Raw genomic sequence first — 57,671 nt, forward strand, 5'->3', positions numbered from 1 at the left:
CAAACCATTAAAGGAAAGGTTCTCTTTAATAATTACGCCATCTCTAATGTAGAAGTCGTGAACGCTACTCAAAAATTAGTTGCAAAGTCTGATAGCAATGGTGATTTTTCGATTGCGGCCAAAACAAAAGATATTCTGGTATTCTTATCAAAAGATCATGAATTACAACAAATAACTATTTCCGAGAAAATGAGTAAAAATAAGGTGCTAGTCATAGAATTAGCATTGAAAGCAGAAGAACTATCAGAAGTTTTGATAACTAATACTCCCAAAATTACATTAGCAGCCACTCCAGAAATAGAACAAATAATGAGAGACGAAATCGAAGCAGGGAGAGCTGATAAAAGTTTAAAACCCCCAATGATTGACGATCTGAAAATTAATAAAGGATTGAATCTAATCCGTATAGGCGGTTTTCTTGCCGGTTTACTAAAAAAGGAAAAAGGCGATATCGAAAAAGATAGTCCGCAAGCTTCATTTACAACGATAGCAAAAAATAGTTTTGAGCAAAAATTTTTTACAGAAACACTAAAATTAAAACCGGACCAAATAGATCTTTTTTTACAACTATGCGAAAATGATCCAAAAGCAAACACTATTTTACAAGATCCTAACGAACTTGCTGTGTTGGAGTTTTTACTTCTAAAAAATGCTGAATTCAAAAAACTATAGTTGTCGCTAGCCACAAATTATATCCGGTACCGTGATTTTTTTTATAGATTCTACTTATTTTTAAATTTAAATTAACACGATTTTACATATTTACTAAGTTTTCATTAAGAACAAACGAATAACTTTACTTCTTAAATAACAGTAGCTTATGAAAGTAAAAATACTTATTACGTTTCTTTTAATTTATTGTCAAATAAGTTTCTCACAAACGATTAAAGGAAAGATTTCGTTCAATAATTATGCGATTGCTAATGCTGAAATAGTTAATACGAAAACAAAAACGATCGCGACCAGCGATGGAAATGGACTATTTACTATCGATGCTAAACCAAATGAAACCGTCGTTTTTATAGCCAAAGGGTATGATCTAAAAAGCATATTGATTACTTCAAAATTGATTAAAGAAAATAATTTGATGATTAATTTAGTTTTAAAAGCTGAAGAGTTAAAAGAAGTAGTTATTAATAATCAGCCAAGTATAAAACTAGGATCGGACACCAAATGGGAACAAGGTAAACTCGACCAATATACTTTAGAAAAAAACGCTCAAAGATTGAAAGTAGCCGGTGTAAGCTCTCACACAATTGAAAACGGAATGGATTTCGTAAGAATAGGAAAGTTGATTGGTAGCTTATTTAAAAAGGAAAAGGATTCAGAACAACCCAAAAAAAACAACAGTTTAGCAACCTTTAAAACAATTGCAAAAAATAGTTGTGATCAAAGATTTTTCTTGGAAACCCTAAAATTAAAACCTGAGCAAATCGATCTTTTTTTACAATTTTGCGAAAACGACCCCAAATCAAATGCCCTTTTACAAGACAGTAATGATCTAGCTGTGATGGAGTTTTTACTCAATAAAAATAATGAATTTAAAAAGCTATAAGTGATAGTAAATAGTTTTTATTTACCATCTCCTATTTATGTACTTTAACAATAATTAAATTTAATTTTGATGTTGTACGCTAAACCTAACTAGGATTTTATCTTTCTAACTTTTCAACTTTTGACTCAAATTACCTATTCAACCACCAAATACTTCCGTTTAAAATAGCTGCAAAACTTACCCAAGCAAGGTACGGCAATAGCAAATAACCGGCTATTTTATTGATTTTAACAAATTGCGAATAAGTTTCAAAAATCATTAACCACAAAATAATAATCTCAATCCCTGCTAACATAGGATTGTGAAGCCCAAAAAACAAATACGACCACAAAGCATTTAAAGCCAACTGAATTGCAAAAAATACCAATGCTTTTTTAACAATCTCTTTTTCATAATCAATTCGAGACCACACTAATCCCGCCGCAACTCCCATCATAGCATACAACATGCTCCAAACAGGCGCAAAAACCCAATTAGGCGGATTAAAACTAGGTTTCACTAAGGATGGATACCAATCTATGATTCCGGCACGAGTCGAGTTTCCAGATATATAACCAATACCAAGACAGGTCACTACAACGATAAGTATTTTGGTAATTTTGTTCATTTTTCCCTTTTATATATGAACTTCAAAATTAATAAAAACAAACTACTGTTTACCATTATAATTTTCTTTGTTGAATAATTTCAAAGAGTTCTTTTTTGTAAGTATCGCCTATAGGTATGCTATGACCGTTAATATAAACACTCAAAGAATCGGTTTTTGTAATATGACGCAATGCAACAAGAAACGATTTATGTGTTTTTACAAATTCAGAAGCCGGCAAAAAATCCTCAACACTTTTTAAAGTATTATTGGTAATTATTTGTTTGTCAATTAAATGAATAGCAACATAATTCTTTAAACCTTCGATGTAGCAAATGTCTTTTACATAGACTTTTTCAAAATTATTTTTACCGTCTGTCTTAATAAATATATAGTTGTCAACCTCTTTTTGAATTGCTTTTACCTCAGGCTCGCCACTATTTTTCACTTTTAGTACCGCTTCATAAAAACGTTCAAATTCAAATGGTTTTAGGAGGTAATCTACCGCATCAACCTCATAGCTTTGCAAGGCAAATTGCGGATAGGCGGTCGTAAAAATAATATTTGTTTTTCCTTTTACAATCTTCGACAGCTGTAAACCGGTTAAATCTGGCATTTGGATATCCATAAAAACCAAATCAACATTTCCGCTCTCAATTGCAGCAAGCGCTTCTAACGAACTGGTTGTGGTGCCAATTAATTCTAAAAAAGGAACTTTACAAACATACTTTTCTAATAATCGAATTGCAGGTGGTTCATCATCGACTATAAGGCATTTTACTATTTTCATGATTTAATTTTAAATGGTAGTTTGAGACTCGTTGTAAAAATGTCAGCGGATTGATTGTACTGCAATACATAATCTTGCTTATAAATTGCACTTAATCTACGTTCTAAATTTTCTTTTCCAATGCCCGAAGTACTGTATTGTTCTGCACTAGAAATTTTGTTTGAAGTTTCCATACTAACAAAGTCTTTTGTTACATTAATAATGATTCTGGCAGGGAACTCTTTGTTGGTAACCACCCCGTGCTTGAAAATATTTTCAATAAAATGAATGAAAACCAAAGAAGGCACTTTTTGATCTCCTACTACTCCATCAATAATGTAGTTTAGAGACAAGGTGTCTTCAAATCGTTTCCTATGCAAATAAATGTAATCTTCAATAAAATTTATTTCTTTAGAAAGTGGCATAAAATCAGTTCCCGCTTCATAGGTTACGTACCGCAATAGTTGGCACAAACGCAGAATATCTTTGGCAATTTTAGGTTTATCATCAACTAAATCGGTATAAAAAGCATTGAGTGTGTTGAATAAAAAATGAGGCTCCAGCTGCGATTTCAAAAGGCTGAGTTCTGCTTTGTTATAATCCAATTCTAATTTATGAATCCTGTGTTGGTTTGTCGCATATTCGAAGAAAAAATAAACCAAAGTACTATACAAAATTCCTTTTATGGCAAAAATCGAATTATCAAAGGTGTAAAATAAAAATTTTCGTGATTCTTCAAAATAATTGTGCTTTCCGGTAAATTCAAAAAGAAGTACTTCTTCCAATAAATATCGTACACGTCCAAAAATAACAATCAAGAAAATAACACCAATCGCAAATCTAACATAATGCTTCTTCCCTAACGTATGCGGGCATACAAAATAAAAATTAACCACATAAGTTGTAAATGTTGCTGTGTACATAATGACTCTCATATAATTGAAAGGCAGCTGAAAGTTACCTAAAAATCGTTCGCTACCTCCATAGACATAATCAGAGAAAAGATCCATCAGTACTATTGTGAGTACTACTGCAAGATGAAAGTACCACTGTTTTTTATTTATTTCCATGGGATGAAATTACATATTTTACTTGAGTCCACTATTTTTTTTACACGAACACCCAAAATAAAGGTACGAACAAGTCGATTTTTGACAAAAAGCATAAAATGATTCGTTTTCATGGTTTTGTGTAGTAGAAAAGCGCAATGGTGTAAAATGATTTTTAGCATTGTGCTACTCGTATACATTTGCTGACAACAAAACCATACATCATGAAAACCACTTTCGCCCTTCTTCTATTTTTAAGCATGAATTTGCTTTTTGCACAGGATACTAAACTAACTGGAACAATTGTAGCAAAAAACAATAAGGAAAAAATTGCATTTGCAACTGTTACTATTTTTGATGCTACTACCAAGTCGTTTGTTAAATCTACGGCAACCGATGAAAAAGGATACTATGAAATACAAGTCGCTACGGTAGCTTTCTATGTTCAAATTGAAATATTAGGGTACAAAACCTTCCAATCAAAAACGTTTACAAATACCAAAACCGACTTAAATCTCAATTTTGAGTTAGAAGAAGATGCTCTTGCACTAAACGAGGTAGTTGTAATGCAAAGAAAAAGCCTCATCAAATTAAGCCGAGACAAGATGATCGTAGACATTGACAAGGCAGGATTTGGAAATGGAAATGATGGACTTGAAACCTTAAGTAAACTGCCTGGCGTGCAATTAGACAAAGACGAAAATGTCGTTTTTAGAGGCAGCAACAATCTTCAAATAATGATTGATGGCAAACCTTCGCTGCTTACTGGTGAAGAGCTCAAACAATATTTAAAAACACTAGACGGCGCCAATATTAAAGCCGTAGAGATAATCGCTAACCCATCGGCTAAATATGATGCAGCAGGAAGCGCTGGTATTTTTAATCTTGTACTCAAAAAGTCAGCGGCAACGGGTTTAACTGGTAATTTGAGATCATCTGTCGGTTATGCTGAATTTATCAAAAACTACAACGGCTTGAACCTCTACAATAATACAGAAAAATGGAATCTGAAATTTGGCCTTAATTATGGCTACAACGAGAGTGTAAATCGCCGTACAATCGATCAAACTGTCGTTACACCAGATATAACTACTTTGCTTAAGCAAAAAAATGACTGGTTACCAGTTACTAATAGTTACTCTGGGAATTTTGGAGCCTCGCACCAATTAAATAAAAACAGTACTGTGGGCGCTTCGACAAATTACAGTATTTACAAAAGTGATGAAAAAACAAATGGTCGTACCGAAGAATTTGATGATAACGTTTACAAGAGATTTACACTATTAGATACACAAGACGATATTGCAAACACAACCCTAACAGGTACTGTGTTTTATAATTTTGCATCGGATAGTTTAGATACAAAAATCGACGCGCAATTAAGCTACGCTAATTATCAAAACGATAACGACCGTCTTACGACTAATGCTTATTTTAATGCCAACACAAACAAGATGTACAGAGATATAGAAGCTGTCAAATACCAAAATCCAACGAACTTTAATATAATCAGTGCAAAATTAGATTATGAAAAAAAGGTAACGAACACCTTTAACTTCGAGACAGGAGCAAAATTGAGCTATGTGAACAATGATTACACGATTAATTTACAAGATCGAGACGCTCAAGGAAATTACATTTTGAACACCAATAGAAGCAATCATTTGGTTTACAAAGAATCTATTTTATCTGGTTACGGAATCACAAATTTTACTAAAGGCAAATTTGATATTCAAGCAGGCTTACGCGCTGAATATATCAATTATAACGCTACATCCTTGACATCAAACAGTACGAACAAGGACAATTATTTATCGCTTTTCCCATCATTCAGCATTAATACAAACCTAGAAAATAATCAATTTAAATTTTCGTACAGCCGTCGCATTCAACGTCCACGCTATTTGTACTTAAATCCGTACTACGAATACATCGATACCTATAATGTTTCGGTAGGGAATCCAGAGCTAACTCCGCAATTTACAGATGCATTTGAGCTGGTATGGATTAAAAAACAAAAAACCTCACTTTCGCTATTTGCTAATTTCTCAAAAGACGAAATGTATCAAATTATTAATTATGACAAGGATACTAAAATCACAACCTTGTATTATGACAATATTGGTAAATCAAAAAGCATCGGTCTCTCCTTTAATTCTAGCTACTCATTAAAAAAATGGTGGGAAGTACAGCTTAATACTGAAGTAGCATACGGTCAAGCCATATCGGATTTAGAAGGTTACAAATTCAACAACAGTGGTGTGTCGTACTCTGGCGCTTTAAATCAATCTTTTACTTTGGCGAAGGATTGGAGTGCTACTTGGAACAGTTTTTATAGTCAAAATGGCGATTACGGGAATACAACCTTCAAACCATCTTACGATATGTCATTTAGCATGAGAAAAGATTTTTTTGACAAAAAAATAAGAATGAATCTTAGCGCACAAAACGTTTTAAGAAAAAGCCAATGGATACAAAGTACGCAACAAGATAATGTCACTACAAATTGGGTCAACCGTTGGGAAACTAGAAAAATAACACTGTCACTAACTTATAATTTCGGTACAGCTAAAAAGAAGGAGGTAAAAGAGGCTGATTTGAATGAGGAACAAAATAGATTGTAAGTAGCGGTTTCCTGCTGTAATGGTAACCGCTGTTGCAATTAAAAAAAGCAAAATATGATATACATAACAACAGATTTTCGCACTATAAATTGACAAAAATCTGTGAATCTGTGGTCTAAAAATAAGTATCTTTGCACAAATTTTACAATTCATGTTAACGACAAACGATTTTATTCCTGCACCTTATTCTCATACTTTAGATAAAGGTCAATTTCAGTGGAGCGCACCAAGTAATATCGCACTAGTAAAATACTGGGGTAAGAAGGAGAACCAAATTCCAGCCAATCCATCTGTGAGTTTTACTTTGAACAATTGTAAAACTATCACAAAATTGGCTTTCGCCAAAAAAGACAATTCGACTTTGCTCAATACTGATTCAGACTCTTTCTCGTTTGATTTGTTATTTGAAGGAAAACCAAAAGAAGATTTCAAACCAAAAATTCAGAAATTCTTAGAGCGAATTGAAGTTTTCCTTCCGTTTTTAAAAGAGTATCATTTTACGATTGATACCGAGAATACTTTTCCACATAGCTCAGGGATTGCTTCATCAGCGTCAGGAATGGCTGCGTTAGCAATGAACTTAATGAATTTAGAAAAAGCGCTTAACCCAGCAATGACAGATGACTATTTTTACCAAAAAGCCTCATTACTAGCACGATTAGGATCAGGAAGCGCTTGCCGCAGTGTAAAAGGGCAAGTGGTAGTTTGGGGAAATCAAGCAAATATTGAAGGAAGCTCAGATTTATATGGAGTTGAATTTCCGAACGAAATACACGCTAATTTTACAAATTATCAAGATACGATTCTATTAGTTGATAAAGGCGAAAAACAAGTTTCAAGTACCGTAGGCCATGATTTAATGCACAACCATCCTTATGCTGAAAGGCGTTTTGCACAGGCACATGAAAATTTAGATACGCTGATCTCAATATTTAAAAGTGGTGACTTAGACTCTTTTATAAAAGTTGTAGAAAGCGAAGCATTGACATTGCACGCCATGATGATGACTTCGATGCCATATTTTATTTTAATGAAACCAAATACATTAGAGATTATTAATGCGATTTGGAAGTTCCGAAATGAAACTAAAATTCCTGTTTGTTTCACACTAGATGCAGGTGCCAATGTGCACGTTTTGTACCCCGAAAACGTTAGCGAGAAAGTTTTGCAATTTATTAAGAACGAATTAGTTGGCTATTGTCAAAATGGACAGTACATTTGTGACAAAATTGGAAATGGAGCGATGATGCATTAATTGAATTATTTGTTTATCTTTATCCAATAAAGAATCGACAGTATGGATATTCAATCAGAAAAGTTAGAAATCATCAAAATGCTGATTGCAACCGATGATAGCCATATTATTGAGGAAGTAAAAAATGTTCTTATAGCACATAGAAAAGCAGTTTGGGATGAATTATCACCAGAGCAGCAAGAAATAATTGATCTACAAATTCTTGAAGAGAACCGTGGAGACCAACTAGAAGTATAAAAAACAGAATAATTACCAACCCCAAATTGATAATTTACCACAATATGAAAGGACCTTTATTTTATTCAAAAATATTACTCTTTGGAGAATACGGAATTATTCGCGACTCAAAAGGATTATCTATTCCTTATAATTTCTACAACGGTGCCTTAAAAAGAGACGAAAATCCTTCGGCTGAGGCAATCGCTTCTAATGCAAGTTTGAATCGCTTTGCCAATTATCTTGACACTTTACAAACGGAACAACCTTTACTAGTATCATTTGCTATAGATGAACTTAAAAATGATGTTGCAACAGGAATGTTTTTCGACTCAAGTATCCCACAAGGATATGGTGTAGGAAGTAGTGGCGCATTAGTTGCGGCCATTTATGACAAATACGCACAAAATAAAATCACTGTTCTAGAAAACTTGACGAGAGAAAAATTACTAGAATTAAAAAATATTTTTTCACAAATGGAAAGCTTTTTTCATGGAAAAAGCTCTGGCTTAGACCCTTTAAATAGTTACTTAAGCATTCCTATCTTGATTAACTCTAAAGACAACATTGAAGCTACAGGAATTCCTAATCAAAGCTTTGACGGAAAAGGCGCTGTCTTTTTATTAGATTCAGGAATCGTAGGAGAAACGGCTCCTATGGTTAATATTTTTATGGAAAACCTAAAAGACAAAGGTTTCCGTACGATGTTGAAAAATCAATTTGTAAAATACACTGACCTTTGCGTAGAGAACTTTCTTGGTGGAGATATGAAGTCTTTATTCCTTAATACTAAAAAATTATCTAAAGTAGTTTTAAGTAACTTTAAACCAATGATTCCAGAACAATTTCATGCTATTTGGCAAAACGGAATTGACACGAATGATTACTACTTGAAACTTTGTGGATCCGGTGGTGGAGGTTATATTTTAGGTTTTACCGAAGACCTAGAGCGCGCTAAATTATCCTTGAAAGACTATAAGCTTGAAGTTGTATATCAGTTTTAGAAATTAACCGAGCTGTTAAAGAAAATAGCTCCACCTTTATTATAATCCCATAATGTTTAGCAGAAAGCAGAAACTTTTATTGATGAAAATTATCAGTTTGTTCTCTGTTGCTAGAGGGTATAACATTCCGGTTATTATACTAGCACAGTATTTATCTGCAATATTTATATTATCGCCAGAAAAAGGAACATTAGCTAACTTATTAGATTTAAATCTTTTTTTGTTAGTATTAGCCTCGTCGATTACTATCGCATCAGGATATATCATAAACAATTTTTACGACAGCCAAAAAGACCTCATAAACAGACCCAACAAGTCCATGTTGGATCGATTGGTAAGTCAAAAAACAAAGTTGTCCGTCTATTTTACTTTAAACTTCATTGTAGCTTTTATCGCTTTAATAGTTTCATGGAGAGCTTTATTTTTCTTTTCGTCCTATATTTTTCTCATTTGGTTTTACTCTCACAAAATAAAGAAATACCCACTCATAGGCAATCTAACAGCTGCTGTTCTGGCAGTAATTCCTTTTTTTGCCATTCTTTTACACTACTATTTTAATTTAAGTTTTGAAGAAATCGAAAGCTACAAAAGTAATTTAGCTGTGATATTTGCGCACGCATCATTTTTATTCTTACTATTACTAATAAGGGAAATGATTAAAGATCTAGAGAACATTAAGGGAGATCTAGCCAATAACTACAAAACCATCCCTATAATTTATGGAGAGACAACATCTAAAAAAGCAATTAGCTTACTCACTTTTCTAACCATTATTCCGGTTTACATATTGGTAGACATTTACGACGTTGGGGCCATGGAAATTTACTTTTATGCTTGCCTAATTATCCTATTATTTTTTCTCCTGTACTTATGGAAATCAGAACGCAAGGGGCAATATTTATTGCTTCATAATGTACTGAAATTTCTAATTGTAGCTGGAGTATTTTGCATTGTACTAATTAATCCAACAGTACTATTGAATAGCAAAAAATTACTGCACTTACTCTAAAAGCTATTCTTAAAAACAATATTGTTCTTAGCGTTTATATAGCCCTCATTACTTCACATAACGATTAATTTAATTTGAGTACAGCGAACATTGATTGAACTACATCCTTTTGCTTTTTTCTTTGAAAAGCAAAAGATCGAGTATAAATCAGGAATAAGCTCTTCACAACCAACCTTGTTTTTTATAATTAAGCTAATTATGAAGTATTTAGCATTTTAATTAGGAGTTATTGATTGCCAATTATTTAAATACTATCTTTGCACAAATTATAGAATATTATGAATAATAAGGAAGGCAATAATAAAAGAGGTGGTTCTAGGCCAACTAGTTCTAGACCTAGCTCTAACAAGCCAAAACCTGCGATGCAAAAAAGGGCACAAGGGCCTAAAAAAGCAAAAATTACTACTAAGGTTGCTGAAGTTGTAACAGATAAGGTAGAGAAAAAACCGAATCAAGCGCCTAAAAGACCTAAGGTAAAAGACGAAATTAGATTAAACAAATACATCTCTAACTCAGGTGCTTGCTCTCGTCGTGATGCCGATATATACATTACCTCAGGTACTGTAAAAGTAAATGGAGTTGCCGTTACGGAGATGGGATATATGGTAAAACCAGGTGATGTCGTTAATTTTGATGGTGCAACATTAACTCCTGAAAAAAAGGTTTACATTTTATTGAACAAGCCAAAGAACTTTACGACTGCCATGGACGAAGGACAGGAATTTCGTAATGTTTTAGAGTTAGTAAAAGGTTCAACTACAGCTAAAATTGGTGCCATAGGTAGAATGGATAAAAATACTACTGGGTTATTATTGTTTACCAATGATACTGACATGATTCGTAAATTTACTTTACCAACCAATAAATCATCTAAAATATACCAAGTTTCATTAGATAAAAACCTGAAATTTGAAGACTTAGAAAAAATCAATAAAGGACTTGTCCTTGATGGACATCGTGTTTACGTAGAAGATGTGAGTTATATTGAAGGAGAAGCTAAAAGCGAAATAGGTTTAAAATTAAGATCAGCTAATGTAAAAGTGGTTCGCTCTATATTTGAACACTTTAGTTATGATGTTTTACGTATCGACCGTGTTTCATTTGCTGGCTTAACCAAGAAAAACCTTCCTAGAGGAAATTGGAGATTACTTACAGACCAAGAAATAATCAATTTAAAAAACGTTTAATACGCAATCAAACAAAAACTTAAATCCTATTCTTAACTGAATAGGATTTTTTTTTGCTTTCCAAACTTCTCTACCAAGACAAAATACGCATAAAATAAATTAGCAAAAGCCGCCTCAAAAACTATCGTTCTAAACTATCCATCACAGAAATTAGTTTTTCATATTTTTATCATAGCTTTACGTAAACTTAATTTAAGTAAATCATGAAAAAAACTTCGGTTATTGCAACTGCAATTCTCTTCTCTATTCTAATGGTTAATTGCAAATCAGAAAACAAAAAAATAGATTTCGGTAGTATTACTAATCAATATTTTGATGACAAAAATGCTTTAGACCCACTAAGCGCAACTCAAAACGGACAAAATCAGTACAACGATCAGTTACAGTTTGAGATGAGTGATAGTTTTAGACAAGCACAATTTGCTTTTTTTGACAAATACGATAAAACCCTAGACACTATCGATATCAAAAACCTATCTGATGAGGAGAAAAACAGTTACGAAATCATCAAATGGGAAGTGGCTGTTGGAAAAGAGTTACTCAACGAGCCAACTAATTTAATACCTGTTCATCAATTTTGGGGAACACACCTGACTATGGGACAATTTGCTGGAGGAAGTAGTGCACAACCCTTTAAAACAGAGAAAGACTACAGCAACTTCTTAAAAAGAATGGATTTGTATAGTGTGTGGATTGACTCGGCTATGGTGTACATGAAAAAAGGAATTGCTAAAAAAGCCGTTCTACCTAGATCATTAACCGTTAAAATGATTCCGCAATTTGATGAAATGGCAACGCCAAATATCGAAGACAATTTATTTTATTCGGCAATAAAGATAATGCCTGATTCCTTTTCTGACGAAACTAAAAAAGAGTTAACGATAAAGTATAGCGCTATGATCAACAATAAGTTGATCCCGCAGTACAAAAAAATGGCTACTTTTTTGAAAACAGAATACCTTCCGGCTTCTAGAGCTACAAGCGGAATAGGAAGTTTACCATATGGACAAAAACTATATGCCGCTTATGTAAAACAATGGACTACCACCGCAATGACTCCAGCAGAAATTCATGAGCTAGGTCTCAATGAAGTTGCACGTTTGACTGCCGAAATGGAGAAAGTGAAAAAGCAAGTTGGCTTTGAAGGGACATTATTGGAATTTTTCGAGTATGTGAGAAACAAACCCGAATTAAAACCATTTGCAAAACCAGAAGAAGTAATTGCAAATTTTGAACGAATATATAGTGTCATTAAGCCTAATGTAGATAAATTATTTTCATTACAACCTAAAACTAAGTTTGAAATCAGAAGAACGGAAGCGTTTAGAGAAAAAACAGCAAGTGCTGAGTACAATCAAGGAGCAGCTGACGGATCTAGACCAGGTGTATTTTATGTACCAATTCCCGATGTAAAAGAATACAATATGTACGGTGATGAAGATCTATTTCTACATGAAGCTATTCCTGGTCATCACTTTCAAATATCTTTGCAACAAGAAAACGCTAGCCTTCCTGATTTCAGAAAATACAATTGGTTTGGGGCCTATGGCGAAGGATGGGCTTTGTATACCGAGAGCTTAGGTAAAGAACTAGGATTATACCAAGACCCTTACCAGTATTTTGGGATGTTAGGAAACGAAATGCACAGAGCGGTGCGCTTAGTCGTTGATACTGGATTGCATAGCAAAGGCTGGACAAGAGAGCAAGCTATTAAATACTCTTTAGAAAATGAAGCCGAAAGTGAAGCAAGCATAACCACTGAAATTGAGCGCTACATGGCAATCCCTGGTCAGGCACTATCTTACAAAATAGGACAGCTGAAAATCATGGAGCTGCGCAAGAGAGCACAAGATAAAATGGGAAAACAATTTGATATTAAAAAATTCCACGAAAAAGTGTTAGAATCAGGTGTTATGCCACTTGCTTTACTAGAAAGCAAAATTGATGCTTGGATAGCAGAGAACAAATAAGTGACACAATCAAATAATTAATATACTCAAAGGAAAAAGGACAATAAACAGCTCTTAATTGCATTTGTTAATAACACCAACTAGTCATCTAATTGAAATTATATCAAAATTCGAGCTATTGCACTGTTCTTTATTATTAACTTTTAAAGTTAAACACATTAAATTAATCATTCAAATAATTGATATAAAAAATAAACTATGAATATTTCCAAAAAACTAATACTTGAAGCTTGCCTTCAAAAACAGAACGATTTAATTGACGGTTTTACAACTCGATTAGAAAATATGGAATCTGATGCTATGGACCACGATCATTCACCAAGTCAGTCCGAAGGCCGCACGGCAGGCAAAATGGAATTAATTAATGCCATTGGTAACGAACTTACATTTGCACAACGGGAAATGGAATTTCTAAAAAGTTTGGACTCTTCAAAAGTTTGTGATATAGTAGAACCTGGAGCAGTCGTTGTTACAAACAAAATGACTTTCTATATTTGTGTTTCTATTGAAAATTTTGAAGCTGCAGGAAAAGATTTTTTTGGAATGTCTTACAAAGCACCACTTTATGCAGAAATGCGTGGTCTTAAAAAGGAATCCTCATTCAAATACAACGAAACCGAATACAAGATCTTAGACATCTACTAGTACGATTTAACAGTACTACTTTATCCCTTTAAAACCTCTTAAACTATGTATAAGAGGTTTTGGTCATTTATAATAAAAGATTTAATTGAAGAGATAAATTCAAAAACAACATAGAGTCGAAATCACTGACTAAATACCAAGACCAAACCAAAAATAAAAAAACCCCAACTAGTATAAGTTGGGGTTTCTAATATGCGTAAAATAGAATTACAAGCCAAATCTTCACAATTTTGTATCACGAAGAAAAAAGACAATTAGATAATCAGAAAAACTAATTAAAGATATTTCTGAAACTAAACCTTTAGGTAATGAAGATTTTTAATTGGTAGTTAGATATAACCAATATCTTGAGGATATTACTAAATTAAATAAACGCATAATTAAAGCAGCTACTTTCTACAAATAATATAGACTAACCTTGATTGCATTTACGCTTGTACACTTCCTTATGAGTAGTGATGATTTTAAGTCTTACATAAAGTAAACCACTCTTCATTTTATTCCTTTCATAATACCGCTCCTAATCAAATCAACTATTCCAAAATATTTCTATCCAAACAGATTTCTTTCATCTTTTTTAACGGTTCTTTCTACAAGTAGGTTTTACCACAAGCAGTCTACCTTTTTTTCTCAAGACTATCGATGGTCAAAATAGCTGGCTATCAATTTCATAATATAGCTATTCATCAAAAATCATCACTTTGATGTGGTTAAAACAAAGCAAAAACTCCATTATTGGTTAATGGAGTTTTATTTTGGTTTGCTTAGCATCAAATCAGACACTTTTTTGAACAAAAGAACCTGAGATGTAATAAAAGCAATTGTATTCTATTTCAATTGTTATCTCTCAATTATGCTGTTTCGCCTCTAGAAATGAAATTTAAAATATTGCTAATCTTTATTCACTAACTACAAATGAGGCTTTTAAAGATGCTTTAGAATCCCCTCCTACCCATAAGTTAAAATCACCAGGTTCTACCTCCCATTTTTTATTAAGGGTGTAAAACTGAAGCACATCTGAATTTATTGTAAAGTGAATAGTTTTAGTTTCACCCGCTTTAATCATCACTTTCTCAAAAGCCTTTAACTCTCTCACTGGCCTCGTTATACTACCTATTAAATCTCTAATATACAACTGTACCACTTCTTCACCATCTCTACCTCCAGAATTAAAAACATCAACAGATACTTTTATAGAGCCTTCCTTAGAAATAACCGATTTATCTAATTTTAAATTTTTGTATTCGAAAGTACTATAACTAAGTCCGTAACCAAAAGGATACAATGCACTTTTAGGAGCATCTGTATAACCAGAATAAGTTACATGGCTTGGACTGCTTGGCCTACCCGTATTTTTTTGGTTATAATACAATGGCTCTTGTCCTACGTTATGTGGAAAAGAAACTGGTAATTTACCTGAAGGGTTATAATCCCCAAAAAGAACATCTGCAATTGCATTTCCGGACTGAGAACCCAAGAACCAACATTCTAGAATAGATGGCACATTATTGGCCGCCCAGGAAATATCCATTGGTCTTCCGTTCATTAGAACAATAACAATGTTTTTATTAACTTTATAAACTGCTTCAAGTAGCTCTTGTTGTACACCGAAAAACCCAATATTAGTTTGACTGCGACCTTCACCAGTTTGAAATGCATTTTCCCCAATTGCTAATAGGACGACTTCAGATTTTCTTGCTGCTTCAACAGCGGCTTGAATTCCAGAGGTATTATCAGTATTAAACTTGATCGGAAACAAAAACTGACTTTCTCCAGGTTTCAAGTTAGGAATCGTTAAATCTGCACCTTTTTCATAGTAAATTTTGGTGTTCTTACCAACTGCACTTCTAACACCCTCTAAAAGAGAAACTGCTGAATCGTTTTTACCCAATGCCCTCCAATTTCCCAAAGGTGTATCTTTATCATCTGCAAGAGGCCCAATAACAGCGATACTCTTAATCTCCTTCGAGAGCGGAAGTAACTTACTACTGTTTTTTAACAAAACGATAGATTTTTTTGCTGCATCACGCGCGATTGCTAAATTTTCTTTAGTATAAACCTCGCTCTTTTCTTTTTTCTCATCGCAATACCTATAGGGATCATCAAAAAGACCTAATTTAAACTTTAACCTCAGCACGCGTCTTACAGCATCATCTAACTGCGAAAGCGTTATTTTATTTTCATTTAATAGTGTTTCTAGATTTGCTTCATATGCATAGGATTCCATGTCCATATCGCTACCAGCGCTCAGTGCTATTTGAGCAGCATGCTTTTTATCTTTAGCATAACCATGTGCGATCATTTCACCGATAGACCCCCAATCAGATACTATAAAACCATCCCATCCCCAGTCTCTTTTCAGGATGTCTCTCTGTAACATTTTATTCCCAGTAGAAGGAATACCGTCTATCTCATTAAAGGAATTCATAAATGTTGCTACACCTGCTTCCGCCGCCGCTTTAAAAGGTGGTAAAATAGTATTGTGTAACTCGTATTCGCCAATATTGACAGAATTATAATCTCGTCCAGCTTCAGCAAAACCATATCCGGCAAAGTGTTTAGCGCAAGCAGCAATAGTGTGTGAAAGTGACAAATCATTGCCTTGAAACCCCTCTATACGTGCTACTCCGATCACACTATTTAAATAAGGATCTTCTCCAGCACCTTCCATTATTCTTCCCCAACGAGCATCCCTTGACACATCGATCATTGGAGCAAAAGTCCATTGAATTCCTGAAGCTGCTGCTTCTTTTGCAGCGATTGCTGCTGTCTGCTTTATAATATCTAAATCCCAACTAGCACTTTCTCCTAAAGGAATCGGAAAAATGGTTTTATAACCATGAATCACATCATACCCAAAAATTAGAGGAATTTTAAGCCTGGAGTAATCCATTACTATTTTCTGCGTTTCCCTAATAGAAGCTACTGAAGTAATATTTAACATAGAACCTACTTCCCCATTTTTCAATTTATTTAGTTTGTATTGATCACCTGTAGAGCTTGAGGGGCCTGTAGCATTCCACTTACCACTATACTGCACTAACTGACCAATTTTTTCATTTAGACGCATTAATTGTAAAACAGAATCTACTTTACGTTCTAAATTTTCATCTGATTCAGAAGATGAATACTTTTTTTCATTAATCAATTTGGCATCTTGTAAGCCATATAGCGCTATAGAAATCACCATCACTGGGATCAATATTAATATTGTTTTCTTCATTTAAATAGATTTAATCGTTAATCTGATTATTGTCCTTACGTATTATGTATTCACAAAAATCTAAATACAAAAAAATAAACTTCATCAATGGCATTTTATTCCATCGCTAGCTCAACGTATACAGGAAAGTGGTCTGATGGGTATTTAAGGTTATTAGAATCACTTAAAACCGCATATTTGTTTACAGTAAGCTGTTTTGATTTAGAAATGAAGATATAATCAATTTTTCTAGTTACTGCTTCATTAAATTTAAAACCATTAAAAGTTCCTGATGGACCAAATTTTAGTTTAGCTGCCGTATCTGAATTTATCATGTCCTCAGATATATTTTTTATAAGTACATTATTTGGTTCTACATTGAAATCACCCATTAAGACCACAGGGTAGTTTTGAGTGTTTAACTCCTTAATTTTTTGCTGAATTTGTTTTATTCCATTCACTTGTGCTTGCTCTCCCACATGATCCAAGTGAGTATTAAAAATCCATATTTTTTTTGAAGTTTTTAAATCAGTAAACAAGCCGTAAGTGCAAATTCGTGGATATGCTGCATCCCAACCTTTAGATAATTTTTCAGGTGTTTCAGAGAGCCAAAACGTACTTACTTTCTCTACTTTGAATTTGTTTACATTATAAAAAATAGCCGAATACTCTCCTTGCTCACCACCATCTCTACCTGAACCAATAGCTTTATAATCCCTCAAAAATTCTTTTAAATCTGCCATCTGATTAGGCCTCGCTTCCTGTACACCAAGAACATCCGGACCAAAAAAGAGTACTTGAGAACTTAAAAATTCTTTTCTGTTTTTCCATGCGTTATCACCATCTGAAGCAATATCTAATCGAATATTATAAGTCATAACTTTGACCACTTGACTTTTACAACTAGTAAAAATTAATAAAATAATTAATAAATGTATTGTATACTTTTTCATATATATTGTCTAACTTTTTAATAAAGAGATTATTAATTTACTCATTTTGAAAAACTCGAACATAGTCAATAACCATCTGCTGAGGAAAAATGGAATCATCAATACCTTTTTTCCCTCCCCACATGCCACCAACGGCAACGTTTAATATAAGGTGGAAATTTTTATCAAAAGGCCATTCAGCAGTACTATTATGCTCATTAACAATATGATTATAGACAACATTATCAACTATAAAATCCATTGTATCAGGAGTCCATTCTAGGGCATAAACATGGAATGTATCGTTAGGTTGTTCAACAAAAATGGTCTTGCCCTTTTGTGTCCCCTTCAAATGATTATAGGCTTTAGTATGAATAGTTCCGTGTACCATATTATTATCGTAACCTACCTGCTCCATTATATCAATCTCACCACTTTCGGGCCATCCAATTTGTTTTCTATCATCGCTTAACATCCATATCGCAGGCCACATGCCTCGACCTTTGGGTAATTTAGCACTTACTTCTATGCGACCATATTTCCATGACGCTAAACCTTCTGTTTTTATTCTGGCTGACGTATACTCAGCAGTATCAATTTCGGTCACATACTTTAACCAACTTTTATTTTTAAAGGCATCACTTTTATAGTCTTTGTTTCTAATTTTTTCCTTTATTGCTTCAATAATCAAATAACCGTTTTCAACTCTAACATTTTTTAAATTATCTGTATAATATTGTTTTTCCTGATTAGCTACAAAACCATAATCATAACTCCATTTAGAGCTATCTAGCTTTCCTTTACTATTAAACTCATCACTCCAAATCAATCTATAACCCTGTTTTATAGGACTCTTTTTTATTGTTTCGAATAATAATTCAGGTTCATCAGTAGTAATAAAATTGAATTCATTTGCTACTAACCATTTCAAGTCTGCTTGTTTATTTGCTGTCCAAGCATTTAAAAGTAAATCTAGCTTTTTTGCACTTTGTATCCATTGCGGATTTCTTTTAAAGACACTCAGTTCATAATCTAGGCCTGAAATACCATCATCTTTTAATTGCATTGGTGTTTTAGATCCGTATAAATATTGGATTTTTGCACCAGCATCTAGTTCTTTTACTTTCTTCAGAATACCATAACTAAAACTTACATAAGTTAATATGAATGATTCTGCTTTCAGTTCTTTTACTAAGCTCACCACCTTTTTTGCAAGTATTAAATTACCATCATCTTTTTTAGTAGGCTTAATTTCACAAACTAAACCTGTGGCAGAATTATTTTTCATTCCTGCAAGAAGATATTGCTTTAATGTGGGTAATGTCTCTCCATTTGAGAGTTTATGTTTTGAAAGTTCCGCATAAGTAGTCTCCTCAACAACTAAGTTATTATACTTTTCATCATGAGTTACAACAAGAATATTATCTGAAGTCATTCTAACATCAAATTCAGACCCTATGCATCCCAAAGCAATTGCCTCTTTGAGTGAAGCTATAGAGTTTTGCGGAAGGTTTTTCGCTTTCCAAGCACCTCTATGAGCAATAACAGGATTATTAGCAAATTCTATTTTATTCCTATTTTTACTCGGAGCACATGCTACAAAAAGCGAGAGTACGACTACTACAACCTTAAATTTCAAATCCTTAATTTTAAACATTATTAATATCCATTATTTTGAGGATATCCTGGACCAAGTAAGTCCATTTGACTTTTAGGAATTACCCAATTAACCATCCAAGTTTGCATATTACGTCTAGCATCATTTGCAAAGGTAAAAGGATCTGCAGCTGTGTTAGCGTGAGTGCCTGAATTTTGAAGTCCTAGGTCTCCAGCTTTTCCGTAGCCTGCGTGATTAACAATGTAAGCGTACAATTTTCCAGTTCTCTTTAACATGTACCAGCGACGACCTTCAAATGCTAATTCTCTAGCTTGTTCGTCAAGAATATCTTCAATTGTTATTACATTGGTCAATGCAGGAGTATTAGCCCTTGTTCGCACCTTATTTAAATTAATTAAAGCAGCAGGATTATTACCTAATCGCATATTTGCTTCTGCAGCATACAGGTAAGTTTCTGCTAATCTTGCCATCATAATATTTTTAACTTGTGTATCTTCTGTAGGAATGCCATCATCAGGGAAATACTTTCTACAACCCGCATTTTGACGAATGAAAAAACCATTTCTACTTGCTACATCACCAAATTCTTTCCATGGGGCTGATGGGTTATTTCTAATTATAGATCCTAGTGTTTGACCAGCCGGTAAAGTTGCCGGATCATTATAAACATAATCCTTAATATAGTATGTTCCTTTAATACGAGTATCATTAGGACTTTGTGCTAATAGATCACGAACATAATTATTCATTGTCAACCAACCAAAACCACGACCAGCCTGCTCAATTGTGTACTTCGAACCTGGTGTTTGTTCTGCATAATTTGGCATAAGATTAAAATTCACCTTATTTGCATTTCCATTTACTGCTTTTTTGAACTGTAATACCCATAAGGCTTCTTTAGTATTCATGTCCCCTTTAAAAACCAAATCAGTACCGGTATTTAGAGCGTGTGTTGCTACCTGCGCAATAACCGTTTCAGACTGTGTCTTGGCCTCTAACCAATCACTTTGCCACAGAGCGACCTCAGCTTTTAGATGTCTAGCTGCACCCTGCCCAACCTTTCCAGCTGTAACATTCCACTGTAAATTAGCAATTGCAAAAGTTAAATCCTCTTTCACTAATTTATAAATATCCGCTTCTGGTGTTTTATCTTTTATTATAGTTAAAGCATTCTCTGGAGTAGTAGGCTCCGTGGTAACATAAATATTATTAAATAATTTGAATAGTGTAAACACGGAGTTAGCTCGAAAAAATTTAGCCTCAGCTATAATTTGATTTCTTCTTGCATCAGGCATATCAACCGAGGCTGCTGCTTTGATCAGTGCATTTGAACGGTCTAAAATTCTATAGTACAAATTCCAGTATGTCCCATGTACTCCACTATTAGTTGGGAATCGACCACTATTAATTTTTCCATAATTAGATATTTCGCCTCCTCGAGGAACCGTCAAATCATCTTTAGCATCAATTACAATAGGATCTGAACCGTTATTTGTTCCACTTTCCCAAAAAGATCTTTGAATATTATATAACCCAACAACTCCCGTTTCTAGACCCTCAGGTGTGTTGTAGACAAATTCAGCAGTAAAACCAGATGTTGGCTCTTCCTTTAAGTATTCTGTACAGGAATTCAACAAAAATAAAGCAGTAAGAAAAAAACTCCATTTAATATAAAGATTATTATTTTTCATGATATAATATTTAAAAATTAAAGTCCTAAGTTAAATCCAACAGTTAAAGACTTAGTGTCTGGAAAATCATTTGGATTATTCTCTGGGCTATATGATTTATAGTCAGTTATGGTAACTAAATTTGTGGCAGTAAAATATAACTTTAAGTTATTAAGATGTAGCTTATCTAATACTGATTTAGAAAAATTATATCCTAATGATAACGTTCTTAATCTGAGATATGACGCATCTGCAACGGCCAACGTTCCAATGTTTGCTGGTGCACTAGCGTAACTAGGACGAGGGAATGTTGTCGAATTATTTTCAGGTGTCCAATAATCAACTTTAATACCATTTCTCACAGATTGCAAAGTCCCACCCTGATTAAAACTTGATAGATATGGATTGTTTTTTGTAGCTCCTTCTACAATATAAACATCCGCAAACAATTCAAAATTTTTAAAGTTCAAAGTGCTAGAAACTGAAGCATACCATTTAGGATCGGTATTAATAATGACATTATCTTCATCATTTACAATACCATCTTCGTTAACATCTTTTAAGCGAATAGAGCCTGCTCTTAAAAGCGTAAGGTTTGCATTAGTAGTACTACCCGGTTTGGCTTGTGGTGAAGCGGCCGCTTCTGCATCTGTTTGGAAAATACCATCAAAAACTAATGTTCTAATATTATTTATTGAGTATCCTATGTAACGACCTCTGGACTGATCATCCTTCGCATTTCCATCAATATCAACAATACCAGATTTAATTAATTCATTTTTATTTTTTGTAAACGCGGTAGTTATATTCCAATTTAAATTTTTACTTCGGATAATATTTCCATTTAAAAATATTTCGAAACCACTGTTTTTAGATTCCCCTCCATTAGTAATAGTAGAACTAAAACCAGATGTACCTCCAAGTGAAATATCCGTTAACAAATCTGTAGTACGAGTGTTATAGTATTCTACAGAACCTGTAATTCTACTATTAAAAAAACCGAAGTCAATTCCCAAATTTGCAGTGGTTGATGTTTCCCAAGTTAAGTTCGGATTAGGTAGCACTGTGCCTGGTAAGGCACCTCCAACTATAACTCCTCCAAAAATATATGGATAATTAGTAACGACTCCAAGTGTTGTGTAGGGATCTAAAGATTGATTTCCTACGGAACCATATCCTAGCCTAAGTTTTAACTGATCAATTGATTTACTGTCCTTCAAGAATGATTCTTTATGTATTTGCCAAGCAGCAGCTACAGCGGGGAAAAATCCCCATTTTCTATTTTCAGAAAACACAGAAGATCCATCACGACGTGCAGTTAATGTAAGTAGGTATTTATCCATTAAGTTGTACCTAGCTCTACCCAAAAAGGATGAAATTCGTTTCTGCTCTTCATCGCGGATTACTTTAAAATTTAAAGCAGTTGTTATACCATCATAACCTAAAATATTATTACCAAATCCCGTTCCATTTGAGTTTGTTCTTGATCTATTTATTTGATTAACGGACTGTACCGCTGTAAAATCAAATTTATGATTTTCTCCTATTTGAGTTTTATAGTTCAGAATGTTTTCAATTAAATGTTCCTCTCTTAGAGTGCTTGCTACGTCAGCAATTCCTCCAAGGGCAACTCCTCGCGAGTGAATCGTAGATATATAACTTCCTTCATCAACAAATCTCCTACTAAGTAACGTATTTAATTTATAAGAAAAATTTGAAGTAAATTTATGATTAGCAACAAAATTTATATTATAATAATCGTTTTTAGCCTCTGTCTTCGACTCTCTAATATCCCATAAAGGGTTAACCGTTGAGCTACTCGCATTAGCACCCGCAAGCAATTTTACTAAGTTACCATCGGCATCATAAGGCCCAGTGAATGGCGAAATTGTAATAAAATCTAAATTTGAAGATTCTCTTTGTTGCCTATCCGAAGCTACATTTATATTAGCTTCAATACTTGTTTTATCATTTAACTTTTGTTCAATATTCAAACGAAAAGTACCTCGACTATAATTTGAAGACGGCACTAGACCAGATTGGTCAAAATAGTTAAAACTGGTGAAAATTTTTGTTTTATCAGTTCCACCTGAAATACTTAAACTATTACTATTGATGAATGCCGTTTTTAAAACAGTTTTCTCCCAATCTGTATAATTTCCAGCTATATAATTTATATACTCAGGAGTTGTAGCACCGTTGAAGTTTAAATCATCACTGAGATAGGTTTGCGAAGGTGTATTATCAGTTCTTTTTGCCTCTCTTCTTAATTGAGCAAATTCTTCAGCATTATACATGTCAAAGTTTTTTGTTAATCTTTGACTAGTAGTATAGGAATTGAAATTTATATTCATTTTACCCTCTTTCCCTTTTTTGGTTGTAACAAGCACCACACCATTGGATGCTCTAGCTCCATAGATAGCTTGTGCTGAGGCATCTTTCAGTACTTCTATTGAAGCAATATCATCCGGATTAATATCATTGATGTTCTCTATTGGAAAGCCGTCTAAAACAATAAGCGGATCATTACCACCTCTAATTGAATTTCTACCTCTAATCAAAATATTAGAAGAGCCACCCGGTCTTGCTGAACCTAAAGTCACTTGCACTCCCGCCGCTTTACCTCTTAACATTTCAGAAATATTTGTAGTAGGAATAGCTATTGCTTTCTCCACGTCAATTTTCGAGACCGCCCCTGTTACGTCGCTCTTCTTTTGTGTTCCATAACCCACTACTACAACTTCAGTTAATGTATTTGTATCCTCCAGTAGCAATACACTTAATGAATTAGAGGTCGCTAACACTTCTTTGCTTTGAAATCCCATGTAAGAAATAGACAAAACATTCTGAGTACCTGTTATAGATAATGTAAACTTACCATCTAAATCTGTAGATGTACCATTAGTTGTGCCTTTAACCATAACTGATGCTCCTGGCAATGGTTTGTTATCACTAGCTGAAAAAACCGTTCCCGACACTTTTCTTTGAGTTTGAGCCAACATTAAAGGGGCAAACATCAGAAAAATTAAAGGAAGTAGAATTTTTGATTTTAAATAAATTGGTTTTAGTTTCATATAAAAATGGTTTGAATGGTTTCTAAACATAGATATCAACTTCGGATAAATGTATGCCTCATCCTTGTGACGATGTAAACTTAAGATCAAAAAATGAAGATTTCGTAAAAATAAGCACGACAAAAAACGAACATCGCATTTTATTTAGTAAAAAATATGATAAATAACTGAAAAGCCTTTAAAACATTATAGCACAAAACTAATCGGCATAACTAATAGCCAGATCTAATAATGTTCATTTATCTTCCCTGTAGTGGTAATGTCGTGGTAAATTTAGTGTTTGTAGTGTCTTTAGAAATTTAAAATATAGGTCACAAGACCATTGTCATGATCTAATCCTAATTTCTTTCTTAATCTGTAACGTTTTGTTTCAACACTCTTTATAGATATATTTAGCAACGGAGCTATCTCTTTTGATGACAAATTTAGTCTTAGATAGGCACAAAAACGCAAATCGTTTGGCGATAGATCTGGATGAGATTGCTTTATCTTATCCAAGAAGCCCTTGTCTGCATTATTAAAAGCTTTTTCAAAAAATGACCAATCTTGGCTATCATTTAAGTTATTGTCAATAAGTTTCAAAGTGGCATCATTATCAGTACCTCTGTTGCGCTTTAATTCTTTCTGAATACTATTTAAAACTTCATTCTTTTTAATAATACTCATAGTAGAGATGGCAAGCTCCCTATTTTTACTTTCTATATCTTGATATAGTTGGTCGTTTTTTATTTTGGTAATTAATTGCTCATTTTCCAACTGTTTACGCTCATGAACTTTTTTGTAATGCTTTTTATAACTTTTATGGAGAATCAAAGAAAATCCTAAAACAATTAGTAGATAAAAGAATATTGCTATATTTGACAAAAACCATGGTCTAGCTATTCTAAATTGATAGTTTATAGTATTATTAGAGAGTTTATCACCCACCTTAGCTCTAATATTCAATGTGTAATCCCCAAAGGATAAGTTCTCAAATACAAGTTCAGATTTGGTATTCCATTCACTCCAATCGTTATAACGACCTTTAAGTCGAAATTGATATTTAACCTCCTTATATTTATCATAAATGGGGACACTGTAACTAAAAGTAATTGAATTATTTGAGTAATCAAAATCTCCTGACTTTTGCATATCAATCTTGATTTTCTCCTGATCAACACTATTTAATGTGACAGAATTTAATTCAATTTGATAAGTATTGCTTTGATTTATTCGAGAAATATCCAAAATTAAATAGCCATCTGTTATTCCTATAAGATAGTTATTGTTCTGGAGGTGAGAAATATTTTCATAGCCAACTTGCCCTTTTCTTAGAGAATATGAAATGGCAACTTTATTAATTTTTAAATCATTTGTTAAGTCGTTTAACTCAACATAGCTTATATTTTCCTTCGTAAAAACCCACAATTTTCCTGTTTCATCTACAACTAATTTTCCTGATGCATACGCGGACTGATCCACTAAGGAGCTAAGGACTTTATCTCTTACAAATTCATTTTTTACACTATCGAAACCTAAAATACCGCCTTTATTTGCATACAAAATCCTATTATTATATTTTATTAAACTAGAGTTTTTATCGAACGGAGTTTTAGAGTCAATCGATACATTTTTGACCATTGTTAAACCTTCATCTATCTTAAGTCTAAAAAGTCCTTTATAGCCATGACTAACCCACAATTCATTATTCTCTCCAATTTCAAAATAGCGGGCCGAGTTATCAAATCCTTTAATTTTATTTCGAATCTTCCAAATTCCATCCTCTTTTATAAGGACATTCAATCCATTATAATTTCCTTGTAATAAAATATCTTCTGTTTTTGAAACCGTTTTGAATTCCCAAGTACCTGGTATAGCCGATATTAAATTCGCTTTATCATTATTGATTACAAAGGTTCCTGAATGATGACCACATAACAAATCATCCTTATATTTAAACAAGCACCAAACTTGACCCGAAGTACCGTTTACAAATTTAAAAGAATCCTGAGTGAATGCCCTCTTATAGAACAATCCTTGGTTTGTACCTAAGTATAAAATATTGTTATGGACTATAGAGGCATAAATTGTCCCTATTTCCCCTTCATCGTCATTAAATACCCGTATTGGAGCTTTTAGATTAACACAATTAATACCGTTATCTAATCCTACCCAAACGTTATTGTCAACATCTTCAAATAACCCTAAAGCAGTATTATTACTTAATCCATTATTTCGATTGAGTTCAAGTTTTATATTACCATTTACATCTAAAAAAATAACACCATTTTTTATCGTTCCAATAACAAAGCTTTTGTCACGAAGCTGAATACTATTAAAAATATTCATTTTCCTTAAAATTTCATTTCCAGAAAAATTCCACGAGGTCAATTTACCTTCTATTAATTTATAAAAACCCGAGCTACGTGTCAAAACTAACAGTCCGTTCGTAATGTGGAACATGCCCACTATCTTATCGTTTTTAAAAACTGTATTATCAATTATTAATCTTGGCTGTCCTCCTTCGAATTTATATATACCCTCTCTTTCTACATGATAGTAGATAAAACCGTTGACATTAAATATTCTGGATATACCATTTTTAGAATTAATAATTTTAGTACTACCAGTCTTTGAGTTGTAAAAGTAAATTCTATTAAATGACTGAAACAAAATCCATTCATCATTAGTAACTATATTCCAAATATGCTCATCTTCAACCATTGGTTTCTTAAATTTAGAAACCACTGATTTATAATTTAAACCTCCAAATACATCTCTTTCCCAAAAACCAAATTCCATGTAGCATCCAGTATAAATCCGTTTTCCAACAGCTTTTACCGCTCTAATTATCGTATTATTTGGAGACCTATACATTTTCCACTTGGCTCCGTTGTACTCTAAAAGCCCCTCGTTATTCCCTACATAAATAGACTTATTAGATCCTTGAGAAATCATCCAGTTTTGGTTTTCTCCATTATAATCTATTGGAGTAAACTTTTGAATAGGAGGTAGCTCTTGACCTAGTATATTACTATTTATTAAAAGAAATAATAAACAACATAGTGGCGAGTAAAAAGAAAATGTTTTCATAAATAAAGCCTATTTTTATAAAATCGTTGCAAAGTACAAAATCAATAATCAAGAAAAACTTGATTTGAATTATTTTACAAAAGATATTGTTCTGTGAAAACGAGTCAAATAAAATGCGAACTACTATCTTATAATTGAGAGATTTTCTGAAAAAAAATAAATCTTGTTTTACCTGATGATATGGAATCAATATATACTTTATATTTTTTTTGAATCTAGCTATCTTTAAAAATACAATATAAGAGCTTCACTATTTTTATTCACAGGCATCAGCTCTAAACTTGTATAAAGTTATAGGACTTTTAGTAGACTTGGATCTAACTATAAGACTTTCAACCAAATTAAAATAAAAAACCCTTTAAACATTGATTTTCAATGATTAAAGGGTTTTTAAAGTGCGGATAATAGGACTCGAACCTACACGCCTTGCGGCACCAGATCCTAAGTCTGGCATGTCTACCAATTTCACCATATCCGCGTGCAATTGTGGGTGCAAATATAGTTATAAGTTTGAACTTTCAAAACATTTTTTTAAAAAAAATATAATTCTATTTTTCGTACTTTTGAATTTATAAAAATTAACTAATAAATGGAAAATATAAAGTCATACGTTCAAGAAAACAAAGACCGTTTCATCAACGAATTAATCGAATTATTAAAAATCCCATCAGTAAGTGCTGACAGTGCTTACTCTCAAGATGTAATCGACACTTCTGAGGCTGTTAAAGTAAGCCTTGAAAAAGCAGGCTGTGATTTTGTTGAAATATGTGAGACTGACGGATACCCAATTGTATACGGCGAAAAAATGATTGACCCAGCTTTGCCTACTGTCCTTGTTTACGGACATTATGATGTGCAACCTGCTGACCCAATTGAACTGTGGACCTCTCCTCCATTTGAACCGGTTATAAAAACAACTGATATTCATCCGGAAGGAGCGATTTTTGCTCGTGGTGCTTGTGACGACAAAGGCCAAATGTACATGCACGTAAAAGCTTTTGAATACATGATTCAAAACAACAACTTGCCCTGTAACGTAAAATTTATGATTGAAGGCGAGGAAGAGGTTGGAAGCGTTAACTTGAAAACCTTTGTTGAAAACAATACCGAAAAACTAAAGAATGATGTAATCTTGATCTCGGATACCGGAATGATCTCTAACCAGCAACCTTCTATCACAACAGGTTTACGTGGTTTGAGCTATGTTGAAGTAGAGGTTACAGGACCAAACCGCGATTTACACTCAGGTTTGTATGGAGGTGCTGTGGCGAACCCAATTAATATTTTGGCAAAAATGATCGCTTCACTTCATGATGAGAACAATCACATCACTATTCCTGGTTTCTATGATAATGTTGAAGAACTATCTACAGAGGAAAGAGCTGAAATGGCAAAAGCGCCCTTTAACTTAGAGAAATATAAGAACGCCCTAAAACTTAATGATGTTTATGGTGAAAAAGGATATACCACAAACGAAAGAAACTCAATTCGCCCTACGCTTGATGTGAACGGAATTTGGGGTGGATATACTGGTGAAGGTGCCAAAACAGTAATTGCTAGTCAGGCTTTCGCCAAAATATCAATGCGATTGGTCCCTAATCAAGATTGGGAACAAATCACAGAATTGTTCACAAAACACTTCATGAGCATTGCTCCTGCTGGTGTTACTGTAAAAGTAAAACCACATCACGGAGGCCAAGGATACGTTACTCCTATTGACAGCATTGGCTACCAAGCGGCAAACATGGCGTATACGGAAACTTTTGGAGTTCCTGCAATTCCTGTTCGCTCTGGAGGAAGTATTCCTATTGTAGCCCTTTTCGAAAAAGAATTAAAAAGTAAAACGATATTAATGGGCTTTGGTTTAGATAGTGATGCGATACATTCTCCAAACGAGCATTTTGGAGTATTTAACTACTTGAAAGGAATCGAAACCATACCGTTGTTCTATAAATATTTTGTAGAGTTGAGCAAATAATTTTAAGTTACCCAATACATAATCCGTTCAGAAATGAGCGGATTTTTTTGTGCATTTTGAGGAAATCACACTTTAGCTTACCTAAAAAGCCATTGTACCTATTCTTATGTTATGACACAAAAAAGCAAAAAAAAATCTCCAACATAAGTTGGAGATTATATATCAAAGCTTTAATTTTTCTAATTTTTGCTGCGCTGATCTAAGATCCTCTTCTAATTTACTAACTTTCAATTCTTGTTTAGAAATCTTCAAGTTTTCTTTTTGAACCTCAACATCTGACAGTTTGCCCCTTGAAATCGATTTATCTAATTTGGTCTTCATTTTATCCAACTGCTTTTCGGCCTTGTCAATTTTATCGTTGATTTTGGCAACAGATTGATCAGCTTTGTCGATTCTCTTAGCTTCTTTTTCAGCTTGTTTGATTGCTTTCTCTCTAGCTTTTATAGCATTTTCTCTAGCTCTTTGCTCCTTTTGCTTCGCTTTCTCTGCTCTTTTAAGACTTTTCTCTGCTCTATATTGTTCTCTCTGAGCGCTTTTCCTGTCTTTCTCAGCTTGCTTTAAAGCTTTCTCTGCTATTGCTTGCTCCTTTAAGGCTTCTTTATTAATTATTTCCTGCGAAAGTGGCGCTTGTACAGGAACTACTGCAAGCGAGTCTTTAACCACAGGCTTTGTCTCCTGAGCAAAACCAAATTGCATTCCTAGAAATGCAAAAACAAGCATTATTAATTTAGTTTTCATATTATTTCTATTAAAATTATTGATACTACAAATTTAACAATAATTAAGCCATTATAAGCAGCAACGCCACTATTAATAGCTTGTCACCTGCCATATAGTAGTAGCAGAAAAACAAACTCATAGTTCTAACTATCCCAAAATCAATGAATCGCACTCAAAGTTTGTGGAATAAAATTTGTAAATACAAAATATATCTCTACATTTGTAGAGCAACCTCTTGTTTTGTAGAATATGAAAAAGCAGCTTTTTTTAATTTGTTTCTTATTGTTTGCTATTGTTTCCTGCAAGCCTAAACTAACGAATCAAAAAGTAAACAAAAAAAGAGAAGGGCTTTGGACAGAAAAATATTCGTTAGATAGTTCGTATTACAAATCGATCGGACAGTACAAAAATGACGAGCCCATTAAAAAATGGCGTTACTATTTAAATGGAAAAATTATTAAAAAAGAAAAATACAAAGCTAGTTTCTGTAAAACCAAATTATACCATGAGAATGGCACGTTACAGTCCAGAGGGAATACAGTTTTAGATACTAGCGGTAAATATCCACATTGGTATTATGATGGGCAATGGAAAACTTATAACAAGAAAGGCAAGCTAATATCTAGGCGAACGTATCGTGAGGGACAATTACTGACTGAAAAAATACAATAAAAATTAAAATAATAAATTATGCAACAATTAACTAACGCTGAAGAACAAGTTATGGAGCACCTTTGGAAGCTAGAGAAAGCGTTTATGAAAGACCTTCTTGAGGTTTTCCCTGAACCTAAACCTAAGACTACCACAGTTGCCACTTTGCTTAAAAGAATGATTGATAAAGATTTTGTTGCTTACACCGAGTTTGGAAATTCTAGAGAATATTATCCGTTAGTAAAAAAGAACGACTATTTCTCGAAACACGTGAATGGATTAATCAAGAATTTTTTCAACGACTCCGCTTCACAATTTGCCTCCTTCTTTACGAATGAAACCAACTTGTCAGCAAAGGAATTAGAAGAGCTTAGAAAAATAGTAGACAGTGCCATTTTAAAAAAGAAAAAATGATAGACTTTATAATCAAATCAACCGCATCCTTAGCCATTTTATTGTCTTGCTATCACTTACTGTTAGAAAACGAAAAAATGCATCAGTTCAATAGGTTCTTCCTCTTGTTTGGTTTGTTGTTTTCATTACTAATTCCGTTTTTTACTATTGAGATTATCAAAGAAATCCCTACAGCAACTACACAAAACACATTTCAGTTTGTAGAAACACCCATTACTGCAGTAAAAGAGTCTACTAACTATTGGCTTTGGTTTTTATCTTCAGTATATAGTCTAGTGACAATTTTTCTATTAATTAGATTTGTTAAAAATGGTTTACAGTTACATAAAAGAACCAAATCGAATGAATCAATCACTTTTAACAATGCTAAATTAGTTTTGTTACCAAATCCTACGTTGCCTTATACTTTTTTGAATACCATATTTGTTTACAAAGACGATTACAATAACCGAAAAATTGAAAATGAGTTGTACACACATGAACTCATACATGTTACTCAAAAACACACTTTAGACATCTTATTGATAGAAACCCTCAAAGTTGTTTTTTGGTTCAACCCTGTACTCTATTTTTATAAAAAAGCCATCCAACTCAACCATGAATTTCTTGCGGATGAGAAAGTAGTGCAAGCACATAACAATGTTCCGTTTTATCAAAACCTTTTAATAAGTAAGGCAAACGCGAACCCAACCTATTACTTGGCCAGTAATTTGAATTATTCAGTAACCAAAAAAAGATTAATTATGATGACAAAAAACACCTCAACCACGCGAGGCCTTATCAAAAAAGGACTTCTAATCCCTGTTTTAACAGCAATCGTGTTTTCGTTTTGCACTAAAGTCGTAGCGCAAGAAAGAGCGACAACAAAAGAGAATGCTACCAAAAAACCACTTTCTATTTTTGAAAACTACTACCAAAAAACCATTTTTGAAATTAAAGACGAAAGTGGAAAAGTAGTTGCAACTAAAAAATACTCAGAGCTCACTCCAAAAGAGAAACATATTGTTCCTCCTGTTATCCTAGAAAAAAACGAAACATTTACCACTGAAAACTTCGATAAAGCCCTCTCTAAAGGCGGACCGGCTAAGTTTGTAGTAGATCCCTTTGATAAAAAAAATATCAAAGTAAAAAGCGCGGATGAAAACGCCGTTTATAATAATGCCGAAATAACTGAGAAGCCTGAATTCCAAGGAGGAATGGAGCTTTTTTATAAATTTGTAGGTGAAAATTTTAGAGCTCCAGAAAAAGAAGGGCTAAAAGGAAAAGTTTACATTACTTTTATTGTTGAGAAAGATGGTTCAATTAATGATGTTAAATCATTAAGAGACATTGGTTATGGAACTGGAGAAGAAGCTATAAGGGTAATGAATATTTGTCCAAAATGGACTCCCGGAAAAATTAATGGTGAGCCTGTTCGAACCTTGTATAGTTTGCCTATCACAATACACACCGCAGGCTAGTAATTAGTAAAAACAACAAATCCGCTGCACTACAAGCGGATTTGTTTAACTAAAAGTAAACTAAAAAAACTCAATCTGGCTTATAACCAAAGTATGGCATCGATTGCTCTTTAAATACAACGCCATATTCTTCTAACTCCTTTAATATTGGCAAATACACTTCTTTTGTAATAGGAAGTTGTACGCCAGGAGTTTTAATTTTTCCATTCAATATTTGTAAAGCAGCTATTGCAACAGGCAGTCCAACTGTTTTTGCCATCGCAGTATAGGTTTGATCGTCACCTAGGCAGACCATCTTAGAATCTATTTGTTTCTTCTCCCCATTTAGTTCGTATCCAAATTTATGATACATTACAATCATGTCTTTATCATTCACTTGTAAAGTCCATTTATCATTCAATATCTTTTCTAGCATTTGAGCGGGCGTAGCATTTTTAAGTCCGATAATTTTATCTTTATTAAACAAATCCAGTTCTAATAATTTATCCCACATGATATCATCTTGATCAATTTTTAAAATCAATCTTGTTTTTATTTCTACAGAATCTGTTGGGTGATAGGGCAAAAATGAATTTACAAAATCACGATAGCTCATCGTATCAGAGTTCTCCATAACATAACTATCATCGGTCATCCCCAATTGCACAAACATATTCCACGCTTTAGAAAATCCAACTTTACGAATCGTTCCTCGATATAAAGTAAGGACATTATCTAATCCATAAACAGATCGGTATTTCAAAGAATCTCTATTAGAATACGCTTCAAAACGACCATAACCTTCGACATCCAGAAACTCTGTTCTTCTAAATAAATTACAATAGGGAATGTATTTATAGGTACCTTCTTGAATGAATTTTGCTGCACCTCCTTGACCTGCTAGAACCACATTACGCGGAGCCCAGGTAAATTTATAATTCCAAAGATTCGTATCTGATTCTGGAGCGACCAACCCACCACAAAAAGATTCGAACAACAGCATTTTCCCGCCTTTTGATCGTATATCATCAATAACCTTCATCGCACTCATATGATCGATTCCTGGATCAAGTCCTATCTCGTTCATAAAAACCAAATTATTTTCTTTTGCAGCAGCATCGAGCTCTTGCATAGCATCACTGATATAAGATGCGGTCACTAAACTCTTTTTATATACAATGCAGTCTCTAGCTACCTCGATATGCAAATGCGCTGGCAACATACTAATTACGATATCTGCTTTACTAATTGCAGTGGCTCTTTGTTCATTATCAAAAATATCTAAAGCAATTGCACTAGCATTAGCGTGCCCGTCTGTCTTCTTTTCGGCTAATGCCAAAGACAAATCTCCAATTACTATTTGAATCTTTTCAACATCTGACTTCTTTAGTAGATATCGAATTAACGAAGACGCAGATCTCCCTGCACCGATAATTAAAATTTGCCTCATAATTATGGATTATAACACAAACATACAAAATTGTTGTATTTATAACAATATTCTTTTCGCCAAACATTGTCAAATCTTTAACTACTATAAAGCCAATCCCTTTTGCCAAATTGTATTAATTTTGTCTTTCATAAACTTTATTGAAAAGAAAAGCATTCATGACTAAAAAATTAATTACTACCGCTTCTATTTTAGGTGCAATCGCAATAATACTCGGAGCTTTTGGAGCTCATGCGTTAAAAAAAGTACTCTCTCCCGAACAGTTAATCACTTTTGAAACGGGAGTGCGCTATCAAATGTATCATGCTTTATTTTTGCTATTTATTAGTGCACATACCATACTTTCAGACAAATTAAAAAAAGTGATCCTAACCTTAGTACAGGTAGGTGTTTTGTTCTTTTCAGGATCTATTTATTTATTAGCAACTAATGATTTAACTCCTTTTGATTTTAAAACTATCGGATTCATAACTCCTATTGGTGGAGCCTTATTAATAGCTGCTTGGGGCGTACTAATATATCAAAATTGGATAAAAAAGTTATAAAAATAAAAAATTCAAATCGTATCTAAAATATAATATCTACTTTTGCAACTAATAAATTAAACCACTCAATCATAATTTTATGAATAATAACACACCGTTTACGAAATCGATTTCGCTAACTGACTTAGGAATCGAAAACGCAAAGATTCATTACCAATTATCGGCCAGCGAATTACAATCAAAAACCGTTGCATTAGGACAAGGTGTAGAAAATTCTACAGGTGCACTAGCAATCAACACGGGAGAGTTTACAGGACGCTCGCCACAAGACAGATTTATTGTAAAAGATACCATTACTGAAGATAAAGTATGGTGGGGAAAAGTTAACATCCCGTTTGAGCCTGCCGCATTTGAGGCGTTATACAAAAAAGTAGCAACATATTTAAGTAATAAAGAAATTTATGTAAGGGACTCCTACGTATGTGCTGATCCTAACTACCGTTTAAATGTAAGAGTAGTTACAGAAACACCTTGGGCTAACTTGTTTTGTTACAACATGTTTCTAAGACCATCTGATAGCGAACTTGAAAACTTTACTCCAGAATGGACGGTAATGTGTGTACCTAGTTTCATGGCAGACCCAGCCGTTGATGGCACTCGTCAAGCTAATTTTGCTATTTTAGATTTTACTAAAAAAGTAGCATTGATTGGTGGTACTGGTTATACAGGCGAAATGAAAAAAGGAATTTTTTCTGCTTTGAATTTTATACTTCCAGTAGATAAAAATACGTTACCAATGCACTGTAGTGCAAATGTAGGCGATGATGGCGATACAGCTATTTTCTTTGGCCTATCAGGTACTGGCAAAACTACACTATCTGCTGACCCAAAAAGAAAACTGATAGGAGATGACGAACACGGATGGACTAACGAAAATACCGTTTTTAACTTTGAAGGTGGTTGTTATGCCAAAGTAATCAACCTTTCTGAAGAAAACGAACCAGATATCTTTAGAGCAATCAAAAAAGGAGCAATATTAGAAAATGTGATTTTTAAGGAAGGTACTAATGAGGTAGACTTTGAAGATGTTTCTATTACCCCAAATACTAGAGTAAGCTATCCTATTGACCACATTGATAATATTCAACCAGGATCTATCGGTAAAAACCCAAAAAATATATTTTTTCTAACTGCTGACTCATTTGGTATTTTACCTCCTATTTCGAGATTAACTCCTGGACAAGCAGCTTACCATTTTATCTCAGGGTATACTGCTAAAGTAGCAGGAACAGAAGCAGGAGTGACAGAACCACAACCTAATTTCTCAGCTTGTTTTGGCGCGCCATTTATGCCATTACACCCTACAAAATATGCTGAGATGTTAAGTAAAAAAATACAAGACGCAGGAGTGAAAGTTTGGTTAATCAACACAGGTTGGACTGGTGGTGCTTATGGTACTGGTAGTCGTATGAAGTTAAAATATACCCGCTCAATGATTACAGCTGCTCTAAACGGAGAACTTGATAACGTAGCTTACAGAAACCATGTTGTATTTGGTATCGCTATTCCACAAGAATGTCCTAATGTTCCAAGCGAAATCTTGAATCCAAGAAACACTTGGGAAGACAAAGATCTTTATGACGAAAAAGCGGTGGAGTTAGGAAAAAAATTCAAAGACAATTTTGCTAAATTCGAAGAATTTGCGAATGCTGAAATTATGGCTGGGGCACCTAACGCATAAGTTAATTATAATTCAAATTCAAAAAAGAGCTGTTCCTAAGGAATGGCTCTTTTTTATTTACCCTAATTGCTAACTAAAAAGAAAACAATACATTACAACAATATTAATTATTTGGCGTTAAATTTGCAATGTCGTTTAGTTGCCTAATTAGTGCAAACGAAAATCAAATCATCAGTCAAATCAAGCCATCATGTTAAAACAATTTTTCATTCTTTGTTCAGGAGCAGACAAAGATATTTTAGAGAACTGCTCAGAAGGTGAGCAAACCAAATTTGTAGGCATTGGGGCTACCGTATTCTTTACCGCTGTAATGGCATTTGTAGCCAGCGCCTATGCTCTATTTACTGTTTTTGATAGTCCGTATCCCGCCGTTGCATTTGGATTAGTCTGGAGCTTACTAATCTTTAACCTAGATCGTTTTATTGTTTCTACCATTCGAAAACGAGACAAGAAAACTAATGAATTTCTGCAAGCTACTCCTCGAATCATCTTAGCAGTAATAATTGCTATCGTAATTTCTAAACCACTGGAAATTAAAATTTTTGAAAAAGAAATCAATACCGTTCTATTGAAAGAAAAAAATGCAATGGCACTAGCTAATAAAAAAGAAGTAGCTACCTTTTTTAAATCTGATTTAGACAAAAACAAAACGGATGTCGCTGCCTTGAAAGCAGAAATCACCAATAAAGAAAAAGAGGTAAATACCTTATATGAAACCTACATCACAGAAGCAGAGGGAACTGCTGGCACTAAAAAATTAGGCAGAGGCCCCGTATTTAAAGAGAAAATTGCCAAACACGATTTGGCAAAAAAAGAATTAGATAGCCTACAAAAGAATAATTTAGCTAAAATTGCTGATTTAGATAAAACGGCAGCAAGTTTACAAACTGATTTAGATAAAAAAGTCAGTGAAACCCAACCTATCATTGATGGATTCGATGGTTTAATGGCTCGTATAAACGCTTTGAATAAATTACCATGGGCGCCTTCCTTTTTTATCATGCTTTTATTTCTAGCGATCGAAACATCGCCAATAATAGCCAAGTTGCTTTCGCCTAAGGGTGAGTATGATTTTAAGTTAGAAGACCTAGAAACCGCTTTAAAAGCGACGATAGAGCAAGACAAATATCAACGTGAATTACTAGTAAAAACTAGTGCTCGAATGCACGATAAAGTATATCAAGATATTGCAGACGATAAAAAACTGTACGATTTGCAACGACAAAAAGCAACAGAACTCCTAGAATTACAAGCTACTAATTTTGTAGAAAAACAAAAAAGAACAATGTAATACAAGGTGTTCAAAATAAAAAAAGTCTTAAAGTTAGAACTGAAATTCTAACTTTAAGACTTTTTTTCCGATTATAATTTTTTACATATGACTCAAAATTTCCTTTTTGAAGGTGTCGTACTCTCCTTGCAAAATTAAGCCGTTGTCTAAAAGCTTTTTGTAATTTTGTAATTTCTCGAACAATTCATCTTGAGACAAACCCGCTAGACCTTCTCCTTTTAAAACTTCTGAACTATTAGTCGTATCTTGTTGCTGATCGGTATATTCAGGAATAGTCATTGGCATAATCTCAGCAAAATTGACCACTTCCTCGGTTTCTACTTCTTCAACATACTCATCAGCTTGTGGAGTTGACGGAATTTCAGCTGAAAATGCTTGAGTTGAACCATGCTTTAAAATATCTAACTGCTCCTTAGCATAAGTTGCTATTTTTCGAGCTTGTGTCTTCGGAATATAATCAATGGAAACGGTCATATCTGTTTTAGTCGAAAAAGAAAACTCTGACCCTAATATATTCTCTTTAACAAAAGTAGCTTCGATTTGATCCCAAGTATAATCAATAAAATCCATAGACAATCCCAGATTCCTCGGTTGACAAATGATAATTCTTTTATTTGTTAGAACAATACTATCTGGAAAAACAGTTATCGCTGGTTTTTTCTGTACGCCAATATAACCTATCTCCTCATTCTTCATCATTAAATCATTCAGCTTTGAAGTGATTTTTTCAATCGCTTTAGGATCTTGCTCTTCGTTTAAAAACTTTTTGATTTGGTCTTTCATCTCTATTTGATTTATAGCGCTAATTTATAATTGTGATTTACACAGCAAAAGTAATACCTAATTCTATAACTTACTTATCTCCTCTTGTATTTTCTTGGTCAAACTATTATAAACAAGCGCATACGAGTGGTCAATTAATTCACTAACCAATGCGTCTGAAACTTCTAGATTTACTAGCACTGTATTCCAATGCTTTTTATTCATATGGAAACCTGAATTTATAGACTCATACTCTGCTCGCAATTCTAGCGCACGATCTGGATCACATTTTAAATTAATTCCCGGTGATCCTAATTCCCATTTCTCGAGTGAAGTTAAAGCGAATATTTTACCCCCCACTTTAAAAACTAATGCATCATTGTCAAATGGAAAATGCTCAGTTACTCCTTTCTTGGACAAACAATATTCATAAAAATTTTCGAGGTTCATTTCAATAAAAATTATAATGAAAAAATTCAAGAAACAGTACTATCACTATACTATTGCATATAAAACAGGCTTAGAAGGCGACGCATCATTTTCAAAAGAAGCGATTTGAAGATTCAATAAATAACTAGCGTCTGTAATTGTATCAGGAACAAAAATCATCTCCGTAATCGTTGCGTTTAGCCTTGCATCTCCATTTAATTGATTGACATCAGTAACATTCCAAAAGGCTTTGTGTGCCAACAGCCTTCCTTCATCTTTCTCTTTATCTACGCTTGGCAAATCTATTAATAAGTGCTGAATACCGCATTCACGAATGAATCGTGCCGCAGCCTCCTCCAAATAAGGCGGGTTCGAATGCGAATATTTCCTTGATTTTTTAGAGTCTTCGTTTGGAACAGTCCGGATAATGATGGCTTCAGGTGTCTTACCATTCAGCGCTTTTTCTACTGCTTCTTTGGTAATAACCAAATCTTCTCCTCTTTTTTCTAAACTCACAGAAACCAATTCCGCCATGAAAAAAAACTGTTTCAAAGCTTGATTTATACTGTAAAGTTCTCGCGTAATATGACCTAGACATTCAGTATGTGTGCCATGCCCATGTGGATTGAAAAATATATTATTAAAATTGGTAGATGACATACCCGAAGATACTTTACCTACCCATTCACCAAATTTCACGGGTTCAATCACCGGTTTTTCGATATACCAAGCAATTGGATTTTCATCAGTATTGGTAATCGGAATCGAAATATCAATGGGTTTTGACAGGTCGACTTTGAAGTTTTCAATAGTTGCAATCATAATTTTTCAACCGCAAGGGTCACTAAGATTTACGCTGAGATCACAAAGTTTTATGCTCTTTTGAGCCTACTTTGTGTCCTTTGCGGTTAATGTTTATTCCAAATTTACCCAAAAAAGATCAGAAGCTATCCCATCCGTCAAAAACTTTCCTCTTTTTGTGGGTTTCAAAATATCTTTTTCAATCGAAAGCACATCATCATTTAAAAATTTCTGGGCTTGCTTCATCAAATAATCATAATAGACTTGTCCAAATTCAGATTGAATCCTACTTAAAGAAACACCCCAAATCGTTCGCAATCCGGTCATAATATATTCATTGTAGCGATCTGCAAGAGATAAAATTTCAACTTCATTTGGTAATTCATCGGCGTCAATTGCTTTTAAATACAACGAATTATTGGCAATGTTCCAACTCCTCGAAACACCATCGTAACTGTGTGCCGAAGGGCCTATTCCGATGTATTTTTTTCCTAACCAATAGGCTGAATTGTTTTTAGAAAAATAGTTTTCCTTTCCAAAATTAGATAATTCATAGTGTATAAAACCATTTGCCTCGAGCGTATCTACTAGAATCATAAAATGCTCTTGAGCTACATCATCATTTGGCGCCGCTACTTTTCCGGTTTGGATTAATTTTTTTAAAGCTGTTTTGGGTTCTACTGTTAGCGCATAACTAGAAATATGCGGAATTCTGAAAGACAAAGCCGTAACAATATTTTGCTTCCATTTTTCATTTGTCATTCCTGGAACACCGTAAATCAAATCAATCGAAATATTATCAAAGTACTTGGTGGCTTCTGTCAAGCATTTTTGGGCTTCCGCCGAATTATGTGCACGGTTCATCATTTGTAAATCATCTTCAAAAAAGGACTGAATTCCGATGCTTAATCGATTGACTTTACTTTTCGAAAGTTCTAAAATCCGTTCCATTGAAAGATCATCAGGATTGGCTTCTAATGTGATTTCAGGGCTTTCTATAACCGCATAGTTTTTATAAACCTCGTCAATTAAAAAATCAATTTCAGCTGAAGTCAGCACACTAGGAGTTCCTCCTCCAAAATAAATAGTCTCAATTACAATGTCAGTTCGAGCGGAGTCGAGAAAAGCAGATTCACTTTTGCGTAAGCAAATTTCTTTAGCTAATGCCACAACCATTTCTTCTTTTTTCTTTAGGGAAGTCGAAAAATGGAAGTCGCAGTAATGACAGGCTTGCTTGCAAAAAGGGATGTGGATATATATTCCGCTCATAATAATAGTCGTCAGTGGTCAGTTTTTTAGTGGTCAGTTTATTAATAATTTTAATACCTACTGAACACTACTTTTTAACTCTTTCTTCGTTTTGTTTTACAAACGCATCCCATCCGGTGTAACTTTTAGTCCCAACCACTTTACCAGAATTAAAAAAGTGACAAACTGCTGCTGCTAACCCATCGGTTGAATCGAGATTTTTTGGTAATTCTTTCAATCCCAAAAGTTGCTGTAGCATCTTGGCAACCTGTTCTTTACTGGCATTTCCGTTTCCAGTAATAGCCATTTTAATTTTTTTAGGTTCGTACTCTGTAATTGGTATATCTCTTGATAAACCCGCAGCCATGGCTACTCCCTGAGCGCGACCAAGCTTCAACATCGACTGTACATTTTTACCAAAAAAAGGGGCTTCGATTGCAATTTCATCAGGATGATGCGTATCAATCAACTCAATGGTACGTTCAAAAATTCGTTTAAGTTTCATGTAATGATCGTCCATTTTATTTAACTGCAACTCATTCAACTGAATAAATTCCATTTTTTTATTGACTACTCTAATCAACCCAAAACCCATTATAGTGGTTCCTGGATCAATACCTAATATGATGCGTTCGTTTGCCAAAAGATTTGTTTAAAGTTTAAAGTTCAAAGTTTAAAGTTTTGTTTCTTTGCACTCATGATCTCGATTCCTCACAAAACTAAGCAATTCCTCGTACTTCTAATCAAAGTTTTGATTGTTGCTGGCGCATTTTATTTCATTTACAACCAGCTGGCAAATAATGATAAACTAGACTGGGCGCAATTCAAAACTAAATTCGAAAAAAATCAATCCGTGTTGGGAATTGGTTTTATATTACTTTTAAGTGTATTGAATCGGTATTTTGAGATTTTAAAATGGCAAAATTTAGCATCCTATATCAAACCCATTTCGGTTATTGAAGCTACAAAACAAGTGCTTGCTGCGTTAACCGCTGGGATTTTTACACCCAACGGCGTTGGCGAATATGCAGGAAAAGCATTGTACTACGAAAAACACCAAACCAAGCAAGTAGTTTTCCTAAACTTGATTTGCAACGGAATCCAAATGGTATTAACGGTAATAATCGGGTTATTTGGATTGCTTTATTTTAATGTACAATACAATGTAATTACTACCAATACTGTCGCCATAATCTTTGGCGCTTTGTTGTTTTTATTTATACTTTTATTTTCGGTAAAAAAAATCAAAATCAAAGGCTTTTCGATCGAAAAACTGATTTATAAAATTAATGAAATCCCAAAACACATCCACCGTAAAAACATACTTTTGGGCAGTTGCCGCTATTTAGTGTTTTCGCATCAATACTATTTTTTGTTTTTAGCTTTTGATGTTGATTTACCTTACTTCACATTGATGGCTGCCGTAACTAGTGTTTACTTTCTAGCATCGTCATTGCCTACTTTTCAGTTTCTGGACTTTGCTGTGAAAGGAAGTGTTGCTATCTACTTCTTTGGGATACTGGGCGTAAACGAGTGGATCGTTATTTTTGTATCCACGTTGATGTGGTTTCTAAATGTAGTTTTACCTGTAGTTATAGGTAGTTATTATGTACTTAATTTCAAGAGCCCATTAGCGCCCGAAAATTCAGCTAATAGCAAACACATTTAAACTCATGATTACAGTCGTTTTTACTTTTGTTTTCTGTATATATATCGTGGCAATTGGCGCCCTTATTTATGGTTTTACTAAAATAAAAACCTATAATTTTGTTGGCTTAAAGCCCCTGACTAAATTCACCATTATTGTCCCTTTTAGAAATGAAGAAGAAAGTTTGCCCTTACTTTTAGAAAGCTTTTCAAAACTAAATTATCCTAGCGAACTTTTTGAGGTTATTTTAGTTGATGATGAATCAAAAAACAAGTTTCCAATTTCAAGTTTCCAATTTCAAGTTTCATTAATTGACAACAATCGTATATCCAACTCTCCTAAAAAAGACGCGATTGTAACCGCAATGCATCAGCTCACAACCGAGTGGGTCGTTACAACGGATGCTGATTGTACCGTAAACAAAAATTGGTTGTTGACTCTGGACAATTACATACAGACACATAAGGCATCCATGATTGCTGGAGCAGTGACCTATGATTGTAACTCCTCATTTTTACATCAGTTTCAGCAATTAGACATGGCTAGTTTGCAAGGTGCTACTATAGGCAGTTTTGGTATCGATCAAGGTTTTATGTGCAATGGCGCTAACTTAGCGTACACAAAATCGCTTTTCACAGCATTAGATGGCTTTACAGGCAATGACAAAATAGCAAGTGGTGATGATGTTTTTTTATTACAAAAAGCCATTAGTCGATTTCCTGAGCGAGTTCATTATCTCAAATCTAACAATACTGTAGTTACCACGCACCCCTTAAACGATTGGAAAGCGTTGTTTTACCAAAGAGTGCGCTGGGCCTCTAAAACAGGTTCGTATCAAAGTTTTTTTGGACAACTTTTGGCCTTAATTGTGTTTACAGGAAATTTAGGTTGGATAATAACCATTGGTTATTGCATCTATAACTTTGAGATAGCAGCTGCTTTATTTCCCTTTATACTATTAAAAATGGTAATCGATGCTATATTAATCCTACAATCAAATCGTTTTTTGAATTCTGAAAGAACCACTTATCTCATTGTTAGTAGCTTATTTTATCCTTTTTTCAGTAGTGGTGTCGCTTTATATTCCCTTTTTGGAAAATACGATTGGAAAGGAAGACGCTTTTAGTTCTTGATTACTAGTACCGTCTAGCCCAGATAGCAGAGAAAATCCTTTTCATTTTCTCTTTAAAAATGAAAAGATTGTAACGTATAGCTGGAAATAGCTCCTTGTTACTACTCGACTTTTAATATCACTGGAAGTATAAACTGTGTTTTTACGGGAATTCCTCGCTTAATTGCGGGATTCACCTTGGGGAAATCGACTAATCGAGCCTGTAATATACTGTCAATTTTAACGGTGTTGTAGGCAACTGAATCTTTGGAGAACTGTGGCTCAAACTTCATTTTTGCATTGGGAAAAATAGTTACTTTGACCTCGATTGTGTCTAATTCAGGATAGAGAAGCGGCAACGTATCGACACTTAATTTCTCTTGAATAAGTTGGGTTAGAAATTCAAAAAAACATTTTTGTCGTGCGAGTTTGGTTTCGAGTTTGTCACAATCTACAAAAGACGGGTATTCATCAACCTCTTTCCAGTTAATGGCTTGTAATTCCTTTTGTAGCAGTTCTTTTTCCGATGGAACTGGCGTTTCGAAATAGTGACACGAATTAAAAAGTAAGAATACAATATAAACGTAAAAGTGCTTCAAGGGATCAATTTTCAATTGGGCTAATAATTTATAAAATTACGATTATTTTTTTTGAGAAGCTTTCGAAAGCAAATAATCTTCATAGCTTTCCGCAAACCACTTCTTTTTACTAGCTTCTGCGACCTCTTTTTCTTTTGGATATAATTTGGCCAACCGATCCGAGAAAGCGGCTATCTTAATTGTGTAATTATAGAATTCCTCCTTGGTTAAAATAATATTTGGATCACTTTTTTTATCTGAAAATTCAAAGAATAGCGCATCAAAATCTTTCATGGAATAATTGATAACTATTTTTTTGTTTGCGTTATAAATTTGCTCTTTAAGTTCAGCATCTGCACTTTTAGACTTTAGTTTTTGAGCATAGGAAAGATTAGAAAGGAAAAGTATCACTAAAACGGCTATTATTTTTTGCATTTGACTAACGGAAATAAATGTTTACTTTTAAAATTCAAAATTACTAAAAAATAATTAATGGATATTTTCCTCGTCCTTATCGGCTTAATTTGCATGATTACTGGAATCATAGGCAGCTTCTTACCTGTATTACCCGGTCCTGCAGCAAGTTGGTTAGGTATTTTGCTTTTATACTGCACAACTGCTATACCAGCGAATTACTATGTACTAGGAATTACACTAGCCGTCACAATTGTCCTTTCTATTTTAGATTATATCATACCCGCCAAGGGAACCAAAAAATTTGGAGGCTCTAAGTACGGAATTTGGGGTACGAATATTGGACTTATAGTGGGGTTACTTACACCTATCCCTTTTGGTTTTTTAATAGGCCCATTTATTGGCGCCTTGATTGGAGAATTACTATTTAATCCTAAAGATCACAATAGAGCATTTAAAGCCGCTACTGGTTCGTTATTAGGATTTCTAGCCTCTACTTTTATCCAATTCTTGGTTTGTATTTTATTCTTGGGCTTGTTTACGAGTATTGTTTGGAAGTATCGAGTTGGTCTTTTTTGAAACATCTTGCAAAAGAAACACCAAAAAGAATAAGTAGTAGGGCGTGACCCTAAAAAGGGTCGAGCTATCCGTTATATCTTTTACTCTGCTATCGCATCATAAAAGGATGCCAGTGCTATCTCTCACGCAAAATCGCACCTATTTCTACTATAAAACCTCTATTCAAATTCACGAATAGGGGTTTTCAATTAGTTCATTTAATAAACCAAGACCTTACTGCTAATTATTTTTTTGTTACTACCAACGACAACAATATACACTTGATTTTTTATTCTCATGTCAAACGGGTGAATCATTTTTCCTTCAGCTTTTTTATTTACCAATAATTTTCCTGAAATGTCATAAATTTTAATATCTGTCTGACCTTCTATTGTGCTTAAATCTACATTGATATTATACCCATCATAATAAATAAGCGCTGGTAAGGTTGAAGACTCATTAGCAATGGGCGAAAAGTGAATTACAAATCGATCTGTAGCATCTTTCGTTGAACCTTTAAATTCGTAAGTTGAATTCAAGTTTAAATCAGATACCGTATTTGTTTTTTTATCCTCTAATAAAAGGACATCAAAATTAGCTGCCTTACTATCAATACTCACAGCATAATTCCCGTCCTTACCCGCTTTGAAACTTAATGGAACTGCTGGATTTTCTACCACATCCGTTAAATAGCGCACTGACAAGTCTATATTCGAATCCGTTAAATACGCCGAAGGAGCATCAATATTGCGACTAAACAGCTTTAAAGCCCCAGCTTCATTAGTATTAAATCCAAACTGCAACAATACCTCATCAAATCCGGAACCATCGTTTGCTTCAATCTTGACTTTTAAACGATTCTCTTTTTCGGCTTTAACTTTCATCCAATTATTTGCACCACTATTTACTCTCACCGCATTCGCCATGGTGATGGAACCTGCTGTATTAGCACGCACAAAAAATCCTTGTGTAGGTGCTATATACTGTGTAACGCTATTAGTCCCCGTAGTACCAGCTGAATTAAAAACGCCGTAATTATTAGCGGCAGGGTTCCAAATATACATATCGTAGCCGCCTGCAGTGGTAACTAAATCGGAGCGTGTCCAACCTGTTGCCGATTTCCAATCGATAGATGATGGATAAGGATTACCTATTAAATTAAAACCTTTAACAGTCAAGTCTGGACTACTATTGGTTAACGGATAAGTTACGGTACCATTATTTAGTAAACCTGCAAATTCTTTGGTAGGATTAACCGCTTGTGTAGAATATAAATACCCTCTCCCTTTTACAAAACTAGTTGTAGGGTGTAATGATGGCCAAGTTGGCGCAACAGTGGTATTCAACAAATAGGTCCAGCACGGCGTTGGCTCGTTCCATAAGTATAAATCGTAACCAGTACCATTACCGTAAGTACCTGAAGGAGTCCAATTTGTTCCTGAAATGGTTTGATTAGATACTGGAGACGCTATAAAATGCCAAGCTTCTTTGACGCCACTAATATATCTTTTTACCGTTGCAGGCACATTATCTGAGTTATGAATTAAAGAGGCGTTTCCGGCACTATTTGATTCCAAAATCAAGCCAGCTGTTCCACCATTATTAGTTATCGCACCTGAAACGGTCAATGAATTACTAGCATCAATACTTAGTTTCTTGCTACTATTAATCAACAATGTTCCTGAAACACCTATTTGAGCCGCATTGGTAACTTTAACTCCTACCCCATTATTGATCGTAAGATTGGTAAAGTTTCCCGCTACTGCGTTTTGCGCCGCATCCACATTATACACAACAGTTCCACCCCAATTTTTACCTGACGGAAAAGGCGTCAGACTTTGTGCAGCAGGAACCCCTGTGAGCAAAGTTCCTGTGTTGGAAATAGTATTAGTCACTGACAAGATAGAAGAACCCATATTAAGAATCCCTGAATTGGTAAAATCACCACTAACAGTTAAATCTCTTGCAGTAGAAACGGTTCCTCCCGTATTAGAAATGGATAAATTATTCAACAGTAGGGGCGTTGCGGCCCCTCCAATACTTTGAGAAGCAGTTCCGTTCATTTCTAATGTACTACCGTTGGATGCAGTAAAACTACCGTTACTACTAAAATTACCACCTATTTGATGTGTAAATGCTCCTGTTGTGAATCCCGCAGTCGGGTTAATTATAAAGTTACCTTTTGTAGCTAATGGATTGACAGCCGTTCCAAATGCCGTTCCAGAAATAGTGAAATCTCCATTTATTTTCAAAGCTACGCCGCCTGATGTTGGCATCATTGTTTTGGTACCGCTATTGCTAAAAATTAAGTTATGATAACCACCAGTGCCTGCAACCAGATTAAGAATCGTTTGATTTGCACCATTATACTCTATTGTATTTGGAAAAGCTGTTGCATTAAGAGGACCATTATTTGTCATGACTCCAGCAATTCTAGTAATAGCTCCAGTTTGTGGTGTAAGCGATCCTCCTAAATTTATAGTTAAATTATTAAAATTAGTAGTTCCAGTAATTGTTGCTGTAGCTCCAGAAAAAGACACTGTAGCTGCACCAGCAGTGAATCCACCATTATTAATCCACGCATTTGCATTTCCAGCTACGGTAATGTCGTAATCGGTTGCCACCAGAGTAGCTCCTGCTGCAATTTCTACTGTTTTTACAAACGCGGGTGCAATCAATGGTAACACATTACGGTAAGGAGCTAAATCGCCATTATTATCCGACGGCAAACTTGATGGGTTAGGAATCAAAACTGCATCATCTATATTAGGTACTCCACCATTCCAGTTTCCTGGTAAACTCCAATCTCCATCGTAGGAGGCAGAACCATTCCCTGTCCAGGTATGCACAGTCACATTCGAATAACTTAAACCCCATTGTTTCACATCTAAAGAAGTCGAAGTCGCCAAAAAGTCGATGGCAGGCCCTGTTAATTGAAGCCAATTATTGCCTGCGTCATTTCCATTTTGGTTTCGTGGAAAGGATTTCACAAAATTATTCACACCCAAATTTGGATCGTAACCATCCCAATACACAAGCTTTGTTTCATCCGTTTCTGTTCCTTGCAATTCACTGTCCAAATAATGTAGCTTGACTATAATTCTGTCGTTTCCGCCAGATTGAGCAAAACTGTAATATCTCTTAATTGCGGTAGACCTCCATGAAGGAGCTGTACCCAATACAATTTTACTGCTAACCCAAGTAGGTTTTGTACTTCCTGTTACATTTAAGAAATTAATCGTCGTGAACGGATTACCAAAATCATAATCTTGTCCGTTATTAAAGACATGTTCTCTGCGTACAATTCCACTTACGTCACCCATACCAATAGTTACTGCAAGTGCGCCCATATTTAAAGTCGTTGTTCCGGTCATATTCAAAGCACCCCTAACTGCTGTAGGATTTGCTGTAACTAAATTCAAATTACCTTCTACTGTTAGGTCAATACTGCTATTTACTCCAGCATTATTATTGATAGAAAGATTCTTAAAAGAGGTCAAACTTGCCCCCGAGATCGTTTGTAATGCGGTACCATTTAATAAAATAGTTGTTCCTGTCTGGGTCGTAAATGATCCGTTATTAACAAAGTTTCCTCCTATTTCATGGTCAAATAAACCCGTATTAAATAACGAACCAGAGCCTATTGATAAATTTCCTGCAAGGTCTATAACATTATTTGCAGTAACACTAGCCAGACCCCAAATGGCCAGATCACCCAAAACATCCATATTTTGACCAGGCATTGTTTTAACATCTGTGCCACTTAAACTCAAATTATAATACCCTGGAATCGTTCCGTTTGGATAAACCACATTTTGTGTAGCCCCGTTATAATTGATTGTATTTAAGAATGCTGTTGCATCTAGAATACCATTATTGGTCAGTGCACCAGCAATTCCCATGTTGCTATTTGCTTGTGGAGTTAAACTAGCTCCGCTGCCAACAATTACATTATAGAAATTAGTATCTCCACTGATTTTCAAATTAACATCCGTAAAAAACACACTACTCGTACTCGCATTAAATGTACCACCAGCATTTTGCCACACTACATCTCCACTATCATTAAACAAATAAAACTCTGATCCAGAGCTAGCATTTACAATACCTGCATTTTGAATAATCAATTGATGTGCCTCGGCTACTGTTGGTAATATTGGGTCATAAGTTGTAGTAGTCGCATTCGGTATTGTCATTCTAGTAAACTTGCTAGGGTAACTTGCGGGAGTCCAGTTAAACGGGTTATTCCAATCAGTAGATTGTGAACCATTCCAAGTAATATTAGGATTTTCTGTAGATGACAAAGCAATCTCCGTTTGACCAAAAGCGGAAGGTCTTGCGCCAATATTAACGTTTTTTAAATCGATACTATTATTGGATTCATCTTTCGAATTGTATCCCCATTCTACTATGGTAGGAGTTGGTAATCCTATTGCACCAAAAAATACCAATTGTGATTCATCGGCACCATTTAGTTCCGAATCCAGATAATTTAATTGTACTGTTGCATAATTATTGCTAGCCCCTGTTTGAGCTAAATCATACACTCTTTTCACAGCCGTTGTTTTCCAAGTTGGGGCAGCACCAATCTTAGTTTTTACACTTACTTGCGTAGGTTTTGTTCCTATTGCGCCAAAAATAATCAAGGTTTTACTATTACCAAAAGTATACGATTGATTGGTGACAAAAGTATGCGCACGTTTTACAATTCCGGTAACATCTCCTATCCCTGTATTTGTAGCCGCAGCAGACAGTGACAGTGTATTAATCCCCATATCCAAACTACCTAATGTAGCAGTTGGATTATCACTTTGTAAATCCAAAGTTCCGTTAACCGTTAGGTCTTTACTAACCGTTACACCAAACGTATTTAAAACCAACAAGTTATTAAAAGCCGTAGTAACCGCTGTACCAGATATGCTTTGAGCAGCAGTCAAACCATTCATTACAAACGTACTCCCTGTAGTATTGAGTACCCCATTGTGAGTAAAGTTTCCTCCAACTGTATGCGTGTTGGCCCCAGCGTCAAAAGTAGTGTTTGCTCCTACTGACAAATCCCCTACAATCACCATACTGTTAGGAGTAGTGACACTCACTGTTCCTGCCAAAGTAAAATTTCCTAAAATAGATAGGTTTGTTGAGGGTAATGTTTTCGTACCGCTTCCGCTCAGAATCAAGCTTGAATAACGATTTGTAGCAGCATACGGAATAACTATATTTTGATTTGCGCCATTGTACTCTACCGTGGTTACGTTTCCATCCCAAGCCGGACGCCAAACTCCAATATTATTCATGGCACCTGCGATTCGCATCGTACTTCCGGTTTTCATAAGTAAATTAGCATCTGTATCAACAGTTACATTATAAAAACTAGTTGCTCCAGCAATATCTGCAGTATCACTTTTAAAGAGAACCGTACTTGTATTTGGATTAAAAACCCCTCCTTCATTCACCCATACATTAGCGCCATCTGTCAATGTCATTTGAGCATTTGCAACCGCATTTAGTATACTATTGCTTTGTAATTTGATCGCTCTAATAGTAGTTTCGATAGGAACAATAGGATCAAATGTAGTTATAGCTGCGTCGGGTATAATGATATTCACAAAATCTGACGGAGCTCCATTTGGTGTCCAGTTATTTACGGTAGTCCATGACGTACTAACAGATCCGTTCCAAGTTAGGGTTTCGATCTCGTTTGCACTTAATCCAAGCTCCAAAGTACCGAAAGTAGAGGGGAAAAATGCCATGTTAATATTGGACAATTTCACCCAGTTTTCGGTTGTATTGATGCTAGCACGACCATGTTCGAATAAAATTCCGGGTGGATTTCGATAAGAGAAATACACCAATTTACTTTCGTCGTTATTATTTATCTCAGAGTCCAAGTAGCCCGCTTTGATTGTTGCAGCAGTTGGACTGGTACCCACAGCTCCTGTTTGAATTAAGGCATAGACTCTTTTCACGCCGCTTGTTTTCCAAGATGGATTGGCGCCAATTGATAACTTAACGCTAATCGAAGTTGGTAATGTTCCTGTATTTTCAAAATAAACGACCATGTTTTTATCATTAAAACTATAGTCTTTATTTGCAACAAAACTATTTCTTTGAACAATACCTGTTAAATCACCATCACCAACAGTGACCGCATCTACTCCCATGGTAATGATTTTTGTTCCTGTGTCAAAAGTTCCTTTCACATCTGATGGATTGGCGCTTAGTAAATTTAAAATCCCGGTAATCGTCAGGTCACTATTTGAGGTTACCCCCACTTCATTATTAATGGTAAGATTCGGAATCGTATTCGACACAAAGGCGCCACTAGAAATAGTTTGCAGTTCGTCACTTTCAAAAATCACAGTTGATCCTGCAGTAGTCGCATCGAGTTGTCCACCGTTGGTGAGATACAAATCGCCACGAAGGGTTAATGCTTTACCGTTTACTTTAAATTTATAGGTAGATTGTCCATTGACTATACTTCCTACTATTCGATCTTGATCCAAAACACAATCTCTAATAGGGGATGCTGCAAAAACAATTGATGCTTCGTCTAATGGAACTGAACCAGCAGACCAGTTTCCAGCGGTATTAAAATCAGTGCTCACTGTTCCTAGCCAACTATTGGTGTTAAACTCCCAAGCCCCAATATTTGGCGGAATACCACGAGCCGTTTGCGCATAATCTAGAGTAATATTTGTACCTACTACCCCAAGAGTAGAGGTATTTACTTTATAATCGCCAGCAGTCAACCCACCTGCATTTGAAAAACCTGGGTTGCTATTATTACTATTTGCGTCTTGACCGCTTACGATTGGTAATGAAACAACATTACTTCCGTTGTAATTTCCTATCACGCCGCCCGTGCCTGATGCCCAATAAATATTATAATCCAAAGTCAAATTACTTGCGCCGCTATAGTTTAAAAACACAGCATAATGTGCATTTGTCCCACCTGAAGTTGCTCTAAAATTCGAAAAAATGTTATTTCTAAAATCTCTTACTGTTCCACCTGCTGCTTCATAAAAAGCATACGATTTATTCACAATTCCACTACCTAATGACCCATTGATATAAACAGTATTAAAATAAAGGCTTGAACTACTGCCACTTGCTCCACTACTGTAAATACCGTAAATGGTTGTCGCGGTATTACCGCCTAATGTGACAATATTATTAGCTAAAGTTGCCGTTCCTTGGCCAATTCGAATACCATAAATACTCGCATTAGCAGAACTAGAACTAACGGATAGATTTCGAATAAAATTACGATTGACCAAATTTGCCCCTGTACTGCCCGAAAAAGAAATACCTGCAATGTACCCCGTAAAAGCGACATTTGTATTTGACAAATTGTAGATAATCGTTTCTGTCACCGTATTCACAGCCGCCGTTCCGGTCATCTCAACCCCAGAAACTGTGCCCGTAGTCGCACCCAATGCGGTGCTAAACAAATCATGAATACTATTTTTCACCAAAGTTGCCGTTCCTGCAGTGGTATACACACCCACTGTTCTAGACACTTGCGTACCTGTGTAGGCATTGCTCAAATTGACAATCGTATTAGTTGTAAGCGTATGAGTTCCGGTAGACTGCAAGTATATCCCTATCAAATTCTGCCCAACGGTTGCCGTAGACGCTGTAGAAGCTGTTGCTATACTATTTGACGTCCCATTACTCCCAATTATATTCTGAGTAATATTGATTGTTCCGGCAACACCTGATTTTTTGTAAATTCCAGTAAAACTATGTGCAGCCGTTGTACTGCTTCCGTAGATTGAAATAGAGCCAATATTATTTTTCGAAATAGACACAGTGTTGGCACTTCCTATATAAATTCCGTAGGAATCTGCATTGGTATTTGTTGTCAATGTAATAGATCCTGTACCTGTTGCCGAACCAATAACATTTCCCGTTGTCGTACCAATATTAACTGTACCTGCGTTTACTTCTATTCCGCGCCAAGGCGTTGCACTTGAACTGGTGTAATTGAAATTCTGAATCGAATTTGACTGAATTGAACTTGCTGTAACAGCACCAACATTTAGATAAATTCCTCTAAAACTATGATTGGTATTGGCGTTTACAGTCCACGCACCACCCCCGTTTACTGCTGCTTTACCACCGATATAATTGCTAGAAACTGTAAAATTATTTCCGTTTACATCATCAATAAGGATAGCAGTGTACACATACGAGCCCGTTGTAGGGACCATAGTATTCGTTTCATAAAAACTGTTATTCGAAATAGACCAATCAGATGAGTTTGCACCCAAGTTGATTCCGTTTGAAGAACTATTATTGTTGACAAAATCAAAAATAGTATTGTATCGTATTGAATTTGAACTATTTTCCTTACCTGCAGTACCAAGGGAATAGATTGCATTTATAGGTCGGTTTCCTGCCGAATTGCTTATCGCATTGTATTCTACGATAGTGTTGTCATTACCATTTCCTGTGGTTGAGGTAGCAAATTCAAGCAATCCATTTGTAGCACTATTGGATGATCCGTTAATATTTAAGTATTTTAAAGTATTTGATTCAGCTGAATTACTCAATCGAATAGTTGCTGTGCCGGCACTATTTGACGTACTTGTGTTGACGATACTCAAACTTTTTGTTGACCCCGTTTGGTTCACACGTCCATCGAGGGTGACATTATCGGCACCGTTCAAACTGATTAATGGTGCAGCTGCAATAGCTCCAGAAACGTACAATCCTGTTTTAGTAGGATACATTTTCAAGCTAGTCCATGCTCCTTGGTTAAGCGTAGCAGTAGTGTCTTCGGTAGTGCTTCCTATAAGCGTTACGACTACATCTTTACCGGTTTGATCATAGCTATTTATGGCCGCAAAAGCTCCAGAGACCTTACTATAACTTCCGTTACTTAAGGCATTAGCGTTTGAAACTATGACATTTGGCAATTTTCCATTAAATTCGTCAGCCCCTATATCTGGCGCAGATCCCGCACCATTTGTTTGCACTGCATAACCGGTGTTCCCTGCTCTGATTTGACCTTCAAAATCCGTGGTAATTCCCGAAATATTCACAGCCCCACTTTCGATAAAAGTAATATCATTGTTGCTTATTTTTAGAAAATCAACACTAGACCCTACTGTACTTATAAACTGTGGATTTTCGGATACCGAAAGTTGATCACGAGGAGCAATTGTACCTGCTGTAAAAATACCCGCTTTGTAGGCGGTTATATCTTGGGCAGCGTTTGTACCGTTAGAATAAATTAAATTACTAGCACTTGGAACTCCAGCGTAAAATAAATTATTATTAGACAACGAATTATAATTATTAAGTACCAATGAGGTACCCGGGCCTTGTCTAAAAGCAACTGTCGATCCAGTACCATTGGCTGTAGAAAGATTTACAACAATGTTATTTCTTAAATTTAACGCACCGGTACTCGCAGTCGTATTGGCTGCATGAAATACTGCACTAGACCCAAAATTTGTTCCGGTAGATGTCGCATTTAGATAAATACTATTAAAATATACATTAGTTGTCGATCTAACACCGTTATTGGTCATGCTTATTCCTCGCACATTGTCTGTCATATTTGCAGCTGGGGCAGTTATTGATGCAATTCGGTTATTGTGAATAGTGGTAACTTGATCGGCGGTTGTTCCCGAAACCAATATTCCGTTTACTGTTCCAGTTGTAAGACCTGAAGCTGATGACGAAATATCATATATTTTATTTTGATAAATTGTAGTAATAGAACCGCCCGTAACTCCGATTCCGCTGACGCTTCCTGTCGTGATATTATTCGCTTGAAGACCATAAATGGTGTTTTGATAGATATTTTTTTCAGTTCCGCTAGTGATAGCAATACCGTTTACAATCGTAGCCACAGTTCCTGTAGATACTAAAGAATAAATGTTATTCGAATAAATTTTGTCATTTCCTGCTCCTGTTGTAATTCCGTAAATCGATCCTGCACTGGTATTGTTTCGAATAGTATTGTTTGTCGTTGCATTGGCGGTACTGGTAATATTAACGTTCATTGCGATAATTGTTCCAGTTCCTGCAGTCCAATTTTCAAATGTATTTCCAGAAATTGTTTTGGTAACCAAACCTGTTCCGGCATCGGTATTTACCCAACCCGCGATCGTCGCCGCTCCATTTATCGTAATATTCGAAAAATTATTATTGTTATTATTTACTACCACATTACTATTGTTTGTGGAGGCGATACTATTAAACAAGGTGATTGCTCCACTTGCTGCCGTACGTGTAAATGAGGTCGCAATACTGTTATTGTTAACATTTTGGATTCCGTTTGCAGGCATGATCACACTGTTGGAGATAAAAATAATTCCTCCAGTAGTGTTGACATTTAGTGCTGTAAAAGTATTTCCGCTAATCGTTTGAGATAGAGTAGTAGCCGAATTGATAATATAGGTGTTGGCATTTGTACCCGCAACTGTATAAGTAATTCCTCTTATATCATTATTTTGAATTGATAAAGCACAGTTTGCAGAACCACCTGTGTTACTGATTCCTAATAAAGTAGCTGAATTGGCAACAGAATAAGTGATTAAACCACCTGTAATATTTCCTAATTGGTTGTTTTCGATTGTAATTTGAGATAAAACAGCTCCACTATTCGAAATTCCTGTAACTGCTCCAGTCGCTACCGCCTTAGTTAAATTTCTAATTTTGTTTGCCGTAATCGCTACCGTTGTGGCTGCAGCAGTATTTGAAACACCTGTTAAAATTCCTGTACCTGTTGTGGTTGCGGTTACCACAGAATTATTTGTTACAGACACCAGTCCAGAAACACCAGCATTCAAAATACCATTTAAAACAGATAACGCCGTACCATAAGACGAAACATTCTGAATCGTATTGCCACTAATAGTGATTCCTCCAGTAGCTAGATTATAGATTCCGTTCAAAGTACAAACCCCTGTTGTGGTCGTTCCTAATGTTCCTATGGCGATCGAATTTGCCGTACTCGTACTTCCAATCGTATTGTCCGCCACTGTAAATTGCCCACCTCCAGCGGTGTTGATACCATGAAAAGTATAGCCTATACCGGCAGCTCCACTTGTACTAATGGAACCAATGGTATTGTTTTTTATATTCACCGTACTTGTTGAGGTACAATAAATACCTGCGACATAACTAAGTGTTATACTAGAACTCACGGTAATAGAACCATTTCCAGTCGTTTCACCTATTGTATTTCCAGTTGTAGTACCGATATCTAATTTTCCTGCTAATACCGATATTCCCGTAAAAATACCTGGAGCTGCCGTAACAGCTGTAGATACCGTATTCGATAAATTGATTCCTGCAATTTTATTTCCTTGAACGCTTGATGAGGATAAGGTTCCAACCGTCATTTCGATACCAAAAAAACGATTGCTTACTGCTCCACTGTAGGTAGTTGTTCCCGTTGAGGAAGCATTAGCATATCCTATGGTGTTGTTTAGTATCGAATAACCTACTCCCGACGCAGTTATAATATTGATACCTCTATGAGTATTTCCTGTTGTAGCAGTACGAGTTGCCGTTTGAAAAAACTTATTTCCAGAAATAGTCCAAGCAGAACTATTAGAAGCAATTAAAATTCCGTTTGAAGCCAAAGCAGCATTGTAGTAATCTTGAATGGTATTATTGCTAATGGTAATTTCGCTATTGTCAATCAATACGGAACTTCCGGCAGAATAAATCGCATTGGTAGGCAAGTTAGTTCCAACCGCTTTGATCGTATTGCTTACAATCGAATTGTTAACATTACCTACCGATGCAGCTGTTGAGAACAGTATCGTAGCAGTGGAAGCTAATGTTGATGCTCCTTCGATAGTACAATTGCGCACTGTATTATTTGTCGCATCATTTATAAAACGGATAGTACTCGTACCTGCCGTACTCGCTGTGCTAGCATTCGAAATGGTTAAAGAATTTCCGCCACTGTTCAAACCGTCAACAACAACGTAATCTGCCCCATTAAAATTAAGTAAGGCACCTCCTGTTAGTGTACCTGAAATTGTTCTAGCAGCTCCTCCACTTGGAGAGATGGTCAGCGTACTAAAATCGGTACAACCATAATTCAATTGATTCAATGCATTTGTTCCAGGCTCTACAATATCGCTAATAATATTGGCTGTCAAGTTAGCGGAAAGTCCTTTGGAATTTAACTCGGCAAACAAACCACCAGTCCCGGTAAGCGTTGGATAAGTCCCGCCAGTTCCCACAGTTACAGTCCCGCTTAGCCCGGCCAAAATTGTAAAACTGTTAATGGTACCCCCGATAGGAAAAGCAGCAGATGTCAACGCTACACTTGTAGGCGCAGCCGCGTAGGTACCTGTATTGATACCCACATAAGGCGACGGTGTTACAATGTCTTGGGCAGTAATGAAATACTGAATCACATCGTTAGTCGTTGCTCCACCAAAAAGCAGACTATAATTAATAGAGAAATCAAACGGACTTGCAGTACTCGTTGTTTCAATATATTTCCAACCATCTGTACTACTTGTATTTGTAGCTGGCAAA

General features: G+C 34.9%; 39 protein-coding genes and 1 tRNA gene (2 of these 40 running past the window's edge). 20 read left to right on the top strand and 20 right to left on the bottom strand.

Features of this window, described 5'->3' with window-relative positions; genetic code table 11:
• Positions 1 to 672, top strand: the 3' portion of a protein-coding gene (locus tag H8R22_RS00700; RefSeq protein ID WP_187009435.1) for a hypothetical protein. It extends 57 nt beyond the left edge of the window; 672 of the gene's 729 nt are visible here — the last part of the coding sequence; its start codon lies off the left edge, out of view; its stop codon occupies positions 670 to 672.
• 148 nt (positions 673 to 820) lie between these two features.
• Complete coding sequence (locus tag H8R22_RS00705) at positions 821 to 1,555, top strand: carboxypeptidase-like regulatory domain-containing protein (protein WP_187009434.1); 735 nt, start codon at positions 821 to 823, stop codon at positions 1,553 to 1,555.
• Between the two features lie 130 nt (positions 1,556 to 1,685).
• Here H8R22_RS00705 and H8R22_RS00710 read toward each other — a convergent pair whose 3' ends face one another.
• The 3 genes from H8R22_RS00710 to H8R22_RS00720 are packed head-to-tail and all read right to left on the bottom strand — an operon-like array spanning position 1,686 to position 3,980.
• Entirely contained in the window at positions 1,686 to 2,162 is a 477-nt protein-coding gene (locus H8R22_RS00710) for a TspO/MBR family protein (RefSeq protein WP_187009433.1), read from the bottom strand.
• A gap of 55 nt (positions 2,163 to 2,217) precedes the next feature.
• Complete coding sequence (locus H8R22_RS00715) at positions 2,218 to 2,931, bottom strand: LytR/AlgR family response regulator transcription factor (RefSeq protein ID WP_187009432.1); 714 nt, start codon at positions 2,929 to 2,931, stop codon at positions 2,218 to 2,220.
• Positions 2,928 to 3,980: a sensor histidine kinase gene (locus H8R22_RS00720; protein ID WP_187009431.1), complete on the bottom strand. Its 1,053-nt coding sequence runs from the start codon at positions 3,978 to 3,980 to the stop codon at positions 2,928 to 2,930. The genes H8R22_RS00715 and H8R22_RS00720 overlap by 4 nt, the downstream gene beginning before the upstream one ends.
• Before the next feature lie 203 nt (positions 3,981 to 4,183).
• On the opposite strand from H8R22_RS00720, the gene H8R22_RS00725 reads away from it, so the two are divergent.
• The 8 genes from H8R22_RS00725 (at position 4,184) to H8R22_RS00760 (ending at position 13,869) form a co-directional block, all read left to right on the top strand.
• On the top strand, positions 4,184 to 6,583 hold the full coding sequence (locus tag H8R22_RS00725; protein ID WP_187009430.1) for an outer membrane beta-barrel family protein: 2,400 nt from the start codon (positions 4,184 to 4,186) through the stop codon (positions 6,581 to 6,583).
• Between the two features lie 151 nt (positions 6,584 to 6,734).
• Positions 6,735 to 7,838, top strand: coding sequence for a diphosphomevalonate/mevalonate 3,5-bisphosphate decarboxylase family protein (locus H8R22_RS00730; RefSeq protein ID WP_187009429.1), 1,104 nt, complete (start codon positions 6,735 to 6,737; stop codon positions 7,836 to 7,838).
• A 42-nt stretch (positions 7,839 to 7,880) separates the two neighbouring features.
• On the top strand, positions 7,881 to 8,075 hold the full coding sequence (locus H8R22_RS00735; protein WP_187009428.1) for a hypothetical protein: 195 nt from the start codon (positions 7,881 to 7,883) through the stop codon (positions 8,073 to 8,075).
• Positions 8,076 to 8,119: 44 nt separating this feature from the next.
• On the top strand, positions 8,120 to 9,058 hold the full coding sequence (locus H8R22_RS00740) for a mevalonate kinase family protein (protein WP_187009427.1): 939 nt from the start codon (positions 8,120 to 8,122) through the stop codon (positions 9,056 to 9,058).
• Positions 9,059 to 9,110: 52 nt separating this feature from the next.
• Positions 9,111 to 10,067, top strand: a complete 957-nt coding sequence (locus tag H8R22_RS00745; protein ID WP_187009426.1) for a geranylgeranylglycerol-phosphate geranylgeranyltransferase — start codon at positions 9,111 to 9,113, stop codon at positions 10,065 to 10,067.
• A gap of 278 nt (positions 10,068 to 10,345) precedes the next feature.
• On the top strand, positions 10,346 to 11,254 hold the full coding sequence (locus tag H8R22_RS00750) for a pseudouridine synthase (RefSeq protein WP_187009425.1): 909 nt from the start codon (positions 10,346 to 10,348) through the stop codon (positions 11,252 to 11,254).
• A 203-nt stretch (positions 11,255 to 11,457) separates the two neighbouring features.
• Positions 11,458 to 13,224, top strand: coding sequence for a DUF885 domain-containing protein (locus H8R22_RS00755; protein ID WP_187009424.1), 1,767 nt, complete (start codon positions 11,458 to 11,460; stop codon positions 13,222 to 13,224).
• 198 nt (positions 13,225 to 13,422) lie between these two features.
• Entirely contained in the window at positions 13,423 to 13,869 is a 447-nt protein-coding gene (locus H8R22_RS00760; RefSeq protein WP_187009423.1) for a hypothetical protein, read from the top strand.
• Between the two features lie 898 nt (positions 13,870 to 14,767).
• On the opposite strand, the gene bglX is transcribed toward H8R22_RS00760, so the two are convergent.
• From bglX to H8R22_RS00795, 7 genes are all read right to left on the bottom strand, one after another.
• A complete protein-coding gene (bglX, locus tag H8R22_RS00765) occupies positions 14,768 to 17,092 on the bottom strand; it encodes a beta-glucosidase BglX (RefSeq protein WP_187009422.1) in 2,325 nt (774 codons plus the stop codon).
• Positions 17,093 to 17,187: 95 nt separating this feature from the next.
• Entirely contained in the window at positions 17,188 to 18,024 is an 837-nt protein-coding gene (locus H8R22_RS00770; protein WP_187009421.1) for an endonuclease/exonuclease/phosphatase family protein, read from the bottom strand.
• 37 nt (positions 18,025 to 18,061) lie between these two features.
• Positions 18,062 to 19,660 carry a family 16 glycosylhydrolase gene (locus H8R22_RS00775; protein WP_187009420.1) on the bottom strand — a complete coding sequence of 533 codons (1,599 nt, stop codon included), beginning with the start codon at positions 19,658 to 19,660 and terminating at the stop codon, positions 18,062 to 18,064.
• Between the two features lie 2 nt (positions 19,661 to 19,662).
• Positions 19,663 to 21,312, bottom strand: coding sequence for a RagB/SusD family nutrient uptake outer membrane protein (locus H8R22_RS00780; protein ID WP_187009419.1), 1,650 nt, complete (start codon positions 21,310 to 21,312; stop codon positions 19,663 to 19,665).
• Positions 21,313 to 21,329: 17 nt separating this feature from the next.
• Positions 21,330 to 24,365 carry a SusC/RagA family TonB-linked outer membrane protein gene (locus H8R22_RS00785; protein ID WP_222616891.1) on the bottom strand — a complete coding sequence of 1,012 codons (3,036 nt, stop codon included), beginning with the start codon at positions 24,363 to 24,365 and terminating at the stop codon, positions 21,330 to 21,332.
• 291 nt (positions 24,366 to 24,656) lie between these two features.
• On the bottom strand, positions 24,657 to 27,437 hold the full coding sequence (locus H8R22_RS00790; protein WP_187009418.1) for a helix-turn-helix and ligand-binding sensor domain-containing protein: 2,781 nt from the start codon (positions 27,435 to 27,437) through the stop codon (positions 24,657 to 24,659).
• 396 nt (positions 27,438 to 27,833) lie between these two features.
• Positions 27,834 to 27,915 (bottom strand) — tRNA-Leu (locus H8R22_RS00795).
• 111 nt (positions 27,916 to 28,026) lie between these two features.
• Here H8R22_RS00795 and H8R22_RS00800 point away from each other — a divergent pair.
• The gene (locus tag H8R22_RS00800; protein WP_187009417.1) at positions 28,027 to 29,415 is read left to right on the top strand and encodes a dipeptidase; all 1,389 of its coding nucleotides are present in this window, start codon (positions 28,027 to 28,029) and stop codon (positions 29,413 to 29,415) included.
• A gap of 162 nt (positions 29,416 to 29,577) precedes the next feature.
• Here H8R22_RS00800 and H8R22_RS00805 read toward each other — a convergent pair whose 3' ends face one another.
• Positions 29,578 to 30,153, bottom strand: a complete 576-nt coding sequence (locus H8R22_RS00805; protein ID WP_187009416.1) for a hypothetical protein — start codon at positions 30,151 to 30,153, stop codon at positions 29,578 to 29,580.
• Between the two features lie 231 nt (positions 30,154 to 30,384).
• Between H8R22_RS00805 and H8R22_RS00810 the strand changes: the two genes are divergently transcribed.
• From H8R22_RS00810 to H8R22_RS00820, 3 genes are read left to right on the top strand one after another with little or no spacing between them, the layout of a single operon-like run.
• Complete coding sequence (locus H8R22_RS00810; protein WP_187009415.1) at positions 30,385 to 30,807, top strand: toxin-antitoxin system YwqK family antitoxin; 423 nt, start codon at positions 30,385 to 30,387, stop codon at positions 30,805 to 30,807.
• 18 nt (positions 30,808 to 30,825) lie between these two features.
• Positions 30,826 to 31,200 (top strand): BlaI/MecI/CopY family transcriptional regulator, encoded by a 375-nt coding sequence (locus tag H8R22_RS00815; RefSeq protein ID WP_187009414.1) that lies wholly within the window; start codon positions 30,826 to 30,828, stop codon positions 31,198 to 31,200.
• Positions 31,197 to 32,660 carry a M56 family metallopeptidase gene (locus tag H8R22_RS00820; protein WP_187009413.1) on the top strand — a complete coding sequence of 488 codons (1,464 nt, stop codon included), beginning with the start codon at positions 31,197 to 31,199 and terminating at the stop codon, positions 32,658 to 32,660. The genes H8R22_RS00815 and H8R22_RS00820 overlap by 4 nt, the downstream gene beginning before the upstream one ends.
• Before the next feature lie 70 nt (positions 32,661 to 32,730).
• Here H8R22_RS00820 and H8R22_RS00825 read toward each other — a convergent pair whose 3' ends face one another.
• Entirely contained in the window at positions 32,731 to 34,089 is a 1,359-nt protein-coding gene (locus tag H8R22_RS00825) for a saccharopine dehydrogenase family protein (protein WP_187009412.1), read from the bottom strand.
• A 158-nt stretch (positions 34,090 to 34,247) separates the two neighbouring features.
• On the opposite strand from H8R22_RS00825, the gene H8R22_RS00830 reads away from it, so the two are divergent.
• The 3 genes from H8R22_RS00830 (at position 34,248) to H8R22_RS00840 (ending at position 37,606) form a co-directional block, all read left to right on the top strand.
• Positions 34,248 to 34,634, top strand: a complete 387-nt coding sequence (locus tag H8R22_RS00830; protein ID WP_187009411.1) for a DUF423 domain-containing protein — start codon at positions 34,248 to 34,250, stop codon at positions 34,632 to 34,634.
• A 79-nt stretch (positions 34,635 to 34,713) separates the two neighbouring features.
• The gene (gene pckA, locus H8R22_RS00835) at positions 34,714 to 36,315 is read left to right on the top strand and encodes a phosphoenolpyruvate carboxykinase (ATP) (RefSeq protein WP_187009410.1); all 1,602 of its coding nucleotides are present in this window, start codon (positions 34,714 to 34,716) and stop codon (positions 36,313 to 36,315) included.
• A gap of 190 nt (positions 36,316 to 36,505) precedes the next feature.
• Complete coding sequence (locus tag H8R22_RS00840; RefSeq protein ID WP_187009409.1) at positions 36,506 to 37,606, top strand: DUF4407 domain-containing protein; 1,101 nt, start codon at positions 36,506 to 36,508, stop codon at positions 37,604 to 37,606.
• An 81-nt stretch (positions 37,607 to 37,687) separates the two neighbouring features.
• On the opposite strand, the gene H8R22_RS00845 is transcribed toward H8R22_RS00840, so the two are convergent.
• The 5 genes from H8R22_RS00845 to ruvC form a co-directional block, all read right to left on the bottom strand.
• Complete coding sequence (locus tag H8R22_RS00845) at positions 37,688 to 38,389, bottom strand: PH domain-containing protein (protein WP_187009408.1); 702 nt, start codon at positions 38,387 to 38,389, stop codon at positions 37,688 to 37,690.
• A 63-nt stretch (positions 38,390 to 38,452) separates the two neighbouring features.
• Positions 38,453 to 38,818, bottom strand: coding sequence for an MmcQ/YjbR family DNA-binding protein (locus H8R22_RS00850; RefSeq protein ID WP_187009407.1), 366 nt, complete (start codon positions 38,816 to 38,818; stop codon positions 38,453 to 38,455).
• A 45-nt stretch (positions 38,819 to 38,863) separates the two neighbouring features.
• Positions 38,864 to 39,619, bottom strand: coding sequence for a cyclase family protein (locus tag H8R22_RS00855; RefSeq protein WP_187009406.1), 756 nt, complete (start codon positions 39,617 to 39,619; stop codon positions 38,864 to 38,866).
• A gap of 93 nt (positions 39,620 to 39,712) precedes the next feature.
• Positions 39,713 to 40,867, bottom strand: coding sequence for a radical SAM family heme chaperone HemW (gene hemW, locus H8R22_RS00860; RefSeq protein WP_187009405.1), 1,155 nt, complete (start codon positions 40,865 to 40,867; stop codon positions 39,713 to 39,715).
• 67 nt (positions 40,868 to 40,934) lie between these two features.
• Complete coding sequence (gene ruvC, locus H8R22_RS00865) at positions 40,935 to 41,489, bottom strand: crossover junction endodeoxyribonuclease RuvC (protein ID WP_073353629.1); 555 nt, start codon at positions 41,487 to 41,489, stop codon at positions 40,935 to 40,937.
• Positions 41,490 to 41,543: 54 nt separating this feature from the next.
• On the opposite strand from ruvC, the gene H8R22_RS00870 reads away from it, so the two are divergent.
• Positions 41,544 to 42,515, top strand: coding sequence for a lysylphosphatidylglycerol synthase domain-containing protein (locus H8R22_RS00870; protein ID WP_187009404.1), 972 nt, complete (start codon positions 41,544 to 41,546; stop codon positions 42,513 to 42,515).
• 4 nt (positions 42,516 to 42,519) lie between these two features.
• Positions 42,520 to 43,620: a glycosyltransferase gene (locus H8R22_RS00875; protein WP_187009403.1), complete on the top strand. Its 1,101-nt coding sequence runs from the start codon at positions 42,520 to 42,522 to the stop codon at positions 43,618 to 43,620.
• A 107-nt stretch (positions 43,621 to 43,727) separates the two neighbouring features.
• On the opposite strand, the gene H8R22_RS00880 is transcribed toward H8R22_RS00875, so the two are convergent.
• Both H8R22_RS00880 and H8R22_RS00885 read right to left on the bottom strand, forming a co-directional pair.
• Positions 43,728 to 44,204: a hypothetical protein gene (locus tag H8R22_RS00880; RefSeq protein WP_187009402.1), complete on the bottom strand. Its 477-nt coding sequence runs from the start codon at positions 44,202 to 44,204 to the stop codon at positions 43,728 to 43,730.
• A gap of 42 nt (positions 44,205 to 44,246) precedes the next feature.
• The gene (locus H8R22_RS00885; protein WP_187009401.1) at positions 44,247 to 44,618 is read right to left on the bottom strand and encodes a hypothetical protein; all 372 of its coding nucleotides are present in this window, start codon (positions 44,616 to 44,618) and stop codon (positions 44,247 to 44,249) included.
• Between the two features lie 57 nt (positions 44,619 to 44,675).
• Between H8R22_RS00885 and H8R22_RS00890 the strand changes: the two genes are divergently transcribed.
• On the top strand, positions 44,676 to 45,176 hold the full coding sequence (locus H8R22_RS00890; RefSeq protein ID WP_187009400.1) for a DUF456 domain-containing protein: 501 nt from the start codon (positions 44,676 to 44,678) through the stop codon (positions 45,174 to 45,176).
• A 197-nt stretch (positions 45,177 to 45,373) separates the two neighbouring features.
• On the opposite strand, the gene H8R22_RS00895 is transcribed toward H8R22_RS00890, so the two are convergent.
• Positions 45,374 to 57,671, bottom strand: partial view of an Ig-like domain-containing protein gene (locus H8R22_RS00895; RefSeq protein WP_187009399.1) — the 3' portion only. The gene runs 6,299 nt beyond the window's last position; only the last 12,298 of its 18,597 coding nucleotides appear in the window; the start codon falls outside the window, past its right edge — the gene reads right to left on this strand; it ends in the stop codon at positions 45,374 to 45,376.

Source organism: Flavobacterium kayseriense (assembly GCF_014305095.1).
In the GTDB taxonomy this organism is placed as follows: Bacteria; Bacteroidota; Bacteroidia; order Flavobacteriales; family Flavobacteriaceae; genus Flavobacterium; species Flavobacterium kayseriense.

Coding starts and splice junctions, on each gene's coding strand:
- H8R22_RS00705 (WP_187009434.1), top strand. CDS start 821: ATGAAAGTAAAAATACTTATTACGTTTCTTTTAATTTATTGTCAAATA.
- H8R22_RS00710 (WP_187009433.1), bottom strand. CDS start 2,162: ATGAACAAAATTACCAAAATACTTATCGTTGTAGTGACCTGTCTTGGT.
- H8R22_RS00715 (WP_187009432.1), bottom strand. CDS start 2,931: ATGAAAATAGTAAAATGCCTTATAGTCGATGATGAACCACCTGCAATT.
- H8R22_RS00720 (WP_187009431.1), bottom strand. CDS start 3,980: ATGGAAATAAATAAAAAACAGTGGTACTTTCATCTTGCAGTAGTACTC.
- H8R22_RS00725 (WP_187009430.1), top strand. CDS start 4,184: ATGAAAACCACTTTCGCCCTTCTTCTATTTTTAAGCATGAATTTGCTT.
- H8R22_RS00730 (WP_187009429.1), top strand. CDS start 6,735: ATGTTAACGACAAACGATTTTATTCCTGCACCTTATTCTCATACTTTA.
- H8R22_RS00735 (WP_187009428.1), top strand. CDS start 7,881: ATGGATATTCAATCAGAAAAGTTAGAAATCATCAAAATGCTGATTGCA.
- H8R22_RS00740 (WP_187009427.1), top strand. CDS start 8,120: ATGAAAGGACCTTTATTTTATTCAAAAATATTACTCTTTGGAGAATAC.
- H8R22_RS00745 (WP_187009426.1), top strand. CDS start 9,111: ATGTTTAGCAGAAAGCAGAAACTTTTATTGATGAAAATTATCAGTTTG.
- H8R22_RS00750 (WP_187009425.1), top strand. CDS start 10,346: ATGAATAATAAGGAAGGCAATAATAAAAGAGGTGGTTCTAGGCCAACT.
- H8R22_RS00755 (WP_187009424.1), top strand. CDS start 11,458: ATGAAAAAAACTTCGGTTATTGCAACTGCAATTCTCTTCTCTATTCTA.
- H8R22_RS00760 (WP_187009423.1), top strand. CDS start 13,423: ATGAATATTTCCAAAAAACTAATACTTGAAGCTTGCCTTCAAAAACAG.
- bglX (WP_187009422.1), bottom strand. CDS start 17,092: ATGAAGAAAACAATATTAATATTGATCCCAGTGATGGTGATTTCTATA.
- H8R22_RS00770 (WP_187009421.1), bottom strand. CDS start 18,024: ATGAAAAAGTATACAATACATTTATTAATTATTTTATTAATTTTTACT.
- H8R22_RS00775 (WP_187009420.1), bottom strand. CDS start 19,660: ATGTTTAAAATTAAGGATTTGAAATTTAAGGTTGTAGTAGTCGTACTC.
- H8R22_RS00780 (WP_187009419.1), bottom strand. CDS start 21,312: ATGAAAAATAATAATCTTTATATTAAATGGAGTTTTTTTCTTACTGCT.
- H8R22_RS00785 (WP_222616891.1), bottom strand. CDS start 24,365: ATGAAACTAAAACCAATTTATTTAAAATCAAAAATTCTACTTCCTTTA.
- H8R22_RS00790 (WP_187009418.1), bottom strand. CDS start 27,437: ATGAAAACATTTTCTTTTTACTCGCCACTATGTTGTTTATTATTTCTT.
- H8R22_RS00800 (WP_187009417.1), top strand. CDS start 28,027: ATGGAAAATATAAAGTCATACGTTCAAGAAAACAAAGACCGTTTCATC.
- H8R22_RS00805 (WP_187009416.1), bottom strand. CDS start 30,153: ATGAAAACTAAATTAATAATGCTTGTTTTTGCATTTCTAGGAATGCAA.
- H8R22_RS00810 (WP_187009415.1), top strand. CDS start 30,385: ATGAAAAAGCAGCTTTTTTTAATTTGTTTCTTATTGTTTGCTATTGTT.
- H8R22_RS00815 (WP_187009414.1), top strand. CDS start 30,826: ATGCAACAATTAACTAACGCTGAAGAACAAGTTATGGAGCACCTTTGG.
- H8R22_RS00820 (WP_187009413.1), top strand. CDS start 31,197: ATGATAGACTTTATAATCAAATCAACCGCATCCTTAGCCATTTTATTG.
- H8R22_RS00825 (WP_187009412.1), bottom strand. CDS start 34,089: ATGAGGCAAATTTTAATTATCGGTGCAGGGAGATCTGCGTCTTCGTTA.
- H8R22_RS00830 (WP_187009411.1), top strand. CDS start 34,248: ATGACTAAAAAATTAATTACTACCGCTTCTATTTTAGGTGCAATCGCA.
- pckA (WP_187009410.1), top strand. CDS start 34,714: ATGAATAATAACACACCGTTTACGAAATCGATTTCGCTAACTGACTTA.
- H8R22_RS00840 (WP_187009409.1), top strand. CDS start 36,506: ATGTTAAAACAATTTTTCATTCTTTGTTCAGGAGCAGACAAAGATATT.
- H8R22_RS00845 (WP_187009408.1), bottom strand. CDS start 38,389: ATGAAAGACCAAATCAAAAAGTTTTTAAACGAAGAGCAAGATCCTAAA.
- H8R22_RS00850 (WP_187009407.1), bottom strand. CDS start 38,818: ATGAACCTCGAAAATTTTTATGAATATTGTTTGTCCAAGAAAGGAGTA.
- H8R22_RS00855 (WP_187009406.1), bottom strand. CDS start 39,619: ATGATTGCAACTATTGAAAACTTCAAAGTCGACCTGTCAAAACCCATT.
- hemW (WP_187009405.1), bottom strand. CDS start 40,867: ATGAGCGGAATATATATCCACATCCCTTTTTGCAAGCAAGCCTGTCAT.
- H8R22_RS00870 (WP_187009404.1), top strand. CDS start 41,544: ATGATCTCGATTCCTCACAAAACTAAGCAATTCCTCGTACTTCTAATC.
- H8R22_RS00875 (WP_187009403.1), top strand. CDS start 42,520: ATGATTACAGTCGTTTTTACTTTTGTTTTCTGTATATATATCGTGGCA.
- H8R22_RS00885 (WP_187009401.1), bottom strand. CDS start 44,618: ATGCAAAAAATAATAGCCGTTTTAGTGATACTTTTCCTTTCTAATCTT.
- H8R22_RS00890 (WP_187009400.1), top strand. CDS start 44,676: ATGGATATTTTCCTCGTCCTTATCGGCTTAATTTGCATGATTACTGGA.